At 51.6% G+C, this 56,519-nt stretch carries 60 protein-coding genes, 1 tRNA gene and 1 pseudogene (1 of these 62 running past the window's edge); 37 read left to right on the forward strand and 25 right to left on the reverse strand.

The annotated features are described in order from the left end of the window. A partial coding sequence (locus tag FFS57_RS25755; RefSeq protein ID WP_249383913.1) for a hypothetical protein occupies positions 1–362 on the forward strand: 362 nt, incomplete at its 5' end. A 13-nt stretch (positions 363–375) separates the two neighbouring features. On the opposite strand, the pseudogene FFS57_RS26080 reads toward FFS57_RS25755, so the two are convergent. The 8 genes and pseudogenes from FFS57_RS26080 to cutA form a co-directional block, all read right to left on the reverse strand. Further along, positions 376–477 (reverse strand): annotated as a pseudogene (locus FFS57_RS26080) (MJ0042-type zinc finger domain-containing protein); the annotation flags it as partial. 8 nt (positions 478–485) lie between these two features. Continuing rightward, positions 486–1,376, reverse strand: a complete 891-nt coding sequence (prmA, locus tag FFS57_RS05955) for a 50S ribosomal protein L11 methyltransferase (RefSeq protein WP_137936856.1) — start codon at positions 1,374–1,376, stop codon at positions 486–488. Positions 1,377–1,477: 101 nt separating this feature from the next. Then, positions 1,478–2,830 (reverse strand): acetyl-CoA carboxylase biotin carboxylase subunit, encoded by a 1,353-nt coding sequence (gene accC / locus FFS57_RS05960; protein WP_137936857.1) that lies wholly within the window; start codon positions 2,828–2,830, stop codon positions 1,478–1,480. A gap of 69 nt (positions 2,831–2,899) precedes the next feature. Beyond that, positions 2,900–3,382 (reverse strand): acetyl-CoA carboxylase biotin carboxyl carrier protein, encoded by a 483-nt coding sequence (gene accB, locus FFS57_RS05965; protein WP_137936858.1) that lies wholly within the window; start codon positions 3,380–3,382, stop codon positions 2,900–2,902. A 30-nt stretch (positions 3,383–3,412) separates the two neighbouring features. After that, positions 3,413–3,874 carry a type II 3-dehydroquinate dehydratase gene (aroQ, locus tag FFS57_RS05970; protein ID WP_171013663.1) on the reverse strand — a complete coding sequence of 154 codons (462 nt, stop codon included), beginning with the start codon at positions 3,872–3,874 and terminating at the stop codon, positions 3,413–3,415. 196 nt (positions 3,875–4,070) lie between these two features. After that, a complete protein-coding gene (locus FFS57_RS05975; protein ID WP_137936859.1) occupies positions 4,071–4,619 on the reverse strand; it encodes a TlpA family protein disulfide reductase in 549 nt (182 codons plus the stop codon). A gap of 10 nt (positions 4,620–4,629) precedes the next feature. After that, positions 4,630–6,417 (reverse strand): protein-disulfide reductase DsbD, encoded by a 1,788-nt coding sequence (locus FFS57_RS05980; RefSeq protein ID WP_137936860.1) that lies wholly within the window; start codon positions 6,415–6,417, stop codon positions 4,630–4,632. Between the two features lie 194 nt (positions 6,418–6,611). Further along, positions 6,612–6,938: a divalent-cation tolerance protein CutA gene (cutA, locus tag FFS57_RS05985; protein ID WP_137936861.1), complete on the reverse strand. Its 327-nt coding sequence runs from the start codon at positions 6,936–6,938 to the stop codon at positions 6,612–6,614. Between the two features lie 15 nt (positions 6,939–6,953). On the opposite strand from cutA, the gene FFS57_RS05990 reads away from it, so the two are divergent. Then, positions 6,954–7,349 (forward strand): FxsA family protein, encoded by a 396-nt coding sequence (locus FFS57_RS05990; protein WP_137936862.1) that lies wholly within the window; start codon positions 6,954–6,956, stop codon positions 7,347–7,349. Between the two features lie 64 nt (positions 7,350–7,413). On the opposite strand, the gene FFS57_RS05995 is transcribed toward FFS57_RS05990, so the two are convergent. From FFS57_RS05995 to FFS57_RS06010, 4 genes are read right to left on the reverse strand one after another with little or no spacing between them, the layout of a single operon-like run. After that, a complete protein-coding gene (locus FFS57_RS05995; protein ID WP_137936863.1) occupies positions 7,414–7,698 on the reverse strand; it encodes a DUF167 domain-containing protein in 285 nt (94 codons plus the stop codon). Further along, on the reverse strand, positions 7,692–8,288 hold the full coding sequence (locus FFS57_RS06000; RefSeq protein WP_249383914.1) for a YggT family protein: 597 nt from the start codon (positions 8,286–8,288) through the stop codon (positions 7,692–7,694). Before FFS57_RS06000 ends, FFS57_RS05995 begins: the two co-directional genes overlap by 7 nt. 44 nt (positions 8,289–8,332) lie before the next feature. Then, entirely contained in the window at positions 8,333–9,145 is an 813-nt protein-coding gene (gene proC / locus FFS57_RS06005; protein WP_137936864.1) for a pyrroline-5-carboxylate reductase, read from the reverse strand. Between the two features lie 9 nt (positions 9,146–9,154). Further along, the gene (locus FFS57_RS06010) at positions 9,155–9,853 is read right to left on the reverse strand and encodes a YggS family pyridoxal phosphate-dependent enzyme (RefSeq protein WP_137936865.1); all 699 of its coding nucleotides are present in this window, start codon (positions 9,851–9,853) and stop codon (positions 9,155–9,157) included. A 112-nt stretch (positions 9,854–9,965) separates the two neighbouring features. Here FFS57_RS06010 and FFS57_RS06015 point away from each other — a divergent pair, with 112 nt between their 5' ends. The 8 genes from FFS57_RS06015 (at position 9,966) to FFS57_RS06050 (ending at position 16,077) form a co-directional block, all read left to right on the forward strand. Then, on the forward strand, positions 9,966–11,006 hold the full coding sequence (locus tag FFS57_RS06015) for a type IV pilus twitching motility protein PilT (protein ID WP_137936866.1): 1,041 nt from the start codon (positions 9,966–9,968) through the stop codon (positions 11,004–11,006). A 156-nt stretch (positions 11,007–11,162) separates the two neighbouring features. Further along, complete coding sequence (locus FFS57_RS06020) at positions 11,163–11,912, forward strand: type 2 periplasmic-binding domain-containing protein (RefSeq protein ID WP_137936867.1); 750 nt, start codon at positions 11,163–11,165, stop codon at positions 11,910–11,912. A gap of 20 nt (positions 11,913–11,932) precedes the next feature. Beyond that, positions 11,933–13,069: a PilT/PilU family type 4a pilus ATPase gene (locus FFS57_RS06025; protein WP_137936868.1), complete on the forward strand. Its 1,137-nt coding sequence runs from the start codon at positions 11,933–11,935 to the stop codon at positions 13,067–13,069. 63 nt (positions 13,070–13,132) lie between these two features. Beyond that, positions 13,133–13,351 (forward strand): DUF1289 domain-containing protein, encoded by a 219-nt coding sequence (locus FFS57_RS26245; RefSeq protein ID WP_137936869.1) that lies wholly within the window; start codon positions 13,133–13,135, stop codon positions 13,349–13,351. 80 nt (positions 13,352–13,431) lie between these two features. Continuing rightward, positions 13,432–13,803 (forward strand): VOC family protein, encoded by a 372-nt coding sequence (locus FFS57_RS06035; protein WP_137936870.1) that lies wholly within the window; start codon positions 13,432–13,434, stop codon positions 13,801–13,803. Positions 13,804–13,959: 156 nt separating this feature from the next. Beyond that, complete coding sequence (locus FFS57_RS06040; RefSeq protein WP_137936871.1) at positions 13,960–14,355, forward strand: VOC family protein; 396 nt, start codon at positions 13,960–13,962, stop codon at positions 14,353–14,355. A 41-nt stretch (positions 14,356–14,396) separates the two neighbouring features. Further along, positions 14,397–15,086, forward strand: coding sequence for a helix-turn-helix transcriptional regulator (locus tag FFS57_RS06045; RefSeq protein ID WP_137936872.1), 690 nt, complete (start codon positions 14,397–14,399; stop codon positions 15,084–15,086). Between the two features lie 265 nt (positions 15,087–15,351). Continuing rightward, the gene (locus tag FFS57_RS06050) at positions 15,352–16,077 is read left to right on the forward strand and encodes a VIT1/CCC1 transporter family protein (RefSeq protein ID WP_137936873.1); all 726 of its coding nucleotides are present in this window, start codon (positions 15,352–15,354) and stop codon (positions 16,075–16,077) included. Between the two features lie 44 nt (positions 16,078–16,121). On the opposite strand, the gene FFS57_RS06055 is transcribed toward FFS57_RS06050, so the two are convergent. Then, the gene (locus tag FFS57_RS06055; protein ID WP_137936874.1) at positions 16,122–18,017 is read right to left on the reverse strand and encodes a lytic transglycosylase domain-containing protein; all 1,896 of its coding nucleotides are present in this window, start codon (positions 18,015–18,017) and stop codon (positions 16,122–16,124) included. A gap of 95 nt (positions 18,018–18,112) precedes the next feature. Here FFS57_RS06055 and FFS57_RS06060 point away from each other — a divergent pair, with 95 nt between their 5' ends. Continuing rightward, complete coding sequence (locus FFS57_RS06060; protein WP_137936875.1) at positions 18,113–19,468, forward strand: aldehyde dehydrogenase family protein; 1,356 nt, start codon at positions 18,113–18,115, stop codon at positions 19,466–19,468. Between the two features lie 64 nt (positions 19,469–19,532). Here the strand turns inward: FFS57_RS06060 and FFS57_RS06065 are convergent, their stop codons facing one another. From FFS57_RS06065 to FFS57_RS06080, 4 genes are all read right to left on the reverse strand, one after another. Beyond that, a complete protein-coding gene (locus tag FFS57_RS06065; protein WP_137936991.1) occupies positions 19,533–20,693 on the reverse strand; it encodes a trypsin-like serine protease in 1,161 nt (386 codons plus the stop codon). A 534-nt stretch (positions 20,694–21,227) separates the two neighbouring features. Continuing rightward, on the reverse strand, positions 21,228–22,001 hold the full coding sequence (locus tag FFS57_RS06070) for a flagellar brake protein (protein WP_137936876.1): 774 nt from the start codon (positions 21,999–22,001) through the stop codon (positions 21,228–21,230). Between the two features lie 203 nt (positions 22,002–22,204). Then, the gene (locus FFS57_RS06075; RefSeq protein WP_137936877.1) at positions 22,205–22,819 is read right to left on the reverse strand and encodes a hypothetical protein; all 615 of its coding nucleotides are present in this window, start codon (positions 22,817–22,819) and stop codon (positions 22,205–22,207) included. Positions 22,820–22,897: 78 nt separating this feature from the next. Further along, positions 22,898–25,198 (reverse strand): penicillin-binding protein 1A, encoded by a 2,301-nt coding sequence (locus FFS57_RS06080; protein ID WP_137936878.1) that lies wholly within the window; start codon positions 25,196–25,198, stop codon positions 22,898–22,900. Positions 25,199–25,375: 177 nt separating this feature from the next. Between FFS57_RS06080 and FFS57_RS06085 the strand changes: the two genes are divergently transcribed. From FFS57_RS06085 to aroB, 7 genes are read left to right on the forward strand one after another with little or no spacing between them, the layout of a single operon-like run. Next, positions 25,376–26,449, forward strand: coding sequence for a pilus assembly protein PilM (locus FFS57_RS06085; RefSeq protein ID WP_137936879.1), 1,074 nt, complete (start codon positions 25,376–25,378; stop codon positions 26,447–26,449). Further along, a complete protein-coding gene (locus tag FFS57_RS06090; protein WP_137936880.1) occupies positions 26,446–27,039 on the forward strand; it encodes a PilN domain-containing protein in 594 nt (197 codons plus the stop codon). Before FFS57_RS06085 ends, FFS57_RS06090 begins: the two co-directional genes overlap by 4 nt. Continuing rightward, complete coding sequence (locus tag FFS57_RS06095; protein ID WP_137936881.1) at positions 27,036–27,680, forward strand: type IV pilus inner membrane component PilO; 645 nt, start codon at positions 27,036–27,038, stop codon at positions 27,678–27,680. Before FFS57_RS06090 ends, FFS57_RS06095 begins: the two co-directional genes overlap by 4 nt. Before the next feature lie 13 nt (positions 27,681–27,693). Further along, positions 27,694–28,230 (forward strand): pilus assembly protein PilP, encoded by a 537-nt coding sequence (locus FFS57_RS06100; RefSeq protein WP_249383916.1) that lies wholly within the window; start codon positions 27,694–27,696, stop codon positions 28,228–28,230. After that, positions 28,227–30,353, forward strand: coding sequence for a type IV pilus secretin PilQ (locus tag FFS57_RS06105; protein ID WP_137936882.1), 2,127 nt, complete (start codon positions 28,227–28,229; stop codon positions 30,351–30,353). The genes FFS57_RS06100 and FFS57_RS06105 overlap by 4 nt, the downstream gene beginning before the upstream one ends. A gap of 20 nt (positions 30,354–30,373) precedes the next feature. Continuing rightward, complete coding sequence (aroK, locus tag FFS57_RS06110; RefSeq protein ID WP_137936883.1) at positions 30,374–30,934, forward strand: shikimate kinase AroK; 561 nt, start codon at positions 30,374–30,376, stop codon at positions 30,932–30,934. After that, on the forward strand, positions 30,915–32,006 hold the full coding sequence (aroB, locus tag FFS57_RS06115) for a 3-dehydroquinate synthase (protein ID WP_137936993.1): 1,092 nt from the start codon (positions 30,915–30,917) through the stop codon (positions 32,004–32,006). Before aroK ends, aroB begins: the two co-directional genes overlap by 20 nt. Before the next feature lie 147 nt (positions 32,007–32,153). On the opposite strand, the gene FFS57_RS06120 is transcribed toward aroB, so the two are convergent. Beyond that, positions 32,154–32,894, reverse strand: a complete 741-nt coding sequence (locus FFS57_RS06120; RefSeq protein ID WP_137936884.1) for a c-type cytochrome — start codon at positions 32,892–32,894, stop codon at positions 32,154–32,156. Between the two features lie 149 nt (positions 32,895–33,043). Here FFS57_RS06120 and FFS57_RS06125 point away from each other — a divergent pair. The 7 genes from FFS57_RS06125 (at position 33,044) to FFS57_RS06150 (ending at position 38,638) form a co-directional block, all read left to right on the forward strand. Beyond that, positions 33,044–33,119: transfer RNA gene (locus tag FFS57_RS06125), tRNA-Arg, on the forward strand. A 251-nt stretch (positions 33,120–33,370) separates the two neighbouring features. Then, entirely contained in the window at positions 33,371–34,174 is an 804-nt protein-coding gene (locus FFS57_RS25145) for a protease inhibitor BamI-like protein (protein ID WP_171013665.1), read from the forward strand. Next, positions 34,077–35,279: a reprolysin-like metallopeptidase gene (locus tag FFS57_RS06130; RefSeq protein ID WP_171013667.1), complete on the forward strand. Its 1,203-nt coding sequence runs from the start codon at positions 34,077–34,079 to the stop codon at positions 35,277–35,279. Before FFS57_RS25145 ends, FFS57_RS06130 begins: the two co-directional genes overlap by 98 nt. Positions 35,280–35,623: 344 nt before the next feature. Further along, positions 35,624–36,409, forward strand: a complete 786-nt coding sequence (locus FFS57_RS06135; RefSeq protein ID WP_249383917.1) for an amino acid ABC transporter permease — start codon at positions 35,624–35,626, stop codon at positions 36,407–36,409. Continuing rightward, entirely contained in the window at positions 36,396–37,118 is a 723-nt protein-coding gene (locus FFS57_RS06140) for an amino acid ABC transporter ATP-binding protein (protein WP_137936886.1), read from the forward strand. Before FFS57_RS06135 ends, FFS57_RS06140 begins: the two co-directional genes overlap by 14 nt. Positions 37,119–37,245: 127 nt before the next feature. Then, the gene (murI, locus tag FFS57_RS06145) at positions 37,246–38,055 is read left to right on the forward strand and encodes a glutamate racemase (RefSeq protein WP_137936887.1); all 810 of its coding nucleotides are present in this window, start codon (positions 37,246–37,248) and stop codon (positions 38,053–38,055) included. Between the two features lie 118 nt (positions 38,056–38,173). Next, a complete protein-coding gene (locus FFS57_RS06150) occupies positions 38,174–38,638 on the forward strand; it encodes a hypothetical protein (RefSeq protein ID WP_137936888.1) in 465 nt (154 codons plus the stop codon). A gap of 17 nt (positions 38,639–38,655) precedes the next feature. Here the strand turns inward: FFS57_RS06150 and FFS57_RS26085 are convergent, their stop codons facing one another. Next, the gene (locus tag FFS57_RS26085; RefSeq protein WP_283204901.1) at positions 38,656–38,787 is read right to left on the reverse strand and encodes a hypothetical protein; all 132 of its coding nucleotides are present in this window, start codon (positions 38,785–38,787) and stop codon (positions 38,656–38,658) included. On the opposite strand from FFS57_RS26085, the gene purB reads away from it, so the two are divergent. After that, positions 38,786–40,156: an adenylosuccinate lyase gene (purB, locus tag FFS57_RS06155; protein ID WP_137936889.1), complete on the forward strand. Its 1,371-nt coding sequence runs from the start codon at positions 38,786–38,788 to the stop codon at positions 40,154–40,156. The genes FFS57_RS26085 and purB overlap by 2 nt on opposite strands. A 55-nt stretch (positions 40,157–40,211) precedes the next feature. On the opposite strand, the gene FFS57_RS06160 is transcribed toward purB, so the two are convergent. Further along, the gene (locus FFS57_RS06160; protein ID WP_171013669.1) at positions 40,212–44,099 is read right to left on the reverse strand and encodes a response regulator; all 3,888 of its coding nucleotides are present in this window, start codon (positions 44,097–44,099) and stop codon (positions 40,212–40,214) included. Positions 44,100–44,256: 157 nt separating this feature from the next. Here FFS57_RS06160 and FFS57_RS06165 point away from each other — a divergent pair, with 157 nt between their 5' ends. The 7 genes from FFS57_RS06165 (at position 44,257) to FFS57_RS06195 (ending at position 48,886) form a co-directional block, all read left to right on the forward strand. Then, positions 44,257–45,177, forward strand: a complete 921-nt coding sequence (locus FFS57_RS06165) for a hypothetical protein (protein ID WP_137936891.1) — start codon at positions 44,257–44,259, stop codon at positions 45,175–45,177. A 115-nt stretch (positions 45,178–45,292) separates the two neighbouring features. Then, on the forward strand, positions 45,293–45,841 hold the full coding sequence (locus FFS57_RS06170; protein WP_137936892.1) for a peroxiredoxin: 549 nt from the start codon (positions 45,293–45,295) through the stop codon (positions 45,839–45,841). Positions 45,842–45,899: 58 nt separating this feature from the next. Continuing rightward, on the forward strand, positions 45,900–46,421 hold the full coding sequence (locus FFS57_RS06175) for a carboxymuconolactone decarboxylase family protein (RefSeq protein WP_137936893.1): 522 nt from the start codon (positions 45,900–45,902) through the stop codon (positions 46,419–46,421). 108 nt (positions 46,422–46,529) lie between these two features. Beyond that, positions 46,530–46,979: an Rrf2 family transcriptional regulator gene (locus FFS57_RS06180; RefSeq protein ID WP_137936894.1), complete on the forward strand. Its 450-nt coding sequence runs from the start codon at positions 46,530–46,532 to the stop codon at positions 46,977–46,979. A 6-nt stretch (positions 46,980–46,985) separates the two neighbouring features. Next, positions 46,986–47,369, forward strand: coding sequence for a group III truncated hemoglobin (locus tag FFS57_RS06185; protein ID WP_137936895.1), 384 nt, complete (start codon positions 46,986–46,988; stop codon positions 47,367–47,369). 13 nt (positions 47,370–47,382) lie between these two features. Continuing rightward, entirely contained in the window at positions 47,383–47,643 is a 261-nt protein-coding gene (locus FFS57_RS06190; protein WP_137936896.1) for a hypothetical protein, read from the forward strand. A 37-nt stretch (positions 47,644–47,680) separates the two neighbouring features. After that, positions 47,681–48,886 carry a globin domain-containing protein gene (locus FFS57_RS06195; RefSeq protein ID WP_137936897.1) on the forward strand — a complete coding sequence of 402 codons (1,206 nt, stop codon included), beginning with the start codon at positions 47,681–47,683 and terminating at the stop codon, positions 48,884–48,886. A 71-nt stretch (positions 48,887–48,957) separates the two neighbouring features. On the opposite strand, the gene fumC is transcribed toward FFS57_RS06195, so the two are convergent. After that, on the reverse strand, positions 48,958–50,352 hold the full coding sequence (fumC, locus tag FFS57_RS06200; RefSeq protein ID WP_137936898.1) for a class II fumarate hydratase: 1,395 nt from the start codon (positions 50,350–50,352) through the stop codon (positions 48,958–48,960). Between the two features lie 181 nt (positions 50,353–50,533). Continuing rightward, the gene (locus tag FFS57_RS06205; protein WP_137936899.1) at positions 50,534–50,806 is read right to left on the reverse strand and encodes a hypothetical protein; all 273 of its coding nucleotides are present in this window, start codon (positions 50,804–50,806) and stop codon (positions 50,534–50,536) included. Here FFS57_RS06205 and FFS57_RS06210 point away from each other — a divergent pair. Next, positions 50,805–51,545 (forward strand): hypothetical protein, encoded by a 741-nt coding sequence (locus FFS57_RS06210; RefSeq protein WP_137936900.1) that lies wholly within the window; start codon positions 50,805–50,807, stop codon positions 51,543–51,545. The two genes, FFS57_RS06205 and FFS57_RS06210, sit on opposite strands and share 2 nt — an antisense overlap. Positions 51,546–51,572: 27 nt before the next feature. On the opposite strand, the gene FFS57_RS06215 is transcribed toward FFS57_RS06210, so the two are convergent. From FFS57_RS06215 to FFS57_RS06225, 3 genes are all read right to left on the reverse strand, one after another. Beyond that, complete coding sequence (locus tag FFS57_RS06215) at positions 51,573–53,201, reverse strand: isovaleryl-CoA dehydrogenase (RefSeq protein WP_137936901.1); 1,629 nt, start codon at positions 53,199–53,201, stop codon at positions 51,573–51,575. Between the two features lie 41 nt (positions 53,202–53,242). After that, the gene (locus FFS57_RS06220; RefSeq protein WP_137936902.1) at positions 53,243–53,863 is read right to left on the reverse strand and encodes a TetR/AcrR family transcriptional regulator; all 621 of its coding nucleotides are present in this window, start codon (positions 53,861–53,863) and stop codon (positions 53,243–53,245) included. Positions 53,864–54,013: 150 nt separating this feature from the next. Further along, on the reverse strand, positions 54,014–54,400 hold the full coding sequence (locus FFS57_RS06225; protein ID WP_137936903.1) for a hypothetical protein: 387 nt from the start codon (positions 54,398–54,400) through the stop codon (positions 54,014–54,016). A gap of 179 nt (positions 54,401–54,579) precedes the next feature. Here FFS57_RS06225 and FFS57_RS06230 point away from each other — a divergent pair, with 179 nt between their 5' ends. The 3 genes from FFS57_RS06230 to FFS57_RS06240 form a co-directional block, all read left to right on the forward strand. Then, positions 54,580–56,103 (forward strand): DUF4331 domain-containing protein, encoded by a 1,524-nt coding sequence (locus tag FFS57_RS06230; protein ID WP_137936904.1) that lies wholly within the window; start codon positions 54,580–54,582, stop codon positions 56,101–56,103. Positions 56,104–56,115: 12 nt separating this feature from the next. Continuing rightward, on the forward strand, positions 56,116–56,352 hold the full coding sequence (locus tag FFS57_RS25580; RefSeq protein ID WP_212749158.1) for a hypothetical protein: 237 nt from the start codon (positions 56,116–56,118) through the stop codon (positions 56,350–56,352). 71 nt (positions 56,353–56,423) lie between these two features. Next, positions 56,424–56,519, forward strand: partial view of a tetratricopeptide repeat protein gene (locus FFS57_RS06240; RefSeq protein WP_137936905.1) — the 5' end (the start) only. Its footprint extends 1,104 nt past the window's final position; 96 of the gene's 1,200 nt are visible here — the first part of the coding sequence; it begins with the start codon at positions 56,424–56,426; the stop codon falls past the right edge of the window.

A 56,519-nucleotide genomic window follows, 5' to 3' on the forward strand; every position in this document is an offset into this window, starting at 1 on the left:
TGGAGCTGGAGCTGGAGCTGGAGCTGGAGCTGGAGCTGGAGCTGGAGCTGGAGCTGGAGCTGGAGCTGGAGCTGGAGCTGGAGCTGGAGCTGGAGCTGGAGCTGGAGCTGGAGCTGGAGCTGGAGCTGGAGCTGGAGCTGGAGCTGGAGCTGGAGCTGGAGCTGGAGCTGGAGCTGGAGCTGGAGCTGGAGCTGGAGCTGGAGCTGGAGTGTCTGCGACCTGAGTGGTTGCGTTTGCTTCTTTTTCCAACTGCGCCAACGTCGGTTCTTGTATTGAATTCTGTGTGGTTTCGCCTTGCACGGCATTGGGTGGCATGCGCAGGGTATATGCTGCCATCTCCTCTACTTCGACAAGATGATTGAGGGCATTGAAAACGAAGGCACAGCGGCCGCAGCGGACTTTGCCGTTGTAAAGCGCCAATTGCTCTGGCGTGACCTTGAAGCAGGTTTGGCAATTAGGGCAGTGCGTGACCTTCATTCACATCCTCAATGTTTTTTGGTGCCTGAGATGCAGGTCCAGCCATCATCGAATACAGGCTCATCCAGATCAAACCAGGCGGAGTAGATCTCAACGATCTCTTGCGCCTGACTTTCCAGGATGCCGGAAAGCGCAATTCGCCCACCAGGACGGCAGCTGCCAGCCAGTAATGGGGCTAACATGCGCAACGGGTTGGTCAGGATGTTCGCGACCACCACATCATAAGTAATACCAGGCATCGCGTCTGGTAAGCAGAATGTGGCCTGGACTTGATTTTGTTCGGCATTCTGATTGGACGCAACAATTGCCTGCGGATCGATATCGACACCAAGGCAATCGCCGGCACCTAGCTTCTTGGCTGCAATTGCCAGGATGCCTGAGCCACAACCATAGTCCAGCACAGTTTCCCCGGCCTGCAGATGTTTATCCAGCCACTGTAGGCAAAGGCGCGTAGTGGGGTGACTGCCTGTGCCAAAGGCCAAGCCTGGATCCAACTGCAGGTTGATGGCTTGTGGGTTGGGTGGTTCGTGCCAAGTGGGCGTAATCCAAAGACGATCAGAAATACGGATTGGATCGAACTGGGCCTGTGTGGCGCGCACCCAATCCTGTTCTTCCACCGTGGTGGACTGGTAAGCCGGTACTGCGATGCCGCATTGAGTAGCCGCCTCGGCAATAATGCCGCTCACATCGGCATCGGCATCAAACAGCGCAATCACGTGACTGGCCTCCCAGACGGTATCACTAGGTTCACCAGGTTCGCCGAAAATGGGTTGCTCGGAATCCGTTCCAGCGTGAGCATCCTCAATACTGGTGGAAAGAGCACCCAAATCAAACAGGGCATCAGAAAGTGCATCTGCGTGACGTGCGTCAGTTGCAATGGTAACGGAAAGCCAGCTCATGTTTCTCGATTCAAACGCTTGAAGATAAAAGCAACAGCCGGCATTGGGCCGGCTGGGTATTTTATCTGAATGACATCGCTAAGCGACAATAAAATTGCGGATCAGCGCTTGTTTCGCTGTTCCAGCTTGTGTTCCAAGTAGTGAATGCTTGTACCACCACGCTGGAAGGACGAATCATTCAGTAGTTCGGTATGCAATGGGATGTTGGTCTGAATGCCTTCCACCACCATCTCAGACAGGGCAATCCGCATTCTGGCCATGGCTTGTTCACGAGTATCACCGTAGGCAATTACCTTGGCAATCATCGAGTCATAGTTCGGCGGTACGAAATAACCCTGGTAAATATGCGAATCCATACGAATTCCGGGGCCGCCAGGTGGGTGATAGGTCGTAATCCGGCCAGGGCTTGGTGTGAATTTGAATGGATCTTCAGCGTTGATACGGCATTCCATGGCATGCCCACGCAAAACCACATCTTTCTGGGTGTATCGCAGTTTTTCACCAGCGGCAATGCGAATTTGCTCTTGCACAATATCGATGCCAGTAATCAGTTCCGTCACTGGATGTTCAACCTGAACACGAGTGTTCATTTCAATGAAATAGAACTCGCCATTTTCGAACAGGAATTCGAAGGTACCAGCACCACGGTAACCAATCTTACGGCAGGCTTCGGCGCAAGCTTCGCCAACCCTTTTGCGCTGCTTGTCGGTAATGCCCGGAGCTGGTGCTTCCTCAATCACTTTTTGATGGCGACGTTGCATCGAACAATCGCGTTCGCCCAAGTAGATGGCGTTACCGTATTCATCTGCCAGTACCTGAATTTCAATGTGCCGTGGGTTTTCCAGGAATTTTTCCATGTAGACCGTCGGGTTGCCGAAAGCAGCTTGTGCTTCGGCACGCGTCATATTGACCGAGCTGATCAGGGCCGCCTCAGTATGGACCACGCGCATACCGCGACCACCACCACCACCGGCTGCCTTGATGATGATCGGGTAACCAATCTTCTTGGCGATCTTCGTGATTTCTGTCGGGTCTTCCGGTAGGGCGCCATCTGAGCCTGGTACGCATGGTACCGATGCGGCCTTCATTGAATCCTTGGCGGATACCTTGTCACCCATCAGTCGAATGGATTCCGGACGTGGTCCGATGAATACAAAGCCGGATTGTTCCACGCGCTCCGCAAAGTCCGCATTTTCCGATAAGAAGCCGTATCCTGGGTGGATTGCTTGGGCATCGGTGACTTCAGCTGCGCTGATGATGGCAGGAATGTTTAGGTAGCTTTGTTGACTGGGTGCCGGGCCGATACAGACAGATTCATCGGCCAGTTTGACGTACTTCGCCTCGCGGTCGGCTTCGGAATGCACGACCACGGTCTTGATACCCATCTCGCGGCAGGCGCGCAATACGCGCAGCGCAATTTCACCACGATTGGCGATCAGTATTTTTTCGAACATGGATGACTCCGTGAGGAGTGAGGAATTGCATGCAGTCTGTATTTCAGACTGATACGTGCCTCACGAAACTTAGCCGATGATGAACAGGGGTTCGCCGTATTCCACCGGTTGGCCGTTCTCGATCAGGATGGCCTTGATCACACCGGCTTTTTCAGCTTCGATTTCGTTCAGGAGCTTCATGGCTTCAATGATGCATAGGGTATCGCCAACATTGACTTGCTGACCTACCTCGACAAATGACTTTGAGCCGGGGCTGGGGGAGCGATAGAAGGTCCCAACCATAGGAGATTTGATTGTTTCTCCTTCAATCGCAGGCGCAGCTGCTGCGACTGGCGCTGCGGCCTGGGCGGGCACAGGTGCCATCATGGGGGTGCCACCCATTTGCATGGCTTGTGGCAGAATAACCTGGGTCGGTTGTGGTGCATAAGCAACTGGGGCATTGGCAGAAACACGACTGATGCGGACCTTCTCTTCGCCTTCAGTGACTTCAATCTCGGCGATGCCGGATTCCTCCACCATTTCGATCAGCTTTTTTAGTTTGCGCAAGTCCATGCTTGTCCTTTCTTATCTGTATTCAGGGCCTTAGGCGATTTTGCCAGCGAGTTGGCGGAGGGCGTATTGCAATGCCAACTCATAACCCTGTGCGCCCAGTCCGCAAATGACACCTTCCGCCAAATCAGAGAAAAAGCTTTTGTGGCGGAACGGCTCGCGGCTATGAACGTTGGAGAGATGTACTTCAATAAACGGGATCTTCACCGCCGCCAGCGCATCGCGAATGGCGACACTGGTATGCGTGAATGCGGCGGGGTTGATGATGATGAACCCGGTGTTGTCGTTATATGCCTGATGAATGCGCTCGATTAGAACGTGTTCGGCGTTGCTTTGCAGGCTGCTCAATTGCAAACCGGCAGCTAAGGCCACTTGCTGCAATCGGGCATCTATATCCACTAGGCGATCCGCACCATACAAATGCGGCTCCCGCATGCCGAGCAGATTGAGATTGGGGCCGTGCAATACCAGAATGTCTCGCTTCACAGCGGTCATGGGTGCATCACAGGCGTTTTGAACATCACAGCAGTTTGCAGCAAGATCAGCGAAGTTGTCTAGCGTTCACTGCAATTTTGCTGTTAAGGCATGCGTTTTGGATAGCTTGGATTGGCTGCGGAGCCGCGCTGCCGGTAGGGTTCACAGCATATATGCGGAGAAACCCTGAGGCAAGCAAAAGTTCCTACCGGCCAGTCTAGCCAAGCACTTGCTCAATCGCCGCTTCCAGCTTGGCTTTCGACAGTTTTCCAGCCGCAATCGAGACAATCTTCCCTTGGCGATCAATGACTGCGGTGAACGGCAATCCACCTATCTTGTTGCCAGCAGTACGCATCATCTCCATAGCTTGTTCTTCACCGAGCAGGGTGGGGTAGTTGATGCCAAATTCTTTACTGAATTTAGCAACTGCCGCCTGCTCATCAAGCGCAATGCCGACAAATTGCACTCCTTTGTTACGATATTTTTGCTGTAATTCGACAAATTCGGGGATTTCCAACCGACAAGGTTGGCACCATGTCGCCCAGAAATTGACGATCAGCACTTTTCCCTTCCATTCGCTCAATTTGTACTGTTTTCCGTCCAAACCGGGTAAGGAAGTTGAAAAAAAGTCCACCCCGATGGCTGCGGCTGGCGGGGTGACTGTTTGTGCGGAAAGTGGCTGCATGAAAGCGGTCAATACTCCGGCACCCAGGCCGGCGACTGCCACCGAGGTGGCAAGAAGCATTTGTTTGACTTTGGTCATCATGTTGTTCAACTTAGGGTTGGATCAGACGATTAAGGGTATCCAGAAACTGATCAGCGGGTTGATAGCCGACTACCTGCTCCGAGTGTGGCTGGCCCTGACCATTGAAGAAGATGATGCCAGGTGGGCCAAATAGTCCAAACCGCTTCAACAACTGCTGATGTTCTTTAGTGTTGTCAGTCACATCGGCTTGCAACAGTACGACATTGCTCAATTTACTGACAACCCGGTCATCGCTGAACGTGAAACGTTCCATTTCTTTGCAGGATACACACCAGTCTGCATAGAAATCGAGCATGATTGGTTTGCCTGCGTGGTTGACCAACGCGGCATCCAGATCAGCAGGGGAGTTGATTCGCTGAAATGCCAAGCTGGAATGCGCTGTGGGCGTGCCAGGTTGGTTTGCCAAGGTGAAGGATTTCAACGGTTGCAAGACATCCCGATTGCCAGCTAGCGCGCCTAGCAGCAATGCACTGCCACCTATCAGGGCTATCACCCCTACGCCTTTCCATAGCTTTCTCCAACCACTGGCATTACTGGGCAAGGGATCAAGTGCATGCAGGTAGATGGCACATATGATCAGCAAGGCGGCCCAAGCCAGCATATATGCCAGCGGTGGCAGGATCGGTGTGGCGATCCAGATTGCAACGGCCAGCATGACGGTACCGAAAATTGCTTTAACGGTATTCATCCAACTGCCAGCGCGTGGCAGGATATGTCCACCGAACACACCGACTGCAATCAAGGGAGCGCCCATGCCCAATGCCATGGCATACAGTGTCGAACCACCTAGCACGACATCCTTGGTGGCGCCGATATAGCCCAATGCCATTGCTAACGGCGGCGCTACACATGGCCCGACAATCAGTGCTGACAGTACGCCCATCCCGAATACCGAGGCATAATGCCCCCCCTTGAGGCGGTTCGATTGGTTGGACAAACGACTTTGCAAGCTGCTGGGAAGTTGAATTTGATACAGGCCAAACATTCCACCGGCCATGATGACAAAGAATATGCTGAACAAGCCCAGCACCCACGGCTTTTGCAGCGCATTACTCAATAATGTGCCTGTGAGGCCAGCAGCGATACCTGCCACTGCGTACGCAAGCGCCATACCCTGTACATACAACATGCTGAGCAGAAACCCACGGGCTTTACCAACGGTGTGCCCTTGTCCGACAATAATGCCAGACAAGATGGGGATTAACGGGTACATGCAGGCAGTAAAAGCCAAGCCTAGCCCTGCCAAAAAGAAAAAGCCCAGCAGACTGACCAGGCTTTTGCTTGCAAATGGATTGGCGGTGCCTGGCGGGCCAGATGCATCTGCCCCGAACAGTTTGTCCAGCTTAGTGGTCCCGACGCCGTTGCTGCTGCCTGGGCTAAGCTTCAGATTATGTGTGTAGGGGGGATAACACACGCCGACGTCCGCACAACCTTGTGATGTAACCTTCAAGGTGATGGGGCCGGATAGGGGTTGTGACAGCGGTAGTGTGAATTTCAGTATGTCACGATAGGTTTCAACCTTGCCGAAGTAGTCGTCTTGTTTGATTTTACCCGGTGGAAACCTAGCTTCGGTCACGCTACCAGCCGGTTCCAGCTTGAACTTGAAGCGTTCACGGTACATATAGTAGCCGCTGGCAATGTTGTAGCTGATTTCAACGGTTTGCGGATCAACCAGACGGGCCTGGGCAGCAAAAGCCTGCTCAGGTGGTAACAAATCTGTTGAACCTGCTGCATGGGCAGTCAGGGCTGCCATGCACAGTATGATCAATGCAATGAATGGGCGAAGCAGACGTGACATACTTGTTTTTCTGTAAATCGGCGCCATTTGATACATAAATCGCGTCGTTTGGTTGATCGGGTGAGTGAGTCTACTCTTACCATCAGCTCAAATCAAAGTGCCTTTGTTGCAGGCGCGGTGCCATCATTTGCTCGGTTTTCAGCAAGCATTTGGCCATAAAGTTAAGAAACGTTAGATCAAATGTGTTCGACAAATTATTTCGAACCTGGCGAACTCTCGTTGGCGACCCAGTTCAAATATTCTGGTAAGCCTTTGTCGATGTTGACCGCGATGATTTCGGGAAGTTCATATGGGTGCGCTGATCGAATGGCGGCTTCTACGGCAGGATAGCGGTCCGCACGGGTTTTGATCAGTAGCGGGATTTCACAGGCCGTTTCGGTTTTGCCTTGCCATCGATAAACAGATGTCGTACTTGGCAGAATGTTGATGCATGCTGCCAGTTTTGCTTCGACCAGATCTGTTGCCAACCGATGGGCGCTCTCGGTATCTGGCAAAGTGGTAATGATGAGTAGCGTTGTCATATTGAAGGGTTAGTCATGGTTCGAATTGTGTTGTTTATTTTACTTGGATTCCCGGTGCTTGAGCTGGCGACCACTTTGTGGGTTGGCTCAATGATTGGTGGGTGGATCTGGCTGTGGCTGCTTGGTTCGTTTTTAGGTGGGATGCTGATTCTGAAAGGTCAGCGTTTGGGTGCGCCATTGCTGATCATGCAAGCGTTGAAGAGCGGTAACCCCGTTGCTGGTATGTTGTGGAATGTGCGGATTGCGTTGTGCGGCATCATGCTGATTGTGCCTGGTGTGTTGAGTGATGCGTTGGCATTGCTATTGCTGCTACCGTGGCAGCCTAAGTTTGCAACTGTCAAAATGCCGCAGGACGATACCATCGAAGGAGAGTATCGGCGAGTAGACGATAGTTTTACCCGTTTGCGCTGATTGGGGTTCCTTTGACGAAAACGGCCCAGGTAGTCGCCGCCCGGGCCGATGTATTTCTAAATGGTCATTCAAGCAAATGTTCTGGTGGCTTGGTGCTACCAGTAATGGCGACCACTTTGCGGCGAGATGTCTCACCTGATTTCAGGCGGACCTCCCTAATGGGCACCTCAAACCGGTTTGCGATGAAAGCCAGCAAAGCGGCATTGGCCTTGCCATCAACGGGTGGCGCTGCCAGGCGTATTTTCAATGCATCGCCATGGAGTCCGACAATCTCTGTTTTTTTGGCACCTGGCTGAATGTGTAGTGTCAAGGTCAGCACGCCATCCTGCAGTCGGTACCAACTCACCAGTTAGTACTCATCATGGCGAACATGGCACCCTCCATGTAGCTGATAGGTACCATCAGAATCAATTGCAGGATCAACAGTAGCACCAGTGGGCTCAAATCTACACCGCCAACGGTTGGAATGCGTTTTTGCAAAGGGCGCAGGAATGGATCGGTGATACGGCCCAGAATAGGAGTCAATGGGTTGCCATAGGAGCTGACCCAGGACAGGATGGCTTGAACGATCACCGCGCCAATCAGCAAGTACAACGACAGTTGCAATACATGCACCAGTGCCAATAACATCAATCCGATCAGTGCGGTGGGCATTGCAAAGCTGACCGAAATTGGGAACAGATGGATGATCAGGAAGTCCTTCAGCAGGATGGTGAGCCAAGCCAGTAGTAATGTTGCCGTATCATAACCGCCGACGGATTTGACCAAGCGTCGAGTAGGCAACACAATCCAATTGGTAAAGGCCAACAGGAATTGTGGCAGCGGATGCTGAAAGGGCGCCTTGACTACCTGTAGGTAAAAACGAAGTAGCAAGGCGAGGGCAAAAAAGCCCGCGATGTTTTCGATCAAGAAACGCAATGCTTGCGCCATTTGCGACATACCATTCCTCTTTAATATGTTTTGGTAACAGGTATCTGTGCAAACTACTGTTTGCTCAATGCATCACCCAGCTCTTGTCCACGGTAGCTGGCTGCGGCGATTCCCGCGCCAATACTTTCTTTGACACCCGATGCCTCCATGCTATTGAGGGCTGCCTCAGTAGTACCGCCCTTCGAGGTGACTTTGGCACGTAGGGTCGCGGCATCGTCAGCACTATCCATTGCCAATTTGACTGCACCTTCAAAGGTGGCGTAGGTCAGCTTACGGGCATCGGTGTCTGAAAAACCTAGTGCCTTGCCTGCCGCCATCATGGCTTCCATAAAGTAAAACACATAGGCGGGGCCGCTGCCCGACATCGCAGTGATGGCATCCATCTTTTGCTCAGCATCTACCCACACGACCTGTCCAACAGCGCGCATGATTTGCTCCGCCTGATCGCGCGCATTGTGTCCTACCCCGGATGCTGCAAACAGACCTGAAATGCCGGCTTGTACCATGGCTGGGGTATTGGGCATGACACGCACAATGTGCTGGTAGCCATTCAACCAGCTAACCAGCGTGTCAATGCGGATGCCAGCTGCGATGGAAATCACCAACTGATGCTTGAGCTGGCCGGCCAGTTCACCAGCGACTTCTTTCATGCTCTGCGGCTTGACGGCAATCAGTACCACATCACTGCTAGGCAACCCAGTGGATAGCGAGGCCTGCGAGCGCACGCCGAATCGATTAGCCAGTTCAGCACGTTTTTCCTGACTGGGTTCGATCACGCTTAGGGATTTGGCATTGAATCCCTGTTGCAGCATACCGCCGATGAGCGCGGTTGCCATATTGCCTCCGCCGATGAAAGTAATGTTCATAGTGATCGTCTAATTGGGTTCAGTGGGTTGGCGTTTGCCAAAAATTGCGGTGCCGATGCGCACAATGGTGGCGCCTTCGGCAATGGCGATGGGCATATCGGCAGACATACCCATCGACAACGTATCCAGACCAAAACCATGTGCATTCAGTTCCGTCAGGCAGTTGGCCAATGCCCGGAATTGCCTACGAAGCGCGGTGTCATCGTTGGTGGCTTCTGGAATACACATCAAGCCACGCAGCTGAATATTTGGCAATTGCTGTATTGCATGGGCTATTTCTGGTACATCATTCAATCGGCAGCCGCTCTTGCTGGTTTCGCCGCTGACATTGACCTGGATGCAAACCTGCAGTGGTGACAGATTGGCTGGGCGTTGGGCTGATAGCCGCTCGGCAATTTTCAGCCGGTCGATGCTGTGAGCCCAGTCAAAGTGTTCGGCGACCAAGCGTGACTTATTACTTTGTAACGGACCAATGAAATGCCATTCAATTGGTAGGTCTGCCAATGCCAGAATCTTGGCAACGCCTTCCTGAACGTAGTTTTCACCAAATGCACGTTGTCCTGCTTCGAATGCTTCTTGTACAGCTTCAGCAGGGAAAGTCTTGCTCACGGCCAGCAATCGAACTGACCCTGCTGGCCGATGGCATGCGGCTTCGGTGGCCCGGATATGACCGTTGACTGCTTGCAATGCGGTTTTTATTGTGCCCATAATGAATTTCAGCGTTTTCTGATGCACTTCTTGATGCACTTTAGTACATGCGCCAATCCGCATCTGGTGCGGGTTTGAAACAACTTTTGGCGTGAATTTCGGGAGATTATAAATGGAAATATCGGAGCTGCTTGCGTTCGCGGTCAAGAATAAGGCCTCGGACTTGCATCTCTCTGCCGGCTTGCCCCCTATGATCCGGGTGCATGGCGACGTAAGACGCATCAACTTGCCGGCAATGGAGCACCGTGATGTTCATGACATGGTGTACGACATCATGAACGACGGACAACGTAAAGTGTATGAAGAAACGCTGGAATGCGACTTTTCGTTCGAGATCTCCAATCTGGCCCGTTTCCGGGTCAACGCCTTCGTTCAGAACCGCGGTGCAGGTGCGGTGTTCCGTACTATTCCATCCAAAGTGCTGACACTGGAAGACCTGAACGCACCACGTGTGTTTACTGAAATCTCGCAACAACCACGAGGTATTGTACTGGTAACTGGTCCAACCGGTTCCGGTAAGTCGACCACGCTGGCAGCGATGATCAACTATATTAACGAAAACGACTATGGCCACATCCTGACCGTTGAGGATCCGATCGAATTTGTGCATGAATCCAAGAAATGCCTGATCAACCAGCGTGAAGTTGGCCCGCACACCATGAGCTTCAACAACGCGCTGCGTTCTGCATTGCGTGAAGACCCGGATGTGATTCTGGTAGGTGAAATGCGTGACCTGGAAACTATTCGCCTGGCCTTGACGGCTGCTGAAACTGGTCACTTGGTGTTCGGTACCCTACATACCAGTTCTGCAGCCAAGACCATCGACCGTATCGTCGATGTATTCCCGGCAGCAGAAAAGGAAATGGTGCGGTCGATGTTGTCAGAGTCACTACGTGCCGTGATTTCGCAAACCCTGTTGAAGACCAAGGATGGCACCAGTCGCTGTGCAGCACATGAAATTATGATTGGTACACCGGCGATTCGTAACCTGATCCGCGAAGGCAAGATTGCCCAGATGTATTCCGCGATTCAGACCGGTCAGAATGTGGGCATGCAGACGCTCGATCAGTGTCTTACCGAATTGGTTCGCCGCAATATCGTATCGGTTGGTGAAGCAAGAACGAAAGCGGCCAACAAGGAAAACTTTATGTAATCGCATTTGCAGGATTGCTGAATGGTATGGGAACGGTGGCTGCTTATGCGGTTTTTCGTATGTATGTCTCGATGCTGGCAAACGGCGCATGTGTGTGACGCTGATTTATCAATGCTGATTGAAACTTGAGATGTACATGGTTTCAGGGGAGCTGACATGCTGGCCTCGATCCTGTACTCGCATCGTTGGTTGCCTGTGACGCTGGTATGGCTGGCCATGCCAGCTGTCGCTCGAGACATTAATGTGGCGTTGGGTGATGTGCCGCAGCATGATCTGTGGCGGCAGTTGATTGAATCCATGAACCAGGTCGCTGCACCAAACCGATTTGTTGTGCAGGGTGTGTACCCGTTCAAAAGATCGCTTTCCATGTTGGAGTCAGGCTTGATCGACGCACATGTGCCGATCGTAGAATTGTCCCGCATCCAGCATGAGCCAGTGCCTTACACATACTCGACCGTCACATTGTTTGAAACCGTGTTTGTTGCATATACGCGACGTGATAATGCTGATGTCTTACCAGGCAACATGCGGTACTATCGCGTTGAAACCGATCCAGGGCATCGTGACTATTTTGATTTTCCGGTGCAGCCGTCGGCCAGTATTGAATCCAGCCTGAGAAAAGTAGCAGCGGGGCGTATTGATGCTTACGTTTTTTCTTTCAGGCCGGTGGATGAAGTATTGTTGCGGCTCAAGCTCAGCAATATCAAGCGTACTCGTTATGCTGGCTTCAACGTCAAATTTGCCCTGCGGAAAGACGGCAATCAGGCTGAGGTGGACAGATTGATTTCAACTGCAATAGGCAAACTGTTGGCCAACGGGCGGTTCGATGCACTGTTGGCCTCGGTTACCGCCAACCCCTATCGAGACTGGCAGCCTTGGCAGTTGCCGCAGCATTCGCCGCAATGAGATTGCGGTAAGGAGACACCATGGAAAGAGATCAAGCGTCCAAATTCATGCATGACTTGCTGAAGTTGATGCGCAGCAAGAATGCATCTGACTTGTTCATTACAGCGGATTTTCCCCCGGCGATTAAAATCGACGGTAAGTTGACCCCGGTGTCCAATCAGGCATTGTCACCCCAGCACACAAGAGAGCTGGCCCGAGCAATCATGAATGACCGCCAGACTGAAGAGTTCGAAGCTACCAAAGAATGTAATTTTGCCATCAGCCCCCCCGGCATTGGTCGTTTCCGGGTCAATGCCTTTGTACAGCAGGGCCGTATTGGTATGGTCCTGCGGACGATTACGACGGAAATCCCCAAATTCGATGACCTGGGCTTGCCTCAAGTATTGAAGGATGTGGCGCTGACCAAGCGCGGTTTGGTTATTTTCGTTGGCGGTACCGGGTCAGGTAAGTCAACTTCTTTGGCTTCCATGATTGGTTTCCGTAATGAGAAAACCTACGGGCACATCATCACCATTGAAGATCCAGTGGAATATGTTCACGAGCATATCAATTGCATCGTGACCCAGCGAGAAGTCGGTGTCGATACCGAATCCTGGCACGCAGCATTGCGTAATACACTGCGTCAGGCACCAGACGTGATTCTGATCGGTGAAATTCGTGATCGTGAAACCATGGATTACGCGATTGCCTTTGCGGAAACTGGTCACTTGTGTATGGCAACTTTGCACGCCAACAGTGCCAACCAGGCATTGGACCGGATCATCAACTTCTTCCCTGAAGAACGTCGTCAGCAGTTGTTGATGGACTTGTCGCTGAATTTGAAGTCATTCGTGTCACAACGTTTGATCCCACATCGCTCTGGCAAGGGGCGGGTTGCTGCTGTGGAGGTGATGCTGAATTCTCCATTGATATCGGACTTGATCTTCAAAGGTGAAGTGCATGGCATCAAGGAAATCATGGCCAAGAGCCGTGAACTCGGTATGCAGACCTTCGACCAAGCCTTGTTTGATATCTATGAACAAGGCCGAATCACCTATGAAGATGCGCTGCGCAATGCGGACTCGGTAAACGACCTACGCCTCAAGATCAAGTTGGATTCCAAGGAATCGAAGAATCGCGATGTGATGGAAGGTATCGATCACCTCGATATTCTCTGATGATTTGCTGCGGGTTGAAGATGGGGGCACATTGTTGTGCCCCCACTTTTTTGGAGTATCGAAATGACAATCTTTGCATCCGTTGCGTGCCCAGAATCCCCCTGCATTAAGTTGTGCAAGTTGGATAATGAGGGCAAATACTGTGTCGGGTGCTTGCGATTTCTGACAGAAATTGCCCAATGGAGGGATATGACGCCCGCTCAGCGTGCAGAGATCTGGCAGCAGCTAGACAAACGGCATGCGGCGATCGCTGCTGGAATCTTGCTGGATCAACTCTACTGACAGTACGTTGTCAGTAGCCCTTGTTTAAAGTGTCTCCATTGAGCCAATGGGGCTCATTCACTCTGTCTAGGAGACTTGTCATGAATGCCATTAACTGGTTTGAAATTCCTGCTGCAGATTTTGATCGTGCTGTTCGATTCTATCAAACGGTCTACCATGCCGATTTGCGTGTGGAGGCGTGTGCTGACGACACGCCCGTGGCTATTCTCCCTTATGATCAGCAAACTGGTGTGGGTGGGAGTATCGTCAAGGGACTGAATTTGCAACCCAACGAAGCTGGTGTGCGTATTTATCTGAATGGGGGACAAGACTTGACGGTGATGTTGGGTCGCGTGAACGAGGCTGGTGGCGAGATTGTGATGGAGAAAACCAAGCTGCCGGGCGACATTGGCTACATCGCACAGTTCCGCGATAGCGAAGGTAACGTGATCGGCCTGCATTCGACGCATTAAGGTGGCTTGGCCTCGATGCCTCAACCGAGGTGGCGAGCAGTTCGGGGCGCATTTTTACGCCCTGTCTGTGCAGGCTGGCTTGGATTCTTTTCACTGCTCGTCAGGAGGAGGCTGATGTTCAGTTGTACGGCTACCTTATGGAGTCAAAGGAAATCGATGAAATTTGCTTATACCATTGTGTACGTTGCATCAGTGCCGGAGACACTGGCATTTTACGAAGCAGCCTTTGGTTTGACATGTCGATTCCTGCACGAATCTGGCCAGTATGGGGAATTGGAAACGGGTAGCACGGTATTAGCTTTTGCCACACATGAAGTGGCAGAAGCAAACCTGGGCGGGCACTACAAGCCTGTCACGGTAGAGGGGGTGGTGATCGGTATTGAGCTGGCTTTTGCGACGGTTGACGTGGTCGCGGCTTATCATAAAGCTGTGTCTGCCGGTGCAGCCCCATTAAGGCCGCCTGCAAACAAGCCTTGGGGACAAACCGTCGCTTATGTGAGGTCCCGTGAAGGAATGCTGATAGAACTCTGTACTCCTATGGGCGGATCGTAACGCAGGCGGGTTTGTACCCCGATTCTGTTAGGAGGTGAACCATGCGCCGCGCAGATCGTTTGTTCCAGATTGTGCAGTTATTGCGCGGCCGGCGTACCGTGCTGACTGCACAGGCGTTGGCCGATGCACTGAATATCTCAGTGCGTACGGTTTATCGTGATATTGCCGATTTAATGGCCAGTGGTGTGCCAATTGATGGTGAAGCCGGGGTTGGATATCGGTTGGCTCATGGTTTTGATTTGCCACCATTGATGTTCGATCGCTCGGAGCTTGAATCCTTGTTGGTCGCCGCGCGGATGCTCAAGGCTTGGGGCGAACCACAGTTGGCGCGTTCAGCGCAAGCGGCCTTGTCAAAGATTGAAGCTGTATTGCCGAAGGACTTGCGCCCTTCGTTTGGACAGTCTGGTTTTTACGCAGTCGAGATGCGTAACTACCCAGTAGCACAGTTGACCCCACTGCGTGAAGCGATTCTGACGCAGCACAAGATTGGCTTCGACTATGTGCGTGCTGATGGAGAGTCTTCCCGTCGGACGGTTTGGCCTCTTGGTGTATTTTTTTGGGGGGCGGTCTGGACATTGTGTGCATGGTGCGAACTGCGTGAAGATTTCCGTAACTTCAGAGTGGACCGTATGGCCGCCATCATGTTGACTGACGATCAGTTTCACCATCAATCTGGGCGAACGTTGGATGATTTCCTGCGTTTGGTGTGTGCAGGTACCGCAAACAAATAAGTGCGGTTAGCTCCAGGGTTTGTCTTTAACATTATAGACCATGGGCTGCAGTTGACTGGGGAGCCGTAAGTTCGATGCATTCTGACAGTGAACCCTATCTGCCAATATCCTGATGATGCCTGCCGCAATACTTTACCGTGTACTTTCTGACCTGACATCTGGCACGCCAAGACAGGTGCTGTTTCTTGAATTGGCACGGACAGTCGGGCTCACATCTCCGTCATCGTTGTCCTGGACAACACGGTTTTTGGTATGGCTGTTACCTATGTTAGGTCCGTGGCATTTGCGTTGGTGGTTGCAGCAACAAGGTGTTGCCGGATTGGCTGTGTTCTGCCCCCCAAAGGGTTGGTACGGCAAATATTGGATCAGCGGGGGGCAGCGTGGTGCGGTGGCAGTGATGTGTGTTGTTGCTGGTGGCGTGGCTGCGGGTTTACCAGTGGCCGGAGTATTTTTGATGGCATTGGTGGGGCTGATGCTGGGTGTGTCGTGGCAGGGTCTTTCTGGTTACATTGATGGTCGCCTGACCTGGTTGGATCGACAGGCCGAGCAGGCGTTCAGGCATGATGATCCAGCCCAGTATCCTCCAGAGGGAGCCGCAACGTTAGAACTGATTGCTTTGTCTAGAGGGCTGGCGCCTACTGTTGCAGCCAAGCTGGCTGAAATGATTCGGCATTATCCGGATCAGGCACTGGATGCCGTGACGCGAGAGTTGTTATGTCTGGACGAGATGCCTTTGATCAGCCCGATGGCCGCTACATGGCGGGGTATGGCCGGTTTTGTGATGGGGTATGTGCCAAGTATGGTTTTGTTAGGCTTGGGAAACCACATGGGGTGGGTTTTATCGGCATATGTTGTGCCGTGTGCAGGGTTGTTGGCAATGATTTGGTTGCAACGAGGTGAATCGCTGGCGATGAGTAAAGTAGTCGGTGGTGCCATAGTGGTGTCTGGTTTGTTGTTTGTGCTCATCTGGTTGTTAAGGCATTTACTATGATGTGATCCAGGGCGCGCATCGTGCACGCCCCGGTATATGACTGATCAGCTGCCTGGCACGACACCAATACGTTGGTACATTGATATGGCGGGTTGATTGAAACTACGGCTATACCAATGTGCGTTGGCCATGACTTTTTTTACATAGTCGCGGGTTTCGGTGAACGGGATGGTCTCGATATAGATCGCAGCTTCCAGTGGTCTACTTGCTTTCCAGGCCTTTGCTCTTCCCGGACCTGCATTGTAGGCTGCGGTGGCCAGTACTGGCTGGCCTCCCAATGTGTCCAGAACATGCTTCAGGTAATAGGTGCCTAGCTGCACATTGGTACCGATCTCGTTTACCATGTCCGCGCGGAACTTCTTGTAGCCCAAGCGTTTTGCAACCCACTGCGCGGTGGCTGGCATCAGCTGCATCAAGCCAGATGCGCCGACGTTGGAGCGGGCTACTGTAACAAACCGACTTTCTTGGCGCATCAGGCCGAATACCCAGGCTTCATCCAGTTCGATCTGTTTGGCGGCATCTTGTACCACTTCCCGATATGGAGCGATGTATCGTAACGAAAAATCGTGGACGTCTTTGGTTCGTTCCGCCGTGTAGATTGCACGGTCATACCAGAAATTGCGGGCAGCCAGTTCTGCAGCAGCAATGAGTTGGGTATCTTCCATGCCCCTTACACCCCAGTTCCATTCCCGTACTGCATCACCACGTTGGTCCAGTCGATATAAGGTGAGTGCGCGGGATAAGCTGGCCAGTCGTCGCATGCCGTTGATTTCGCTGTCGCTGGGGCGATAGCGACCGGCCGCCACATCCGCTACATTACCCACTTCTTCACGTGCCAATAAGCCGTAGAAATGGTGTTCGCGAGACAGTGGTGCAAACAGTTCATTGGCCTCTGGTACACGGCCGAGTGCTTTCAAGCTGCGGGCTCGCCAATAGCGCCATGTCCCTTCAGCCTGCTGAGTATTACTCATGCTTTCAATGGTGGCCAGGACGGCTTGCCAATTTCCCGAGCGAAGGGCAGAACGGGTTTTCCATTCCAGTTGGAGAGGAGAGAGGGCGATGTTCCCGGCCATTTGAAACCATTCCAATGCTTCCGGACGGTTTTTGCGAGCAGAGGCCAGTGCAAGTTGTCCCCAAATATAGGCTTGATCGGCAGCGTTGAAGTGATCCTTCATCTCGCGTAGCAATTCCACACCTTGATCTGGATCGGTACGCCCTATCCGTAACATGGCATAGATGGCGAGTTCCCGGCCACCGCGAGTACGATAACTAAACTGATCTTTCTTGAGTGCTGCTTGCGGACTAGCCGCAACTTGATCCAGCTGTTTGCTACTGAACGCTTGGTCGGTTGGGACCAGTTCAATCATGCGCTTCATCAGGCCCAGGTTGTTTTCTTCCTGAGCCAGCCGAATCCGTTCCCAAATGTTGTCTTGTGTTACCAAACCATTGCTACGGAGCAGCTCAAACAGTGGGCCGCAACCATCAGATTGATCCTTGCCAGAAAACCATAAAGGTCGGGCCGCTTGCAGGGCGGTCATGTCCTTCAGAGCGTGTCGTGCACGGTATTGAAAGCAGTTCAGTTCTGCATCGCTGTTGATCAAGGCAGGCCATTCTGCACTGAAGGTCTCCCAGCGTTCTGCTTTACCCAGCTGTTTGAGCCAGTCGGCACGAAGGCGATCCGCAAGTTGGCTGCCAGAATAGGTCTGCAGAAACTGCTTGATCTGTGGCTCCGGTATCTCGTCGATTTGGGCTGTAATCAGCCAGTATCGTGGGTAAATCTCAAGTTCATCGCCTTGCATTTTTTCAGCAAGACGTTCCAGTCTGGGAATGTCCTTGGCACGGTAGGCATCTCGTGCTGTATTGAATTCATTGGCAGAAACGGCAGCGTATGAAATAGCTGGCGTCAATAGTAACAACAGGGGAAAGACAAATCGATTCATGAGCGCTATAGTTGAATGCTTTGCCCCTTATCAAACGACAGCCAGATATCCGGCTGCCGTCAGGAAGAGGGCGAATTCATAACGATACCATATCCATGCCGTACCTCAGCCTGAACCCCACAACCGGCGAGTGCTTGCAGGCATTCGACAATCACACAGCATCTGATGTTTCACATATTCTCGAAAAAGTTGCACATGCTCAGGTTGAATGGGCGGAGCGCTCATTAGTTGAGCGTGCAGCCGTCATTCGCCAAGCAGCCAATCTGCTACAGCAAGGCCGGGTGGACTTTGCCGCGTTGATTACACGGGAGATGGGCAAACTCAATCGAGAAGCCTTGGACGAAGTCGACAAGTGTGCTGCTTTACTGCGTTGGTTTGCTGACAACGTTTCATTCATTTTAGCGGATGAATCGGTCGATGGTGATGGCAATGTCATCACTTACGCACCATTGGGTGTGGTGTTGGGGATCATGCCGTGGAATTATCCGTTCTCGCAAGTGTTCCGATATGCAGGCGCTGCCTTGGTGGCAGGTAATGGTTGTTTGCTTAAACATGCCGCCAATGTGCCCCAGTGTGCATTGGCTATTGAGGCATTCTGGTACCAGGCGGGTTTGCCAGCAGATTTGTTCAGAGTTTTATTGATCGAACCAGATGATGTGCCTGTGGTGGTGGCGGCTCCACAGGTACAAGCTGTTGCATTAACAGGATCGGAAGCGGCAGGGCGCGCTGTTGCTGCGGTTGCAGGCGCCAATTTGAAGAAAACGGTACTGGAGCTGGGTGGTTCGGACCCGTTTATTGTGTTGGCAGATGCCGATCTGGATTGGACTCTGTCGCAGGCAACCCCAGCTCGGTTTACCAATTGCGGTCAATCCTGTTTATCTGCCAAGCGCTTTATTGTCGTGCCGGAAATCGCCGAACGGTTTGTCGAAGGATTGGCAAGTGTGGTTGCAAGGTTGACTCCTGGTGATCCCAATTTACCTTCGTCATGTCTGGCGCCCATGGCCCGTGCCATGTTACGTGACAAGCTTCACGAACAGGTTGTGACCACGCTGGCCATGGGGGCAGCGAAACAAGTAGGTTGCCAGCATGGGGACGGCAATGGATTGTTTTATCAAGCCAGTTTGATCGACCATGTGCCACCGGGGTCTCCTGCCTATATGGACGAATTGTTCGGACCTGTGGCGGCTGTGATTCGTGCGCGAAATGAGGCAGATGCGATTCGTATTGCCAATGACAATCGTTTTGGATTGGGGGGAAGCATCTGGAGCGAGGATCAGTCACGAGCCATTGAGCTGGCGAAACAACTAAAGGCGGGATATATCGGTATCAATCGGGTGTGTCGCTCAGATCCACGGTTACCATTGGGTGGGGTCAAGGCATCTGGCTATGGTCGGGAAATGGGTGCTGCGGGACTTCGGGAATTCGTCAATATCAAGGTTTTACGCGGTTAGTTGGTAAGTATGATGCAAATAGAAACCCGGGTAATAACCCGGGTATTTTCGTGCTGACAGATGATTAGCTACGACGACGTCGCAGCGTGTAGCCGGCACCCAACAGACCTAAACCAAACAGGGCCAGAGCGGTAGGTTCTGGTACTGCCTTTGCACGGATCCAGTTGTGATAGGCACTCAGGAGCATACCGCCCATTGCATCGCCAAATGCACCTTTAGGATGATCCCAGTTGATGCATTCACCTGTATTTGGGTCTTTTTCCAGGCAGCCCACACGGAAACCGAATGTGTTGTTACCAACCAATTGCAGTTCACCATTTACTTCGATGAATGAAGGGCCACCTGAGTCGCCACCACCGATGTTGGTTTCAACATCGTTGCCCAACGAGTCACCGCAGATAGCGACACCTAGTACGCTCGGGTCGCAGAATGCATCGCGCTTTTCGCCATTGCGATTGACTCCGTCAAAATCGGCATACCAGATCTCAGCTGGGCCGTTCGGGTCATAGCCTTGCTCGTCATCACCTTCCTGATAATCGAAAACGTTCTTGCCAGAGCGCTTGGTACGGAATGCCGGGTTAACGTTATAACCATCCCAGCCATCACCACTTGTGCCATAGCCAGCCATGGTGAAAACGGTACCCGGGTCGATTTTGCCATCGTGCAGTTTGTACCATTGAGAGGTAGTAGGGATGGCGCGTGGCAAACGAACAATTGCTACATCATCGTTGACGCAAAAGCCAGGCACGCCCACTGGGCAATTCCCAAACCCTTGGTAATCAGGATGCATGTCAACACGACTGGCTGTCACAACTGCACGACCATCGCTTCCAGGTGCGGATTCAGAATTGAAAATAACGCGTACATCATTACCAGGGCGGGTGATATCGATCACGTTACCTTGACCATTGGTATCCACGCAATGTCCGGCGGTGAGTACGTGCCATGGGCTGATGGCAGCGCCAGAGCAGATAAAGCTCTGACCATCATATCGGATGTTCAGGCTGACCACGCCGTTGAATTTGGACGTTGGCACATTGGGGTCAACTCGAGAATCGGGCGTGTCTGGTGCATGCCCTGAAGTGATGAGTGGTGTAGGTGCTTTGGCAATACCACTGTATACGCCAACCGGCACCGCAAATGCAGATACCCCAACGCTCGCCAGTACTGCGAACGAGACGGCCTTTAGGGTAGTGCGAAACTCTCTCCTGATTTTGGTATTCATTTTATTCCCAAGTATTGATAGCCGTACCTCTGACAGGTCACCAAGCTGGGGTGTTATCCGCCACGATGAACCCTGCCTCCCGCGATGTCCTTGCCCTTCAACATTCGATAACGAAGTCACTGGTGCGAACGACTTAAGCGGACTAGCAATATTTGTTCCATATCTTACAGGCTTGATATGAAAAGACTTTGTATATATTACAAGACGAATTTATTTAACGTTGTAAGAACAATCGACAACATCACATGTCACCAATCGATGTAAGTATAAGTGATTACGTATTTATGCGTAATTATGTAATTTAATATGTTTATGATTTTAATAATTTTTATTCGAAATCTTGACTGTAAAGAAAATCGACATAATCTAATGTGTACTACGTTTCAACCAATAGCAGAGAAAAATGAGATTGTTTTTCTAATATTCAGAAATCAAATATATGTATAGGAAATACATGCTATTCGATGTGACTTAAGCTATGGTAGGTGACATGCACTGAATTGGTGCATGTCATTTGAGTTCATTCTCTGTGAGCTAGGTTGCATTGCTCATTCTTGCGCGGAACCTTCTCTCTTGTTCAAGAATATAACGTTGTATTAGTTGTTCTGTCTGTGGCTGCAAATCCAGAAAGCGACACCCTGATCGATGAGTGCGAGTACCATTTCGCAAGGTGAAATCGAAGCTAGATCGGATTTGTAGAGACGTTACGATCAGCCCTACACCTGGCAGGTTGATACTGCAGTGCTCAAAGGTGAGGCCTGGTTCAAAATTGACTTCCAGTGGATAGCCAATGACACCAATACCGCCAATGCTGATGTCCATGACCTCAACTTCGACAGGCATTTGACCCGCGAGTGGAATATGGCATTTCAAGGTCTGGCTATAGGGGATCGTCAACCGGTAATAGCTCCTACGTTGCAACTTCAGCAGCCTAGTCGGTAATGGGGTGGTAAAAGCTGGCCGTCCTTCGAAAGTAGTTAGCTGGAAGGGAGGGGTGTCGAACTGCACTCGGACTCGGTCATGAGTGGAAACACACATCACGCGCTCGGTCAGTTGTAAATAGTGATTGGCTGCTTGGCTTGGCGTCAGGTCAAGGATAAGTTGTTTGGTGTCAGTTTGCGTGACCAAGATGGACGTCATTGCAAAATCTTGGCGGTCATTGAAGAATGCACTAATTGCGGCACGTTTTTTCGCCATTGCATTCAGGATAAATAATATTTCGGCAGATGATCGCAACAAATACGGGCTGTCTTCGCCCAGCGGTTTGACTTCGGCGACGATCAGGCGGCGGAATGATTCTTCAGACATGAGGGCCTGCACTCCTTACACTCCGCCCCATAAATCAGGGTTCACGACTTTGAACGTGGTGGGAGATTTCTGTGGTGTGAGTCATGCTGTGCAAGCACCGCCATTCGATGTTAGCAATGGGGCGATGATCACCTGTGTTTGCTGCGCGCTTCATAGCATCGGCTTGTCACTTTTAGATATGAAACAGGAAATGACGTTATCAATTATGCGTGTTGAATGGCATATTCCTCAATCAACCTTTCAACTTGATCAATTCGTGCACGATCAAGGGTGTTATTCTCATCTCTACTGGTACTGTTGCGGCGCAACTCATCTCGAGGGTATACCGTTGCACTGATGGGAATGTCATTCGAATAGAAGCTGACACTCATTTCTGCGCGATCATTAGGTAACGTCAAATGCCGGAACTTGATGGCATGGTTTAGCAAAAAAATCTCAACATCTTTGCTTGAGTCGGCAAACAGCTGGATGTTGATATCCGAATATCGACCAGCTGTTCCGCTTAAGACAGATCCCACCAAATAGGGATTGAACCGTTCCAGCAAGCGCATGACAACCAATGCCTCTTGCCGCAGGCTTGTCAGCAGCCTCCGGTGATCCTCCTTAAAATAGATATCACGATAAGTCTTAAGTGCCGATTCGATCTCATTATTGGTAGGCAGATTCTGTGGATCCTCTGTTCCAACCTGTCGCGCTGCTTTTTTCTTGGCTAGCCCAAAATCCTCAATGCCATCAACTGCGATCAACCGTGCTGCAATATGTGCGATTTGCTCACGAATTGACTGATTCCGGCCTGACCGTTCCCGTGGTTTTGGCATGTTCGTATCACTCGAGATGGCTGCATCCGGATTGGATGCAGCCTATTGAGAAGCAGCTGTTTCAAGGGCTTGATCTTGCTAGAACAGCATATCCTTTACTTCATCCTGCACCTGGGCAGGTGAAGTGCCACTATCAATGCCCAAATTCGGATTGGTTTGCTGGAACTCCTCATAGAAGTAGTCGACTACAGTGCCGGTTTCGGTGTCCATTGAACGTGCTACTACGCCATCGGGTACGGATGGTTTGAATTCTGGCTCGTTCTTCAGTGCCTTGCCCATGTAATTGATCCAGATCGGCAGGGCTGCCTGACCACCGGTTTCAGCATTGCCTAATGACTTAGGTTGATCATAGCCCATCCATGCCACAGCAACCAGATTCCGCTGAAATCCAGCAAACCATGCATCAAATTGGTCGTTGGTCGTGCCTGTTTTACCTGCAAGATCTGTACGTCCCAGGGTCATGGCCTTGGCCGCCGTTCCTCGACGTACGACATCAGACATGATCGATGTCATGATGAAAGCATTTCGTGGGTCGATCACTTGTTTGGCATTTTTCCCGGCTTCTTCAGGCTGTGTCTTGGCCAGAATATTACCTTTGCCATCTTCAATGCGATCAATGAAGTAAGGCGTAACACGATAACCTCCGTTTGCAAACACAGAATAGCCACCTGCCATCTGAAGTGGCGTAACCGAGCCCGCACCCAATGCCATGGTCAAGTAAGGCGGGTGGTTCTTTGGATCAAAACCAAAACGGGTGATGTATTCCTGGCCGTATTGTGGTGTGATCGCCATCAGAATTCGAATCGATACCAGATTCTTGGATTTGGTCAGCGCATTACGTAGTGTCATTGGCCCACTGAATGAGCCATCATAATTTTTCGGTTCCCAATGTTGTCCACCAATAGTTGATGGATCAATGGACAGTGGTGCATCGTTGATGATCGATTGTGGGGTGAAACCCTTGTCGATGGCCGCAGAGTAAATGAAAGGCTTGAAGCTGGAACCTGGCTGTCGCCATGCTTGCGTGACATGGTTGAAGTTGTTGCGGCTGTAATCAAATCCGCCAATCAGGGCTCGAATTGCACCGCTATTTGGGTCTACGGCTACGAAAGCTGTCTCCACCTGGGGGAGCTGCGTAACCAGCCAATTGCCTTTGTCATCTCTTTGGACACGAATGATGGCACCTCGGGTGATTTTGTTGGCTGGGTTGACTTTGTCAGTCAGGTGCCGTTGTGCAAATTTCAGCCCATTTCCAGTAATTGAGACTGTTTCGCCGTTCTTTAGGTGAGCTGAGATGGATTTCACATTTGCAGACAACACGATAGCGGGCACCAAATCACCAGCATCGTTCACCTTTTGCAATTCGTCCTCAAGAAGGTCATCCGAGGCATCAGTTGGTAATTCAACGATTCCTTCTGGGCCCCGATAACCGTGGCGACGGTCGTAGTCTTGCAAGCCTTTTCGAACCGCCACATATGCCGCATCCTGATGGGTCTTGTCGACGGTTGTATAGACCTTGAAGCCTTGGGTGTAGGCCGCCTCTTTATAGCGGTCATACATGACCTGTCGAACCATCTCGGCTACATACAATGCGTCTGAGTGGAAATTGACTGGGCTACGTTGTACATACAGCTTTTCTTCTTTCGCTTGGGCCAGTTGCTCATCATTGATGAACTTCAACTCGCGCATACGGCGAATCACATATTCCTGACGTTGTTTGGCCCGTTTGGGGTTGGCAACCGGATTGTACGAAGAGGGTGCCTTTGGCAAGCCGGCAAGCATCGCCATTTCAGCAATACTCAGTTGATCAAGGTTTTTGCCAAAGTAAGTCTGGGCGGCCGCTGCAAAGCCATACGCCCGTTGGCCCAGATAAATTTGATTGAAGTACAGTTCAAGAATCTTGTCTTTGCTCAAATTATGTTCAATCTTGAAAGCTAACAGAGCTTCGTTGAACTTGCGGCTGAAGGTGCGTTCGCCAGAGAGGAAGAAATTCTTGGCAACTTGTTGGGTGATGGTGCTCGCGCCTTGGCGCAATTGTGTAGAGGCCAAGTTAGATAGGGCAGCACGGGTAATGCCGATGTAATCGATGCCACCGTGTTCATAGAACCGCTCGTCTTCGGCTGCAAGAACGGCTTGTTTCATGAGCAATGGTACATTCTCGATTTTGACAAATGCGCGCCGTTCCTCACCGAATTCGCCAATTTGTACTCCATCACGTGTATATATGCGCAATGGAATCTTTGGTCGGTAGTCGGTAATCGTCTCAAGTGAGGGAAGCCGGGGGTATGTAATAGCGATCAACACGCCCACGACACCAACTGCTAACACGAGCAGACCGATCAGGGCTGCAAGTGGATATGTGATCCAACGTTTTGACATGAGAGAAAAGAATTCTACTAGATGTAGTTGTTTAGACAGATGTTGAGCGAAATTATAGGCAGGAACAGGGTTTAAAAGAAGCCAGTTGATACTTTACATGACATTTTCTTACTGCTACAGTTGAACCAGATTAGCATAATCTAATGCTAATAACTTATTAGAAAAAGGAAAAACGGTTTGAAATTCCTCGACTTTCTGAAACCGAACTCTCCTCCTCTGATTGGCGTAGACATTAGCTCGTCTGCCGTGAAAATGGTAGAGCTGACGCATAACGGTAAAGCGTACAGCATTGAGCGATATGTCATTGAACAGTTGCCCAAGGATGCGGTCTCCGACGGCAATATTGCTAATCTGGAAGTGGTAGGGGATGCGGTCAAGCGCGCTTGGCGCTTGATGGGGACTCGCATCAAGAATGTGGCGCTGGCATTGCCGGCGGCGGCTGTGATCACTAAGAAGATCACCATTCCTGCTGGTCAGAATGAGAACGAAATGGAGCTTCAGGTCGAAACTGAAGCAAACCAGTATATTCCCTTCGCTCTGGATGAGGTGAATCTGGATTTTCAGGTGCTTGGACCCTCGCCAGCAGCACCAGACGAAGTCGAGGTCTTGGTCGCCGCATCCCGCAAAGAGAAAGTCGAGGACCGTGTCGGTGCCGTCGAGTCTGCAGGCCTTAAGGCTGTTGTCATGGATGTTGAGTCTTATGCTACGCTGACAGCATATGATTTGATCAAGCGACAATTGCCGGGTGAAGGGGCAAATCAGATCGTTGCCGTGGTGGATATCGGTGCGACTATGATGCATATCAACGTACTCCGTGATGGCCAACAAATCTATTTCCGCGAACAAGCTTTTGGTGGTAACCAACTGACGCAAGATATTCAGCGTCGCTATAACTTGTCCTCCGATGAGGCAGAAGCTGCCAAGCGAAGTGGTGGTTTACCTGAAAACTATGAACCTGAAGTGCTACAACCGTTCATGGACGGTTTAGCATTGGAGGTCTCTCGTGCACTTCAGTTCTTCTTTACTTCGACTCAGTTCAATAAAGTTGATCATATTCTGTTGGCGGGTGGCTGTGGCAGCATCCATGGCTTGGATGAGGTCGTGGCGAACCGTACCCAGGTTGGTACTATGATTGCCAACCCATTCCTGAATATGACTCAGTCAAGTCGTATCAAGCCGCGACAGTTACTCATTGATGCGCCATCTCTCTTAATTGCCTGCGGCCTTGCCATGCGGAGGTTCGACGCATGATACGCATTAACCTATTACCTCACCGCGAGGCAAAACGAAAAGCACGAGCCCAACGCTTTGCTGCGATCATTGGATTCACTGTCATTGCCGGTGTTTTGATTGTGCTGGCTGGATATACGTTGCTTGAGGAGCGACTAAATACTCAAACAGCGCGTAATGACTTTCTAAAAGCTGAGATTGCAAGACTTGATCGCGAAATCAGTGAGATCGAAGTCCTTAAAGCCAAACGTAAGGATCTGCTTGACCGCAAAAAAGTGATTGAGAAGCTGCAAGCCAATCGAAGTGAAGTCGTTCGCATGTTGGATCAAATCACTCGGCAAACTCCAGACGGTATTTACTACAAGGAAATCAAGCAGAATGATGACGTTGTCACGTTGACTGGCTACTCGTTGTCAAATGCACGGGTTTCTACGCTTATGCGCGCCCTTAATGATACTCCTGCGTTTGAGATGCCGAATTTGGAGCAGATCAAGGCAATGACGATTGAGAATCAGCGTTTGAATGAGTTCACCATGAACTCTAAGTTGAAACGTCAAGCTGATACTGATCAAAAGCCCGGTGATGCTAAAGCCAAGGAAGTGAAAAAATGACACTGGACGAGTTAAGACAACTTGACCCGAAAGATGCGGGCAATTGGCCACTACCGGTGCAATTGGGTAGTTTGTTACTTATCTTGTTGATTGCTGTGGGTCTTGGCTATTGGCAAGTCTGGGCGCCTCAACTGGAGCAATTGGATGCGGGGCGTGCAGAAGAAGAGCAGTTGAAGACGACCTACCTAGATAAAAAAGGTAAGGCGATCAATCTGGATGCATATAAGCAGCAATTGCTTGAGATTGAACAGAGTTTCGGCGCGATGCTAAAACAGCTACCGAAAAAGTCGGAGATTGACTCCTTGTTGACAGAAGTTAACCAGGTGGGCCTGGGGCGAGGCCTCCAGTTTCTGCTCTTCAAGCCTGGGGCTGAGATCAAGACTGCAGAAATGGCAGAATTACCTGTTGAGATTCGTGTGGGTGGGAATTACCACGACTTTTCAGCGTTTGCCAGTGATATTGCCCAGCTATCCAGAATTGTTACACTCAATAATATCAACATTGCTGTTCCAATCGATCCAAAGGAGCGAAAAGACTATCCTTTGGTGTTGAGTGCATTGGCAAAGACTTATCGTTATCTAGACCCAGAAGAGGCTTTGGCAGTGAAAAAGGCCGAGGCTGACAAGAAGAAGAACAAGTGAGGGCTGATAAATCATGAATAAACAATATCTGATTTGGCCGATGCTGTTTCTTGGTTCTGTGCTGGCGGGATGTGCCGGTGAGGAATTTGGTGACTTGAAGACTTGGATGGATGAAAGCAGCAGAAATCTTCGTGGCAAGGTCGAGCCATTACCAGAAGTGAAGCCTTATGAGCCCTATGCTTATGAAGCATTCAATCTGACTGATCCGTTTAGCGCCATAAAGCTCAAGATGGATAAGAGCAAAGCCAGTGCGTTTGCTCCTGATACCAATCGTCCTAAAGAGCCATTGGAGTCCTTTGATCTTGAGAAGCTCAAAATGGTCGGTACGCTATCCCGTACAGGTGTAATTTATGCGTTGATCAAAACCCCGGACAACACCATGTACCGTGTCAAGACGGGGAACTACATTGGGCAGAATTTCGGTTTGATCACCGGCGTGACTGAATCTGAAGTGAAAATTAAGGAAATCGTCGAAGATAGCAATGGAGACTGGGTTGAACGAGCCAGTGCCATTGCGCTTGATGAGCAACAACAGGAGCAAAAAAAATGATAAGAAGTAATCGCAGATGGATTGCCTGCGTTGCTCGTGCGTTGATTGGACTAACGCTCCTGACGAAGGTTGGGGGGGCGATTGCTGCCGATTTGGTCGCAAACGCAATCAAGTCCATCGACGTATCGCAACAGGTCGGCGATAAGGTCGTGGTGAAATTTACGATGGATGCAGCAGCAACGGCACCTGCCAGTTTTGCAGTCAATAGCCCGCCTCGTATTGCATTGGATTTTCCAAATACGTCAAATCGTATTGGTAAAAACAACGTCGATGTTGGTGCTGGAGTGTTGCGTAGCGTCAATGTTGTTGAAGTGACAGGTCGTACCCGTGTTGTGTTGAACTTGGACAAAGCAGCCAATTACGAAACGCGCACCGAAGGAAATCAGCTGTATCTTACCCTCTCGAATGTTGCTGGGGGAAATCAGTCTGTCAACGTATCAACTCAATTTTCATCATCAACGGCAAGTTCAGCTGCTTCGACTGCAGGTCCTAATACGATTCAGAAAATCGATTTCCGCCGTGGCCGAGAAGGTGAGGGCAAGGTGGTAGTCGATTTGCGCAGTGGCAATGCGGGGATCGACATTCGTCAGCAAGGCAAGTCTTTGATTGTCGAACTGCTGAAGGTCAAGTTACCACGTGAGCTTGAGCGTCGCCTGGATGTAACGGATTTTGGAACCCCAGTGCAGCGTATTGATGCATTGTCGCAAGGGGGAAACACCAAGTTGGTGATTGAGCCCAAGGGGCTGTGGGAATATTCAGCATACCAGACTGATAATCAATTTGTTGTTGATGTCAAACCAGTTGTTGAAGATCCAACTCGCCTGACACAAGGTAGCAAACTGGGTTACAAAGGCGACAAATTGTCTCTGAATTTCCAGAATGTAGAGGTGCGTACAGTTCTTCAGGTAATCGCAGAGTTTACTGGCCTTAATATTATTACCAGTGACACTGTGAAAGGTGATCTGACACTGCGTTTGAAGGACGTGCCTTGGGATCAAGCGCTGGAGATTATTCTGCAGAGTCGTGGTTTGGATCAGCGCAAGAATGGCAATGTTGTTTGGATTGCCCCACGTGATGAGCTGGCCGCCAAAGAAAAAGCTGAGCTGACTGCTAAACAAGAGTTGTCCGAACTCGAGCCGTTGCGCACCGAAACTTTCCAACTTAAATATCACAATGCAGAGGCTTTCCAAAAGATTCTGCAGGATGATAAGCAGAAACTGTTGTCCAAGCGTGGTAGTGCAGTTATTGATACTCGAACCAATACGTTGTTCATCCAGGATATTCCTTCACGCCTAGAAGAATTACGTGTTTTGATAAACAAGGTGGACGTAGCGGCTCGTCAGGTATTGATTGAGGCCAGAATTGTTGTTGCGGATGACAACTTTGGTCGTGAGCTTGGTGTGAAGTTGGGCCTGCAAGGTCAAAACATCAAGAATTCAACCAAAACAGGCATTTCAGGTAATTCTTCTAGTGCTACCAACTTAGCGAACAACGGTACAATTCCGTCTGCAGGTGACACGATGGTGAATTTGCCTCTGGCATCGACTACAACTGCAGGCGGTACGCTAGGTGTTGCCGTATTGAATGCTGCGCGTGGCATACTTTTGAATCTTGAGTTGCAGGCAATGGAAACCGACAAGAAAGGTAAAGTCGTATCCAGCCCGCGTGTCGTAACGGGTGATCGCCAAAAAGCTAAAATTGAACAGGGAACAGAAATCCCGTATCGAACTGTCACATCGACAAATAACGTGACAACGACAACCATCGTCTTTAAAAATGCTGCGTTGAGTCTGGAAGTTACACCGCGCATTACGCCTGATGGCAAGATTTCCATGGATTTGGAAATCAAGAAGGACCAGGTGGGTAGCGTTGCAGGCTTCGATGACTTTGTAATCAATAATAAGCGTGTGTTCACTACCGTCCTGGTCGGGAACGGTGATACAGCAATTATTGGTGGTATCTATGAGCAGGATGCAGAAGATACACAGTCCAAGGTACCATTCCTGTCTGATATTCCAATTCTTGGTAACCTCTTCAAGAGTACCAAGAAGAAGGATAACAAGTCAGAATTGTTGATCTTCATTACGCCGAAGATTCTGGATGAGACATTGTCGCTTCGCTAATCTTGCGTGATTTCGTTACAATGCCTGCCATGAAAATGGCAGGCAATATTTTTTTGGTGGGTATGATGGGGGCCGGTAAGACATCCGTGGGACGTGTCTTGGCGCGGCGATTGCATCATGAGTTCATCGATTCCGATCATGAGATAGAGGCGCGCACAGGTGTGCGCATTCCTACTATCTTTGAGATCGAAGGGGAAGCGGGATTCCGTAGCCGCGAGCAAGAGGTGATTGCAGAATTGGTCACTTATCCCAACATTGTTCTGGCAACTGGCGGTGGTGCCGTACTAAAACCCGAGAATCGTGCAGCCTTGCGAAAACATGGGGTGGTAATTTATCTCAGTGCAACGGTCAATGATCTACTGGAGAGAACGCTGCACGATAAGAATCGCCCATTGTTACGTACCGATAATCCGAGAGCACGGCTTGAAGCCTTGCTGAAGGAGCGAGATCCTTTGTATAAGGATGTGGCGGATCTGGTCATTGATACAGCCAATCATAATGTGCATAGTTTGGCGACCTCGATTGAGCGCAGGCTGGCACGTCTTTCCGGTAGAAAGCCGCATGACACAACAGACACTTGACTTGCATTTGATGGGGCATAGTTATCCCATTCACATTGGAACGGGCCTATTGAGTAATCAAGAAATCTTTCGTCGTGCTATGGGTTCACAGCGCCGCGCAGTGATTGTTTCCAATGAGACTGTCGCACCACTTTATCTGACAGTGCTGACGTCAACGTTGGCGGCAATTGGTTGTGAGACTGTTTCGATCGTTCTGCCTGACGGTGAGAGCTATAAAAACTGGGAAACCCTCAATAGCATCTTTGATGGCCTTCTTCAGAATGCTTGTGAGCGCAAAACACCTATCATTGCATTAGGTGGAGGTGTGATTGGTGACATGACAGGTTTTGCTGCAGCTACCTATCAACGTGGTGTTCCATTCATTCAAGTACCTACCACATTGCTGGCACAGGTGGATTCATCGGTTGGCGGTAAAACGGCTATTAACCATCCACTTGGTAAGAACATGATTGGTGCGTTTTATCAGCCCAATGCGGTCATTGCAGACATCGATACACTGAGATCGTTGCCAAATCGTGAGTTGTCTGCTGGATTGGCTGAAATTGTAAAGTATGGCGTATTGGGGGACTACCCATTTTTCGAATGGCTGGAATCCAATGTCGAAATGCTGATGAGACGTGATCCAATTGCATTGAGGTATGCAATTCACCGCTCTTGTTCTGACAAAGCAGCTATTGTCGAGCAAGATGAAAAGGAAAATGATATCCGGGCATTGCTGAACCTTGGACACACCTTTGGGCATGCCATCGAAGCTGGATTGGGATTTGGTACTTGGCTGCATGGTGAGGCAGTTGCTGCCGGTATGGTTATGGCAGCTCATGTATCAGCGAGAATGGGTATGCTGAGTATGGAGGCTACTCATAGAGTTGAAGCGTTAATACAGCGTTGCAATCTTCCTATTCGGGGACCCAGACTTGGTGTGGATAGATATATGTCGTTGATGGCGCATGATAAGAAGGTAGAGGCAGGAAAGATTCGTTTCGTATTGATTGAGGCAATTGGTCGTGCGGTTCTACGAGCAGATGTTCCTGCGGATGTCTTGTCTGATGCAATTGAGTATTGCACCGTTTGACTGTTCAAGGCAGCACACGTTAGTTTCACGGTTCAAAATGCTGAGTGCTACTAAGTGGCGGATTTATTCCAGGTGAAATGGATTGTGACCAATAAAAAAGCGTGAGATGAAACTCACGCTTTTTTATTGGTGGGTCATAGACCTGCCCTACTTGGCTAGATCAACCATGTATTCCACGATAGCTTTGAATTCTTCATCAGAGCCGCTGTAGCCACCTTTAGCTGGCATTGCACCTTTGCCTTTGATGGCGCTTGTAATCAAGGTTTCCATACCACCTGAGATGCGTGGCGCCCATGATGCTTTGTCACCAAGCTTTGGCGCACCGGCAACACCTGCTGCATGACAAGTACTACAAACCGTGTCGACTACTTGCTTGGCCTGCGAAACATCGAATGTTGCGGTTGCGCCTACTGCTATTTTAGGTTCGGTGAAGCTTGCACCAGATTTATTGGCCATGTAGGCCACTGCGCGTGCAACTTCGTCATCGGTTAGATCTGGTGAGCCACCGCGGGCGGGCATGGCATTGAAGCCTTTAACTGCATGGTCAATTAAGGTCTGGAAGCCTGTGCTAATCCGCGATGCCCATGCTGCACTATCACCCATTTTGGGGGAGTTGGCGGCGCCGGTAGCATGACAGGAGGCGCAAATGGCGATATAAACCTGTTCGCCGGAGCGAGAGCCAGCCGGAATCGGGACACTGGCCTTCGAAACGCCAACTGGTTGAATGCGAGCTGTAATGGCTTCATTTGACATGGCGAGGCTGCCTATATCCGGGCTGCCCGAGCTAACACTGCTGACAAGTTTGACCAACAGGTAAATCGATACAACCGGAATAACAAAGCTAGCTACGATAATGCCTATGAGTTTTTTTGGCGACATGTTGCTCATCTGACTATCCGTCCCTTATGGAAAACCCGCAAACAAAATAGGCTGATTATAGCCTTAAAAGTCATGCGGACAAACGACCGGCGTAGACGGGTAGAAAAAAAACCGCTATTCTTACGCCCTCGCTCGGGATATCAACCCCAAGCCGGCAGGCGCCTGTAGCTCAGTGGATAGAGCGTTGGCCTCCGAAGCCAAAGGTCGCGCGTTCGACTCGCGCCAGGCGCGCCAGCCATCTCAAAGTTGTTTACCTTATCTGTTCCATACAATTCTTTGTTTTATTTCTGATGAGCGTAGTCCGAGTGGTGGCGGCATGGTCTTATATGCTCCTATACCTATATCAATGTCTGTTGCCGAGTTAAGGGGGAATGGCCTAAGTCAATGATTGGATTAACCAATATATCTAACAAAATATTAGAATTTTCTAATTAACTAATTTATAGTTCGTCCCGTGGTTGAATCAATTAACGGAGACGGACGCCATGTTCTGCAAGCAGATTCCTCATCGAGTTAGTGCATTGATGGCAATGTCGCTGTTGTTGATAGGTACTCCGGTGGCTGCTCACCGTGCGCCTGTGGCGACTGAAATCTCACAGGATGGCATTGTATTCAATGCGGGATTCGTATTGCCAAGCCAGGCTCTGTTTGCCATGCAGCCTGGTGAATCTTTTGCGGTAAATTTTCCATTGCTCGGTAAGAAGATCATCGTGCATGAGTCTCATACAAATCTGATTAATGGCGTGGCCTTTTGGCGCGGGTATTTGGCTGGTGATGTTCGCGCAAGAGTGACACTCCGCTTCGATGGCCAGGTATTTGTGGGTTCGATCCGATATAACGCGATTGACTACACTGTGGAGTCTGTTGGCGATAAATTGGCAATGCGTCCAGGTAAACCAGCCCAGTTTGAGCAAAAACAGGGCGACGTGGTTGGTTATCTGACTGACAAGCGTGGGCGCCCCATTGCAGTAAGGCCAGGCATGTACCAAGTGAATATGGCATTGAATACGCTGCTGAATGCCCAGGAAAATGACGTAATTCAGTTACCATTGCCAAATGGTCGCAAATTGCCGCTGGTGTTTACGGGCCGGGAAGTTGGTCACGAAGGTGCGGTGGATTGGTATGGCTATTCGCGTGATGACGGCAGAGCTTATCAGGCAACCCTTACCATGGGGCCCGATGCGACATTTGGTGTCATTACTACACCTGAAACAATTTATCGCCTGGAAACGGAGTCTGGTCGTACCTATCTGGTGGACGTTAAAGCAAACAGGCTACCAATCCGCTGAGCAGCGTCACTATGATTTGACTGCACCGACAACCGCCGCTGCCAATCTGGTAGAGCAAGTTAAGTCCATGCAGGGCTCGGTTGCAACTGCACCTATCAGTCAGCTTGTACCGACTAACAGCACGAATACAGGGGCAACTGTTGACGTGTTGGTGTTGTTTTCATTGTCATTTCGCCAGTCGCTGGGTGACTCGGCCTATGTGACCCGAATTCAGAACATTTTTGCCATTGCCAACCGGGCACTGGCGGATAGTCAAGTTGCTGGCAAGTTGCGTCCAGTCATGCAGAAAGAAGTTGCTTATGCTGACAACAACAATGGAACTGCCTTGGTTGAGTTGCAAGGTAATCGTGGCCCATTTGCTGGTGTTGAAGCATTGCGAACCAAGGTTGGTGCCGACCTGGTGACTTTCCTACGTCCATTCAGTTACACCAAATCGGGTGGGAGCTGCGGTGTGGGTTATGTACTTGGGGCTAATTTGCGACCCGATTTGTTGCCTGCACAAAAAGGTTATGCTTATTCAGTGGTGTCTGATGGACGCGATAAGGCCAGTAACTATTATTGCGATGACACAACCTTGGCACATGAGGTTGGGCACAACTTTGGGGCTGTTCATGATGTAGCTAATGCGGGTAATGGCAAAGGGGCTTACCAAGATTCCTACGGTTATGGCGTGGTAGGTAAATTCGGTGATGTGATGAGCTATCAATGGCCGAAGGTCGGTGTGTATTCCAATCCAAACCTGAAGACTTGTGCAAATCAAGCGTGTGGGTCGTCACAAGCCAACGTTGCGCGGACTTTACAGCTGAATATAAAGGTGATTTCCGAATTCAGGACGGCAGCGCCAACACAGCCAGTGCAAGTTACGCTAGCGGGGATCGTGGTTGATCGCAACACGGGGCGAGCCATAACCAATGCAAGTATTGGTAGCACGGATGCGAAAGCAAAGTGCGCTGTTGGTAGTAACGGTGTATTTCGGTGCACCACCTTGGCAGGAGCAAGTGGTGTGCTCACTATCAAAGTGGCTGGCCGCATTGTTGAGCCGGGTAGCTACGCGTACAGCGGCATGAAATCGAGTCTGACTTCGTTGCGGTTCACTATTAGATAGTCTGTTGTCTCCTCTGGTTGGGCCGGCTTGTCCGGCCTTTTTTCATTTCTGTTGAATGATTTAGTTTGAATGATGCAAGACTCCCAAAGAATGCTGCTATATTTCATGCCCCTGACGAGCGCACATGTCCTGTTATACTGTTCCGCTCTGCGGGCCAAAGCCCGATTTTTATTCTGACATTGCCGATAACCCGTACTGTTGTATCTATGCGCAGGTCGATATGATCGGTTGTTCATGTTGACGTGACTGCGTGATAGGCTGAATCAATATGTCGCAACTGCGACATTCTGAAGTCGAATCCCGCGCATAAAATGAAACAATAGTTCGGAGGGGACTCTCGCAACATGGCTTCGTTTTTAGATAGCTTTTTCTCGATGCTTGGCGTCGATTTCCGTTGGCGTATCCTAGTGGAATACGCCCCGTTATTCTTGGACGGTATCAAGATGACCTTGATGGTCACGTTGATTGGCGTCGTCTGTGGAACCGTTCTGGGTTTGCTTTCCGGCATGGCTCGATTGGGTGAGGTCAAACATGGCCCGTGGAAATACCCAGTCAAATATTTGCTTCGTTTGCCGGCGTCGGCCTATGTCACTTTCTTTCGTGGCACACCGTTGTTTGTGCAGATATTGTTGATTCATTTCGCATTGATGCCAATGCTGATTCATCCGACCGATGGATTGTTGTTTACCGGTGATACGGCGAGGCATATCAAGCAAGAATATGGTGCTTTCCTGTCTGGGATCGTGGCATTGAGTTTGAATGCGGGTGCTTACATTTCCGAAATCTTCCGTGCTGGTATCCAAAGCCTGGATAAGGGTCAGACAGAAGCATCTCGTAGCCTTGGCATGAACTACCTGCAGACTATGTACCATGTCGTGGTGCCGCAAGCGTTCCGCCGCATGTTGCCGCCATTGGGCAACGAGGCAATCATGTTGTTGAAGGATTCTTCATTGATCTCCGCGATAGGTCTTGCCGAGCTGGCTTATGCCGCACGAACAGTGGCGGGTGCCTATTCCCGCTATTGGGAGCCCTATCTGGCGATTTCGTTTATTTATCTGATCATGACGCTGTTGATGTCCGCGTTTGTTTCCCACCTGGAAAAGAGGTACGGCAAAGGTGATTCACGTTAAAAGTTTGCAAAAGGCCTATGGCCAGGTCCAGGTGCTGCGCGGCATCAATTGTGAGATCGCAGAAAAAGAAGTGGTTTGTGTGATTGGGCCGTCCGGTTCTGGTAAGAGTACATTTCTTCGCTGTATCAACGCACTGGAGGAGATTTCTGGTGGGGAGGTCGTGGTGAATGGTGTCTCTGTGCATGACCCGAAGACCGACATCAACAAGTTTCGTGAAGATGTGGGCATGGTGTTTCAGCGTTTCAATCTGTTTCCGCATATGACTGTATTGGACAACATTTGCTTGGCGCCAATGACTGTTCGAAAAGTATCGCGTGACGAGGCTGTCAATCGAGCAAAGGAGTTATTGGTCAAAGTAGGTTTGTCCAATAAGGCTGATGCCTATCCAAATCAGTTATCTGGGGGGCAGCAGCAACGAGTGGCAATTGCTCGTGCCCTGGCAATGCGCCCAAAAGTCATGCTATTCGACGAACCGACTTCTGCGTTGGATCCGGAAATGGTAGGTGAAGTGCTGGACGTGATGAAGAGTTTGGCCGAAGAGGGCATGACCATGGTAATCGTGACCCATGAAATGGGCTTCGCCAAGGAAGTCGCTGATCGGGTGTTCTTCATTGATCAGGGAGTGATTATGGAACAGGGCTCGCCTGATCAGATCTTCGGGGCTGCCCAAAATGAGCGGACTCGGGATTTTCTCAGCAAGGTACTGTAAGACGGTTGTTCATGAATTGACCCAATGCCCGGCTACATCGCCCGGGCATTTTTCATTTACAGACCAGTGCTATGAGCCATAAAGCGGCAGGTGTATGATGCGCGCTTTCCAGCATTGAAGTGAATTTATGTCCCCGCATCCCAGCGCCCCGATCGGGGTGTTTGATTCCGGCGTCGGTGGTTTGACGGTTGTTCGAGCGTTAATGGAGCGCCTACCGTTTGAAGACATCGTCTATTTTGGTGACACAGCCCGGGTACCTTATGGTGTCAAATCCGTGGATACCATTCGCCATTTTACAGGTCAGATAACCCAGTTTTTGCTGGATAAACAGGTAAAGATGTTGATCATTGCCTGTAACACTATGGCGGCGGTGGCGGTGGATGTCGTACGAGATATGGCGAACGTGCCCGTGCTGGATGTAATCGAGGCTGGTGCGCGTAATGCAGTCTTGGTGTCAAAATCCAATGCGATCGGCGTGATCGGCACCCCGACAACGATCAACAGTAACGCCTACGCACGTAGTATTCACAGTTTGAATCCGGGAGTGCGGGTGTTTTCACAAGCATGTCCATTGTTTGTGCCATTGGTTGAGGAAGGCTGGTTGGATCATCCGGTAACCCGCATGACGGCACATGAGTATTTGCGACCTGTTTTTGTTGAGCAGATTGATACGTTGGTGCTGGGGTGTACCCATTACCCATTGTTGAAACCCTTGTTGCAAGAGGTTGCCGGACCACAAATTGCATTGGTGGATTCGGCTTCAGCCATGGCTGAGCAGACTGCCCAGATATTGTCGGAGCGGCAGTTGGCTAATTCAAGTCGGCAGGCGCCCCATTATCATTTTCATGTGACTGATATCCCATTGCGTTTCCAGACGATTGGTGAGCGTTTCCTGGGTCGTTCCTTATCCAATGTCGACATGGTGAAGTGGAACTGACAACATAATGTTCCTGCATATTGTCTTTTGCTTATAATCAGTCATAAAAATGGACTGTATTGGATAGCACGCTTGATTTGCTGTCTAAGCGTGTAGAAACAGAAATAGAGGAGAGTTCATGAATTCGTTAGTTGTTCAGATTGCTCAACGAGGCTTGTTGGCCATAATTGTCGTGGCCCTGGCTGCATGCGCCACCCCGATGGCCGAACAACCAGCGTCAAAGCCTGCAGAGCCTGCATCTGTGGCCGCTGTACCTGCGCCTGTCTCAACTGTGGTTCAAAGTGAATGGGTTGGTGATTATCAAGGTAAATGGACTGTGGATGGGTTGGGTCATTCTGGTAAGGCAACCTTGACTATTACCGCAGTGAACGGCAACCAGATCATGGGTGAAGCCACTTGGTTTGACACACCGTTTGGTGATTTGACCGAACCGGTATGGCAAAGTGAGATCAAGACAGACGGTACACTGACGGTGCGCCACAAAAACAATGCCGAGTATATGTTGAAGCTGGTTGACCGTAAGTTGCGTGGCAACTTCAAGTATGAAGTGTATACCGGTACATTGGATATGGACCGCAAGTAGTTCTTGGAAATGGGTGCTTAAAATCCAAGCTGATAGCGGCCTTTGGCCGCTTTTTCATTTTGCGGTGGATTGATCGGCATTGCAAACTGTGGGGTAGGGGATGAGCATGGTAAAATCCAAGACTTTTCTGCTACATCGGGAAGCCCCATGAACCTCTCCGCGCTGACTGCCCTTTCGCCGCTGGACGGCCGTTATCAATCCCAAGTTGCTGGCTTGCGTCCGCATTTCAGCGAATATGCGCTGTTCCACAACCGCATCAAGGTCGAAGTCGAGTGGTTGAAGGCATTGGCTGCCGAGCCCACCATCGCTGAGATTGCACCATTTTCGAAAAACACTATTGAGCAACTGGACTATGTTGTAGCTCATTTTTCCGAAACGGATGCCGACCAGGTCAAAGCGATCGAAGCTCGTACCAACCATGATGTCAAGGCGATCGAGTATTGGTTGAAGGAGCGCTTGTCTGACAATCCAGAAGTGATCAAGGCTAGTGAATTCATTCACTTTGCCTGTACGTCGGAAGACATCAACAACCTTTCTCATGCTTTGATGCTGAAAGCAGGTCGTGATCAAGTTGTACTGCCGCAACTGGATGCAATTGTTGCCAAGTTGACCGAACTGGCCCATGACTTGGCCGATATGGCCATGATGAGCCGTACCCATGGCCAACCCGCCAGCCCATCGACAATGGGTAAGGAAATGGCCAATGTGGTATACCGTTTGCGCCGACAGCGCGAGCAGATTGCTTCTGTCGCGTTGCTTGGCAAGATCAATGGAGCAGTGGGTAACTACAATGCACACTTGTCGGCTTATCCATCGTTTGACTGGGAGACATTCGCGCAGCGGTTTGTAGAGAGTCTGGGATTGACTTTCAACCCTTACACCATTCAGATTGAGCCGCATGATTACATGGCTGAGCTGTATGACGCGATTGCCCGTGCGAACACCATCCTGATCGATCTGGATCGTGATGTGTGGGGTTATATCTCCTTGGGTTACTTCAAGCAGAAGGTCAAAGCGGGTGAGGTGGGTAGCTCAACCATGCCGCATAAGGTCAATCCAATTGACTTCGAAAACTCCGAAGGCAACCTGGGCATGGCCAACGCGCTGTTGAATCATCTGTCGCAAAAGCTACCGATCAGCCGTTGGCAGCGTGATTTGACCGATTCAACCGTGTTGCGCAACATGGGTGTTGCACTGGGGTACTCCATGCTGGGCTATGTGGCTCTGGCGCGTGGGCTGGGTAAGTTGGAGGCCAATCCGCAGTTGATGCATGATGATCTGGGCGATAACTGGGAAGTACTAGCCGAGCCGATTCAAACCGTCATGCGTCGTTATGGCGTTCCCAACCCATATGAACAGCTGAAGGAGCTGACTCGTGGCAAGGCTGGCATCAGCAAGGATGTGCTACATGCTTTCATTCAGGATCTGCATATTCCGCAAGAGGCCAAGCAACGGTTGCTGGACATGACGCCGTGGAGCTACCTTGGCAAGGCTGCAGAACTAGCTCGCCGCGTGTAAGTGGAGCGTTTTAACGGAGGTTGTCAGCAAAAGGCCCGTGTATCGGGCCTTTTGTTTAAGGTGAACCTGGGATGTATTCAAGCAAAGCCTGGCAATGTTGAGTCAGCGTATTGGATAAATATGTTGCCGCAGGAAGATTGCCATCGCGTGCGGCATGCTCAGTGGCTTCAGCCAAGTCAGCGGTGACGGCCAGCCCAAGTTGTCTTGCACTACCCTTCAGTCGGTGTGTGGCACGGCAGATGGCCGAGTGGTCACCAGATCGGGTGGCGCTGTCGAGCTGTTCTATGCTTTCTTGCAAACCGAGTCTGAAAGCAGCTAGAAGTTCATCGCCCAAGGTCGTTCCCAATTCAAGGGACAGCTGCGCCAAAGTATCGTGCATGGCCTGCAGGTCGTGATCGACATTCAAGGTGCCAGTTGGGGTTGAATGGTTATCTGTGGTGGAATCGAGTGTTGTGGTTGTGTGGGTTGCTATGGCCATGCGATTAGGTTTCATACTGTTGAACCAGCGTTTCAGCACGCCTTCCAGTGCTGGTTGGGTCACAGGTTTGGATAAAAAGTCATTCATGCCAGCGTCGAGACAGCGCTGCCGATCGGATTCAAACGCGTTGGCTGTCAACGCAATGATGGGCACCAAGCTGTTTGGTGGAGGGAGACGGCGGATTTCTGTAGCTGCTTGATAGCCATCCATGACAGGCATCTGGCAGTCCATGAAAATCAGATCGTATGAGTGCTGACTTGCAGCATCCAGTCCCTGTGCGCCGTTGTTGGCAACATCAATCCGGCAACCAAGTTTTTGTAGCATCAGCGTGGCAACACGTTGATTGACCGGGTTGTCTTCCACCAGCAGTAAGTGAGGCATGGCCGCTGCAGCTTGCTCAGCAATCGTGCGAGCGGTAATCAAGCCAGTTTCTTCTGGCCGGGTCTGACGGTTGAGGACTAATCGTAAGCATTCCAGCAGTTGTTCCTGGCGTATGGGCTTGGTGATATAGCCATCAAACCCGGATTCGGCTGCCAGCCGGCTATGGCCGTGCATCGCCAGAGACGTGGCCATCACCATGGGCAGGCTACGCCAACGAGGCATGTTGCGGATATGCTGGCCTAGCTCCACGCCATCCATATGGGGCATTTGCATATCAATCACCGCCATCTGGAAATCGGCCTCTGGCATGGCGAGTCGGGCCAGTGCCGCTTCACCACCCTCCAGTGCTTCAACTGTGATGCCAGCTTCAGCCAATTGCAAGGTGAGCAGTTCCCGATTTGTCGGGTTGTCATCTACTACCAGACAGTGTTTGCCCGCCAAATCTGCTGGCGGAACAAGTAACACCCGTCGATTGGTATAGGCTAATGGCACTTCAAACCAGAACGTCGAGCCTTCGCCTTCTTCACTGTCTACCCCAATCTGACCGTGCATGGCATCAATCAGTCGTTGTGAGATTGATAGTCCCAGGCCAGTGCCACCAAAGCGGCGTGTGGTGGAGGCATCGGCTTGGCTGAACGGGTTGAACAACCTTTGTTGAATTGCAGTCGGAATGCCGATACCCGTATCGCTGACCGTCACTTTGAAGCACACCTTGTCTGCACAATCTTCACATGGTGTTGCTTGCGCACGAACGGTCACTTCTCCTTGCTCGGTGAATTTAATGGCATTGTTGACCAAATTCAGTACTACCTGACGTAGGCGGCTTGGATCACCAATCAACCGGAAGGGTACAGACGGTTGTACCAAATGGGTAAGCTCCAATCCTTTGCTGCGTGCCCGTTCGGCGGCCATTCCCATAACGCTCTCCAGCAGCTGGCGAGGATCGAATTCGATGATTTCCAGCTCCAGTTTGCCGGATTCTATTTTCGATAAGTCCAGAATGTCGTTGATCAAGGTCAGCAAGGCGTCGCTGGCGGTGCGAACAGCTTCGGTATATTCATGTTGTTCGGTCGAGAGTGGGGTATCTGCCAACAGGTTGGAGAATCCAATCACTGCGTTCATTGGTGTTCGAATCTCGTGGCTCATATTGGCCAGGAATTCCGATTTGGCCCGGCTGGCGGCTTCCGCTTCTTGTCGGGCAGCTTCCAAGGCGATTTCCTGTTGTTTGATCTCGTCAATATCGACATGAATCCCTAGCATGTGCGTTGGGGTACCGTCAGCAGCGCGCTTGACCACCTTTCCGATGCTGTTAATCCATTTCCAGTTCCCTTGCTTGGTCTTCATGCGGAAACGTACTGCATAGATACCGATTTCCCCCCTGAAATGTGCATGCAGGGCAGCTTCGGCTGTTGGTCTGTCCTCTGGGTGCATCAGCTGAAGCCAAGTGGCGCTTTTTTGTGGCAATTCGTGTTCGGCATAACCCAGCATCGACATCCAACGACCGGCAAAAATCACCTCATCAATGTGTGGTTGCCAATCCCAGGTACCCAGTTCCGCACAGTCGATTGTCAGTTGCAGGCGACGTTCATGTTCACTCAGGGCTGCATCGCTTGCCAGTTTTGCCGTGATGTCCTTGGCCGCACCGACAATGCGTCGCACACTGCCATCGGCATTATGTTCGGCCAGCGCACAAATATGCAGTGTCCGTGTCAGGTTGTCTGTTTTACCCAGACAAGCCATGCATTCCCCTCGGTTTCGGCTTGGGGTACGCATTGAGTTCAGCATGGACTGTAACGTGGCTTGCTGGTCTGGTTCAAAATGGCTCAGCCATTCAGACAGCGAAAGTGGTAATTCCTTTGCATGACAATTCAGCAAATCCTGCCAATAAGGGGCCAACCACAACTGGTCTGTTTCCGGTAGCCATTCGAAAATGCCTTCGCCGATCGCTTCCACTGCCAGAATAAAGCGCTCGGCCTGGGTTCTGGCATTTTGGCTCATATGCTCTGCCAAACGCTGTGCCCGTGTACGGCCAGTCATCATCAGATGAATGGTTGCACTCAGTAACAGACTCAGCAGTATGCCCAAGATCAGAATGGCGCCAGGCAAACCCAAAGTACCAATGCGGCTGACTTGCTCGCCTACCTGCCCGGTGACACGGATAGTCCATTTTCTGCCAGCCACATCCACTACCACGGTGTGGTTCAGCACATCGCTTCTTTTGTTACCCAATGTGGGCTGTATCAAGGAAGCGCGTGTTGGCTGGTGCTGGGCGTGCTGATGGCTGACGACAAGGTAACGTTCATTGATGATGCTGCCATCAAATATCTCAAAGTCCAGCAGCCCATGCTGCAGTTTGATCACTTGTTCAACAATGGCATCTACATTGAGCGGTAGATACAACCAGCCATAGACCTCTGACTGTCGCAGTGATAATGACGGAGGTGCCACACCCGATAGATAAACCGGGGCTACCATGATGATCCCGGTCATTTCATGTCGCCCCTCCGCGACCTGTATGGGGCCAGAGATGGTCGGCAAGCCGGACGCAGTGGCATTTTCGATTGCTGCTCGACGTGCCAGCTCACTGCGAAAATCCAGGCCGATTGACGAGTGTAGGGATTCAATGGGTTCTGCAAACTCGACCAGGTAGTGTTCCTGGCGAATAACCTGGGTACGGGAGAGCACCTTCAATGTCACGGGAGCACCCAGTTTGGCACTGGTGATGTCCAGAAAAGCGTCAACATCTTGTCGATTGACCCGGCGTGCAAAACCCAGGCCGAGGATACCTATAGCCTGCTTATCATGTGTTACCAGCATGGAGGCACGCTTGAATTCGTCAGCACTGGGCGATGGATTGGTCAGGAACAAGGTGCGTACACCCTGTAATAGATGCGCATGAATGCGTAGCTGGGCTCGAATTTCCTCAACCAGCTTTTCGGCCTGATAGTTGAATTGTACGGATGCCTGGGTGGTTTGTTGTTGCCGCGCATAACTGGCAAAAAACAGCGTGGCTGCCAAACTGATGGCAAATGCGATGACCGCAGGCAGCAAACCTTTGATCCGCACCAGGGAAGGTCCATCCATCGTCATTCTTTTGATATAGCTTAATTCGTCATCATTTGGTGATGCTTCGTACACATGATCCGATAAGAAAACTCTATCGCATAATAGCCAAGTAAAATTGTCGGGTATTGGTGAGTGTGTGATAGATTGGCTCTATTGAAAATGGAGTGTAAATACCATGATCGATGCATTGATGCCGGAAGCCTTACAAAGTCTTGCCACCGTCACTCATAGCCACATGATCAAAGCAGCCTTGGCTGCAGACCGGTTGACCCGGCGTTTTCCTGACTGGGATGTCGAGCGTTGGACTCAACTGATTGATCATGCCGAATGGCAGGGACGCAGCACGGTCGCATGCTTGTTGCATGAGACCGTGCGTGCCAGCCAGACCTACTCTGTACAGCAAGCTGAACGCGTTATCGCGCGTCGGTTGTTCCCGCTGGCCTATCGTGCCGGGCGGGATTGGTACGATGCCGAAGGTCTGCATGCCATGATCCATCACTATGCCTCGCGTGCTTCAAACGAACCAGGCTATCTTGGCCATGGCTTTTCCATCTGGTGGTCGTTTGTTGAGGCTGAGCAACAAATCACTGATGAAATACAGCGATTGTGGTTGATGGAACGCTTTGTCGAAATGGCTGCTCAGTCCTTTCCAGGTTTTCCACCTGGCCATCCAGACTGGATTCCCCCTGCTTGGGTGGCACATGGCAACGTCAGCCTGACCAGTGCATGGCAGGTTTGTCTGCAACGCCCTGGTTGGTATGGCCATCATCTGTTGAGTCTGGCAGGTTTGTCGCGAGCGCAGGCGGGCCTCGCTCCCGAACACTGGCAGCGGGCGCTCGAAACATTGGTGGCCAAGGCGCAACGGCAATATCTTGATCCTGCCGACAATGTACTGGTGTTGCCTGATGATATACCTGAGCAGCCTTGGTCGGATGACGAATGGGGCGGGAATCTGCTGGCTTTTTCATTGGCAATGCGCGCCAATATTCATGCTTTGACGCTGGCCGATGCACTGGCAACACTGTGGGATGAGGCGACGTCTATACAGCGATGCGGCTTGCAAGGCGCCATGGCAAGGCTACTGATGGCGGTATGAATTGATAGTTAAATACTATTAACATTATTTTAATAATCAATTTTATAAATATTTCGAAGGGCTTTAGCATTGCGTCATCACGATTCCCGTGCAGTTCGCTCTGAAAGGAAAGCTCATGAAAACCGTTGGCCAAAAAGTAGAAGCTTTTTCCGTTGTTGGTGTGAAACCAGGTTTCAATAACCATGAAGAAAATGGCGTATCGGCATTCGAAACCGTGACGGAAGCCTCGTTCGCCGGTAAATGGAAGATCATTTATTTCTACCCGAAGGATTTCACCTTCGTCTGTCCGACTGAGATTGTTGAATTCAACAAGCTGGCCAAACAATTTGAAGAGCGCGATGCCGTGTTGCTGGGTGGTTCAACTGACAACGAATTCGTCAAACTGGCTTGGCGCCGTGACCACAAGGATTTGGATCGATTGGGTCACTGGCAGTTTGCGGATGTGACTGGTTCGCTGGTGGATCAACTGGGTGTACGTGACGCGGCTGCTGGCGTGGCACTGCGAGCTACTTTCGTGATTGACCCGGACAACGTCATTCAGCACGTATCCGTCAATAACCTGAATGTCGGACGCAATCCGTCAGAAATCCTGCGGATCCTGGATGGTCTGCAAACGGACGAACTGTGCCCGTGCAACCGTCCGGTAGGTGGTGCGACGCTGTAACGTCCGATTTTATACCTGAGTGGTGTCCAGCCTTGTCTGGACACCTGGAGAGCAAAACATGGAATTTCTTGAACCGATCAAAGCTAGGATTCCGGACTTTGCCAAGGATGTCCGACTGAATCTCGATGGTGTCATTCTGCGTTCCAGCTTGACTCCGCAGGATGCAGTGGGTGCGGCATTGGCTGCGGCCTTTGCTGCCAAAAGTGCTGAGCTGGTTGCTGCATTCAAGGCCAGTGGTGTGTTGTCACCCGAAGAAGAACAGGCCGCGTTGAGTGCTGCTGCGGTGATGGGCATGACCAATGTCTATTACAGCTATGTGGATATGGCGAATGACGCCGATCTGAAAACCTTGCCAGCCCAGATTCGCATGAATGTCTACCAGAACCACGGTGGTGTGGACAAGCGGCGCTTTGAATTGTATGCCTTATCGGCTAGTGCTGTAGGTAAGTGTAAGTTCTGTGTGGCATCGCATGCCGATGTGTTGAAGCAGGAAGGAATGAATGCCACGGCCTTGCGCGATATCGGGCGCATTGCCGCAGTCGTGAATGCCGCAGCCCAGGTTCTTGCGTTAACTGCTTGAATTTGGTGATCTCACGCGCCGAAGTCGGCGCGTTTTTTCGTTTTTAAAGTTGCATTTTAAATACAAGTTAAATATCATGACCAGCAGATGACCTGAAAGCTGACCACCATGCAACTGACTCGTTTTACTGATCTTGGCCTGCGCGTGCTGATGTATCTCACATACCGTGATCGAACGGCATTTGTCACGATTGGCGAGATTGCCGAGCAGTTCGAGGTACCGCATAACCACCTGATCAAGGTAGTCAATAAACTGGGTAAGTTAGGTTGGCTGCATGCCACCCGTGGCCGCAATGGTGGGCTCAAGCTGGTGGCAGATCCACAGTATTTGAAGCTGGGAACCATTTTGCGAGAGCTGGAAGGGAGTACCCAACTGATTGATTGCGAATCGCCACCCTGTGCACTGAAGGCGGGTTGTCGCTTGAAATCTGCGCTGGATGTGGGGTTGGAGGCATTCTATCGTGCGATGGACGATGTCCGGTTGGCTGATATTGTGGCAGCGCCAACAGGCGACAAGATTGTGACTCTGCACCACCATTACCTGTCCCTGCATCACTGAGTACCCATGAAAGACATTGCACATCAAATCGGCAAGGCACGCGTGGCGGCAGTTGTCAGCCACTTTTATGCTCAGATCCGTGAACATCCTACCTTGTCGGCGCCATTTGCCGGTGTCCAGGATTGGCAGGAGCACGAAGCCATCTTGACCCACTTCTGGTGGGTGACCCTGGGGGGCGAGCGCTATTTGGACTATGACTATCAGGTTGCACCCAAGCACATGCAGGCGGGTTTTACCCCGGCTTTGCTGGCAGATTGGCTGGCCTTGTTTGCAGCCGTTGTCTGCGCCATGTTGCCAGAAGAATTGGCCAGCCCTTGGCTGGAACGCGCCCGCCGCATTGGGCAATCACTGACATTAATGCATCAATTCACCGTTGCAGAGACCACTTGAAAAGGAGCCCATCATGACCATGAACCATCCCGATGCCTTTTTACCTTTGGCTAATTCCCTGGTGATCGGTGGCGGTGTCGTCACTGTTGCTACAGTCTGGCTGGCCTATGGTGCACCCGCAACCCAATTGCCACTGCCCGCCCAGGTGGCGACCCATATGTTGCTGATGGTTGTGCCTGGTGTGTTCAAGATCGGTTGTGTGATTCGCCTGGCGGCATTGCATGCCAAGCGGGAGCAGCAGGCTGGTGCTGGTTCGTCCATTGCCATCGGTTAAAAGTTGTATTTTATATGTAACTATATGAGGAGTCATTGTGCTGACACCCGAAGCGTTGTCTTTGATTCAAGCCACTGTCCCGGTTTTACGTGAGCAGGGTGAGGCGATTACCCGCCACTTCTATCACCGGATGTTCAACCATCACCCGGAGCTCAAGAATCTGTTCAATATGGGCAATCAGGCTGCAGGCGAACAGCAGCAAGCATTGGCTGGCGCGGTGTATGCCTATGCGGCAAACATCCACAATCCCGCAGCATTGGCCCCAGTGCTGGAGCGCATTGCACACAAACACGTCAGCCTGGGGATCACGCCAGCACAGTATTTGATTGTGGGGCGTCATTTGTTGGCTTCGATTGCCGAAGTACTGGGCAGCGTGGCAACACCCGCCATTCTGGCCGCATGGGATGAGGCCTATTGGCTATTGGCGATGGAGCTGGTCGCTATTGAGGCGAAACTCTATCAGCAGGCAGGTTGGCAGGCCGGCCAAGCTTGGCGGCAGGTGAAAGTGTCCAGAATTGAGCCGGCATCGTGTGATGCGTTGTCCTTTTATCTGCAAGATCCAGCTGGTGCCGACTTGCCTGTGTTCGAGGCCGGGCAGTATCTGAGCGTGGCATTGGATGTCCCAGCAATCGGTTTGCGCCAGATTCGCCAGTACAGTTTTTCTGATGCGCCGGATCATCGTACCTGGCGTATCACTGTGCGCCGAGTGGCACAGACCAATACACCGGCCGGCATGATGTCCAATCTGCTGAATGATACGGTCAAAGTCGGGGATTGGCTGGAGGTCGGCCCACCAGCGGGCGAATTCGTACTTAATCAGGTTTCCGACCACCCCATCATGTTGTTGAGCGCGGGGGTTGGCGTGACACCGATGGTGTCAATGTTGAAACAACTTGTACTCAGTCAGCCACAGCGACAAGTGTTGTTCGGCTTTGCGGGAACGTCAGTTCAGCAATTCCCGCTTTGGCGGGATGTGCGTACCGCTTTTACCGCCTTGCCCAATTCGGACTGCTACCTGTGGTTTGAGGGGGAAAGCGAAATGGATTTGCCGGTCGCACAGGTTTACAGTGGTCGCATGCAGTTGTCTGATGTGGCGGTGCTGCCGCTGGATGCCGACATCTATTTGTGTGGACCGCTGCCTTTCATGCGTACCCAGCGGCAATGGCTATTGGCACATGGCTTCGATCCGTCGCAGATCAGATATGAAGTATTTGGCCCGGATCTGTTGGGTGGTTTGGATTAAGCACGCAATAACAGCACTATTAGAATAAACAAACCCCAGGCTGGTGGCCGGGGTTTGTAATCGATGGTAGATCAAGAATGCGTCATATCCAATGGCACAATCCATTCCTGGTATTGCGTGTCGGTCAGATAACCTAAAGCCAGCGCCGCATCCTTCAGCGTTGTTCCTTCATGATGGGCCTTTTTGGCAATCTGGGCGGCCTTGTCGTAACCAATATGACGGTTCAGTGCAGTCACCAGCATCAGGTTTTTATTCAGATTCTCGCTGATTTTGCCAGTTTCAGGTTCGATGCCCTGTGCGCAGTGTTCGTCAAACGCAGTGACGGCATCGGCGATCAGCTCGATGCTTTCCAGCACGTTATGCACCATGACCGGCTTGAAGACATTCAGCTGGAAATTGCCTTGGCTGCCCGCAAAGGCCACCGCCGCGTCATTCCCGAAGACCTGCACGCACACCATGGTCAGTGCCTCGCATTGGGTGGGGTTGACCTTGCCCGGCATGATGGATGAGCCGGGTTCATTTTCCGGAATGCGTAACTCGCCAATGCCACAGCGTGGGCCACTGGCCAGCCAGCGTACGTCGTTGGCCAGTTTCATCAGCCCGCCTGCCAGCGTGCGAAGGGCGGCAGAGGTATTCACCAACGCATCGTGGGCTGCCAATGCAAAGAACTTGTTGTTGGCAGATCGGAATGGGAAGCCTGTCAGTGCACTGATTTTGGATGCGGTCGTATCGCCGAACCGGGGATGGGCATTCAAGCCGGTACCGACGGCAGTGCCGCCGATCGCCAGGTCATACAGACCAGGTAGCGCGGCGTTTACGGTGTCCAGGCCGAAATCCAGCTGGGCGACCCAGGCGCCGATTTCCTGGCCCAAGGTAATTGGCGTGGCATCCTGCAGATGGGTACGGCCTGTCTTGACCAATGATTCATAAGCTTTAGCCTTGGCAGCCAGCGTGTTACGCAACTGCTTGATGGCCGGCACCAGGCGATGGTGCAACTCTTCTACCACCGCGATATGCATGGCAGTTGGAAAGGTATCGTTGGAGGATTGGCCGCGATTGACATGATCGTTCGGGTGAACAGGGCTTTTGCTGCCCAGCGTGCCGCCTGCCAGCTCAATGGCACGGTTTGAGATTACCTCGTTCGCGTTCATGTTGGATTGTGTACCAGAGCCGGTTTGGAATACGACCAACGGGAAATGGGCATCCAGTTTGCCGGCAATCACCTCATCGGCTGCCTGCACAATCAATTTGGCCTGCTCGGCAGGCAGTTCGCCCAGCTCTGCATTGGCTTCAGCCGCCCCCCGCTTGAGAATGCCCAGCGCACGAATGACTGGCCGTTGCCATTGAAAACGCGCGACCCCAATCGGGAAATGATGAATCGAGCGCTCTGTTTGCGCACCCCAGTAGCGGTCTGATGCAACCTCAATGGCACCCATGGAGTCGGTTTCGATGCGTGTAGAAGACATTCTGCAGTCCTTGCGATGGTCAAAGGTAGAGGAAAACGGCCAATCTTGAGCGGCCCGTTGGCATGGTCGCATAAACTTGGTTATTTGATAATGATTGTTATTATTGATGTGGGTCGCGATATGAGGTGGTCATGGTTCAACTGCCCTGTTGTCAGCATAGTTTGCAAGGTTTGATCTGCCATCATATGTCGGGCTCAATGATCGGTCCGACGATGTACCCAGGCATGCTGGGGGCAAGTCCGATTCTGCCTTGTTTTTTGAAGCAGTCAGCTGCAATACAGTCTACCTGATCTTGAATGTAGATCATGAAGCCACTAAATTGGCACCCAAGATGGCGGTTGTCTGATCGGGTGAATCCAGGTGCTGCAGTTGCAAATGGTTTCATTCTGATAATCGTGCAGAAGAGCCGGATGTAATCAATGACCATATCGTAGGCAAGATCGAGGTGATCCATGAATTTCGTTAAACACGTAGTCTGGGTGATGGCTGGGTTGGCAATGGCTGGCTTGGCCCAGGCGGCGGATGAAGCTTGCACGCGTGCCTTGAACCTGGCACCGGTGTCGATCAAGTTGTTGAGTGCGGCACAGGTGCAGGTAGAACGCGGTGCGATCCCCTTGGTTGGGTTGTTGCGCCAAACCGCTGGCAATCTCCCGGAAGGTGCTGTGCTCCAGTCGTTGAAGGTTGAATCGGCTGTGGTGCGGTTGCAACTGACAACCGTGACTGCGGCCATGGCAGCGCAGCTGAGCTCGGATTTGGCCCAATCATTGGGGTTTCGTCCACGCGCTGAGGTCACTACCGAAACGAACGTGCTACTGCAGGCGAGTTATGCTGATCTGGCATCCGCCTTTGCCTGCCCGGCTGCGACCGCTCGAGCTGTCCACCTGCGTAGTGCAGAAGATCAGTTTGATGCGCTTTATCAACGTGCAGTCAAACGGGATTTGAGCATCAGCCTGTTTCGACCCAAGGCGGTGATGAAGGCCAGCAGTTTCAAGCAAATCAGCCAGTATCCTGTCGAATTTGAAGCCAGTGGCAGTTTGGCTGAATTGGTGAACTGGCTGGATGGTGAGGCCAGGCAGTCTTATGCCGCAGCCATCCACCAATTCGAGCTGACACGGTTGAAAGATGGCCAATATCAGACCCGGTTTGAGTACCGTTTGGCTGGGGAGCCGGTACTGCTGCTGGCGCCCCGCTGATACGTGCTTGATCCGATGCTGTCGGATTTATTGCCAGGCTCTGGCCAAGATCCCGTCAAAATCCACATCGGCAGGCAAGGTGCCGAAATGCTCACCCCATTCGCCACCTAGCCTGGATCGGCAGAATGCATCGGCAATGGCTTCCGGTGCATGTTGCAGCAACAAGCTGCCTTGCAGCGCCAGTGCCAGATCCTGAGTAATGCGGCGAGCGCGGGTTTCCAAGGTGGCAGCATCACGCAGTTGATGTTGCAGCTGACTGAGGAAGCGATCAAAAGCGGGGTGCCGGCCAACTGCCAGTGCCCATTCAGCCTGGAGCACCTCGACGGTTCTGGGTGATTTGCTCAACGCTCGCAATACATCCAGGCACATGATGTTGCCAGAACCTTCCCAGATTGAATTCAGCGGCATTTCACGATAGAGGCGGCCGAGTAGTCCATCTTCGACATAGCCATTGCCGCCCAACACCTCCATCGCCTCGGCAGCGAATTCCGGGCCGCGCTTGCAAACCCAATACTTGGCAGCTGGCGTGGTCAGGCGACGGAATAGGGTCTCCGCTTCATCAGTCTGCGCATCGAAGGCCCGCGCCATGCGAATGCCAAGCGTGACAGCGGCTTCGACTTCCAGTGCCATATCCGCCAGCACATTTTTCATCAATGGCAGGTCGATCAAGCGTTGGCCAAATGTCTTGCGATGGCGTGCATGATGTAAAGCCTGCACCAATGCTTGCCGCATGCCGCCAGCGGTTCCGATCACGCAATCCAGGCGGGTGTAGGTGCCCATCTCCAGTATGGTCGGTATGCCCCGGCCTTCTTCACCAAGCAACAATCCCCAAGCCTGATGAAATTCTACCTCGCTGGACGAATTGGCACGATTGCCCACTTTGTCTTTCAGGCGCTGGATATGAATCGGGTTCTTGCTGCCATCCGGCTGCCAACGTGGTACGAAAAAGCAGCTGAGCCCACCGGCAGCCTGGGCAAGCACCAAATGTGCATCACACATCGGCGCCGAAAAGAACCATTTATGGCCAGTGATCAGGTATTCACCCTGACCGATTGATTGGGCTGTGGTGGTATTGGTCCGAACATCTGATCCCCCTTGTTTTTCCGTCATGCCCATACCAATCAGCCCACCACGTTTTTGAGCGAAGGGTAGATCCCGGGCGTCGTATTCCTTGGAAAACAAGGTGGGTAGCCACGCCTGCACTGCAGCCGGGCCTTTGGCCAAGGCAGGGATGGCGCCATAGGTCATGGTGGTCGGGCATAACGAACCTGCTTCCACCTGTGCCTGCATGACATACGCCACAGCGCGTGCGACATGCGCCCCTGGCTTTGGGTCAGCCCATGGGCCAGTGTGGAGACCACGGTTGGCGATACCTTGCAACAGCTGGTGCCAGCTGGGGTGGAATTCGACTTGATCAATGCGATTGCCGATGCTGTCAAATGGTTTGAAGACCGGCGTGAATTGATTGGCCAGCCGGGCGTGCTCGAATGCCGTGGCTTGCCCTAGCTCGGCGCCCGCCTGAGTCAGCCACGCGTGCGCCCAGCCCGCACCTTCACGTTCGGTTGCCGCCTGCAGGACTGGGTCTGTGGTGAACAGGTTCCAGTCGGTTAGTGGTGGCGTCTGGTTGGTGACTTCATGGGTTTGCCAGTTTTGCATGGAATTGCCTCCTTCGATCAGGTGTCGGTTCGCGGCATGACTCAGTCGGTGTGATAACCGACTGCACGTAAACACAGGGCAACCAGTTCATGGGCCAATGCACCTCGGCTGGCTGCGTCCATTTCAGCCTGATCCGGCGCCAAGGGGCCGACCAGCGCTTCGGCCAGGGCGCCGACCAGGCAAGCTGCCGTCACCGATGTCATCTGGCGGGGTACGTCGCCCTGCTGCACGGCCTCGTCAATCAGTTGCACCAGCACTTGTGCATAGGCTTGTCGCAAGGCCAGTCGTTCAATATCCAAGGTGGCGTCCACCGGTTCTGCAATCAGTGACCAAGCCATGCGGGGTGCTTGCAGCGCACGTTGTGCAAAAACCCGGATCGTGTCGGTCAGACGATCTCGTGCAGGCCCGGACTGAGCCGCGACCTCTGCCATGACCTCGACTTCTCGCATGCTGGCTTGCCGAAAGACTTCTGCGAACAGATCGGCCTTGGCTGGAAAGTGCCGGTACACGGTCCCGGTTGCCACGCCAGCGGCGGCCGCCACATGGCTGATCTGTGTTTCCATGAATCCGCGTTCACTGATCAGTTGTCGTGCAGCATGGACGATGCGAGCACGTGCATCGGCTTTCCTTGCTTCGGTATGAGACGTCGGGCGATAAACCAAGGTATGAATCCGGATTCATTTTTTGAATAAGGCTACGCCTTGGGGTGTCAAGCCGTCAAGATGGTTCAATGAGAACAGGAGGCTGGATCAAGCCATGGCCTTCTTGTGCTGACACCGCCAGCACAACGTATCAACGACACGATGCGATGATCAGGATGGTTTGTCTTTGCATTCCGGTCGACTTTCCACTTCGTCGATCTGCGGGGTCCAATCCTGCGCCAGGCTGCTGGTTTTGCGCGCCACAATGTAATAGCGCTTGCACGGTTCCACTTTCAACTTCAGCAGCCGGGTTTCCGGTACCCGGAAGCCGGCAGCCGGGGCGGTAACCAGCTTCAGGACATGATGACCCGGTTCGATGGGGACTGGGTTCTGGTTCAGCATGGCGGCTTCGCCATCAATGGAGACGAGATGAGTTAGGTAGGTATGCATCGCGGCGCGGTGATAGCGTTCACCATGAATGAAGCTGACCTGATTGGAATAGGTGGCGCAACCACTGGCCAACAAAGATGCGCTGATCACTGTAAGCGATTTCCACATGGTGGCCTCCTGACGAGCGGTACAACATGTGTTGGCAATGCAATGGGTGCTGCGTTGTAGGACGCTTGAAGAAGGCGGCAGTTCGCAAACATTCTGCAAATTTCTGTTTTACTGCATCCAACCACCCGGGTTGTCCGTATTTGAGTGTGCAATCACACAAACTGGTAAGGAGACCCGTCATGAACCGTCAATCTCTTCCTCTGCTCATCTTGTCCGCGTTGGGCATCTTGTCGCAAGTCACGACTGAAGCGGTTGCTTCCAGCCATCGCGAAGCACCGTTCATTACCCGCCATCCCAAAGTGGATGGTACCGATTTATATCTGTTCCGTTCGTATGAACCAGGCCGAAGCGACTATGTCACGCTGATCGCCAATTACAGCCCATTGCAGGATGCATATGGCGGCCCGAATTATTTTCAGATGGACCCGGATGCCCTATATGAAATCCACCTTGACAATGATGGCGACGCGAGAGAAGACCTGAGTTTTCAGTTCCGCTTCCAAAACACTTTGAAGGATCTGCAGCTATCGATAGGTGGCAAGCAGGTGTCTGTACCGTTGATCAATATTGGCGGCATCAACAACGTAAACCCGGATGTGCTGAATGTGCGGGAGACGTTTAGTGTCAACATGGTCAACGGTGATCGCAGGGGCGGGCGGCGCATGGCGGTGACCAATGCTGATACCGGCGCAGCCAGCTTTGACAAGCCAGTGGACAATATTGGCAACAAGTCTATTGCCGATTATGCGGCCTATGCAGCCAAGCACCGCTACAACGTCAATATCCCGGGTTGCAGTAAGCCAGGGCGCATGTTTGTCGGACAGCGCAAGGAAGGCTTTGGGGTCAATCTGGGCGAGATTTTTGACCTGATCAATGTCAAAGCCCCGGCCACGGTATTTGACCCAGGTGCTGAAGATAAGGGGCTGAATACCATTGCAGACAAAAACGTGACGTCGATTGCGCTGGAACTGCCGATTGCTTGCGTGGTGAAAGGCAATGACCCGGTGATCGGCGCCTGGACAACGGCGAGCTTGCGTCAGGGGCGTTTGCTCAACCCAATGCCTGCCAGCGACATCAAATCAGCTTCGCGTGAAGGTGGTGCATGGGTGCAGGTATCACGCCTGGGTATGCCACTGGTCAATGAACTGGTGATCGGCCTGAAGGACAAGGACAAATTCAACAGTAGCAAGCCGAAAGACGATAGCCAGTTTGCCAGCTATGTCACCAATCCGACCTTGCCAGCGTTGGTCGAGGTGTTGTTTGGTGCCGCAGGTGTGCGGGCGCCGACCAACTTGCCGCGTCAAGATCTGGTCACCGCTTTTTTGACAGGGGTACCGGGCCTGAATCAACCCCTGAAGGTGACACCGTCCGACATGCTGCGGCTCAATACCAGCATGGCACCCGTTGCCAGGGGCGCGCAGAAGCGATTGGGCGTGATTGCGGGTGACAATGCCGGGTTCCCGAATGGTCGGCGGCCCGGCGACGATGTGGTGGATATTGAGTTACGTGTGGCCATGGGTCGCCTGTGCACATTGAACTTGGACTGCAAGCCGGCCGATGCACCATCTGGTGCAGTGGATTTCACTGACGGTGCACTGGTCAACGATGGTCAGTTCGACATGACATTCCCCTATCTGACCACTCCGATCCCAGGCTCGCCATTTGTCACTGGCAACGCCAATATCATGGCCGCGAAACGTTGAGGAGGGCTGATCATGTCTCAACAAACATTAGTGCTGATCGGTCTGCTGGCTACGTTATTGGCGGCTTGTGGCGGTGGTGGTGGCGGGGAGGGCACGCCAACGCCCAATCCCGGCCCTGCAACGACAGATGCCTTTACGCAGTCGGTGACCTCAACAGTGGCCAGTGCCCCGGACGATGCCGAACCGGTTGCGATTGATTCGGTCATGCTCAGCCAGCCGGACGACAGGGAACCTGTGGCGATCAACTGATACGTTGGTGACAACTAACTGACACACAGGTTGATGCAGTTGTCAGCCTGTGTGTTCTGGAGATCACAATCATGATGTCGTTATCCAGACCGTGGAGACGGCTGCTTGCTTACCTGATTTGTCTGGGGATGGTGATGTTGACCACCTTATCGCAAGCAGCCAATTTT

The sequence above is a fragment of the Chitinivorax sp. B genome, from assembly GCF_005503445.1.
In the GTDB taxonomy this organism is placed as follows: domain Bacteria; phylum Pseudomonadota; class Gammaproteobacteria; order Burkholderiales; family SCOH01; genus Chitinivorax.

Bases quoted from the DNA above. Each gene is read 5' to 3' on its own strand.
- prmA (WP_137936856.1), bottom strand. From the start codon at position 1,376: ATGAGCTGGCTTTCCGTTACCATTGCAACTGACGCACGTCACGCAGAT.
- accC (WP_137936857.1), bottom strand. From the start codon at position 2,830: ATGTTCGAAAAAATACTGATCGCCAATCGTGGTGAAATTGCGCTGCGC.
- accB (WP_137936858.1), bottom strand. From the start codon at position 3,382: ATGGACTTGCGCAAACTAAAAAAGCTGATCGAAATGGTGGAGGAATCC.
- aroQ (WP_171013663.1), bottom strand. From the start codon at position 3,874: ATGACCGCTGTGAAGCGAGACATTCTGGTATTGCACGGCCCCAATCTC.
- FFS57_RS05975 (WP_137936859.1), bottom strand. From the start codon at position 4,619: ATGATGACCAAAGTCAAACAAATGCTTCTTGCCACCTCGGTGGCAGTC.
- FFS57_RS05980 (WP_137936860.1), bottom strand. From the start codon at position 6,417: ATGTCACGTCTGCTTCGCCCATTCATTGCATTGATCATACTGTGCATG.
- cutA (WP_137936861.1), bottom strand. From the start codon at position 6,938: ATGACAACGCTACTCATCATTACCACTTTGCCAGATACCGAGAGCGCC.
- FFS57_RS05990 (WP_137936862.1), top strand. From the start codon at position 6,954: ATGGTTCGAATTGTGTTGTTTATTTTACTTGGATTCCCGGTGCTTGAG.
- FFS57_RS06000 (WP_249383914.1), bottom strand. From the start codon at position 8,288: ATGTCGCAAATGGCGCAAGCATTGCGTTTCTTGATCGAAAACATCGCG.
- proC (WP_137936864.1), bottom strand. From the start codon at position 9,145: ATGAACATTACTTTCATCGGCGGAGGCAATATGGCAACCGCGCTCATC.
- FFS57_RS06010 (WP_137936865.1), bottom strand. From the start codon at position 9,853: ATGGGCACAATAAAAACCGCATTGCAAGCAGTCAACGGTCATATCCGG.
- FFS57_RS06015 (WP_137936866.1), top strand. From the start codon at position 9,966: ATGGAAATATCGGAGCTGCTTGCGTTCGCGGTCAAGAATAAGGCCTCG.
- FFS57_RS06020 (WP_137936867.1), top strand. From the start codon at position 11,163: ATGCTGGCCTCGATCCTGTACTCGCATCGTTGGTTGCCTGTGACGCTG.
- FFS57_RS06025 (WP_137936868.1), top strand. From the start codon at position 11,933: ATGGAAAGAGATCAAGCGTCCAAATTCATGCATGACTTGCTGAAGTTG.
- FFS57_RS26245 (WP_137936869.1), top strand. From the start codon at position 13,133: ATGACAATCTTTGCATCCGTTGCGTGCCCAGAATCCCCCTGCATTAAG.
- FFS57_RS06035 (WP_137936870.1), top strand. From the start codon at position 13,432: ATGAATGCCATTAACTGGTTTGAAATTCCTGCTGCAGATTTTGATCGT.
- FFS57_RS06040 (WP_137936871.1), top strand. From the start codon at position 13,960: ATGAAATTTGCTTATACCATTGTGTACGTTGCATCAGTGCCGGAGACA.
- FFS57_RS06045 (WP_137936872.1), top strand. From the start codon at position 14,397: ATGCGCCGCGCAGATCGTTTGTTCCAGATTGTGCAGTTATTGCGCGGC.
- FFS57_RS06050 (WP_137936873.1), top strand. From the start codon at position 15,352: ATGTTAGGTCCGTGGCATTTGCGTTGGTGGTTGCAGCAACAAGGTGTT.
- FFS57_RS06055 (WP_137936874.1), bottom strand. From the start codon at position 18,017: ATGAATCGATTTGTCTTTCCCCTGTTGTTACTATTGACGCCAGCTATT.
- FFS57_RS06060 (WP_137936875.1), top strand. From the start codon at position 18,113: ATGCCGTACCTCAGCCTGAACCCCACAACCGGCGAGTGCTTGCAGGCA.
- FFS57_RS06065 (WP_137936991.1), bottom strand. From the start codon at position 20,693: ATGAATACCAAAATCAGGAGAGAGTTTCGCACTACCCTAAAGGCCGTC.
- FFS57_RS06070 (WP_137936876.1), bottom strand. From the start codon at position 22,001: ATGTCTGAAGAATCATTCCGCCGCCTGATCGTCGCCGAAGTCAAACCG.
- FFS57_RS06075 (WP_137936877.1), bottom strand. From the start codon at position 22,819: ATGCCAAAACCACGGGAACGGTCAGGCCGGAATCAGTCAATTCGTGAG.
- FFS57_RS06080 (WP_137936878.1), bottom strand. From the start codon at position 25,198: ATGTCAAAACGTTGGATCACATATCCACTTGCAGCCCTGATCGGTCTG.
- FFS57_RS06090 (WP_137936880.1), top strand. From the start codon at position 26,446: ATGATACGCATTAACCTATTACCTCACCGCGAGGCAAAACGAAAAGCA.
- FFS57_RS06095 (WP_137936881.1), top strand. From the start codon at position 27,036: ATGACACTGGACGAGTTAAGACAACTTGACCCGAAAGATGCGGGCAAT.
- FFS57_RS06100 (WP_249383916.1), top strand. From the start codon at position 27,694: ATGAATAAACAATATCTGATTTGGCCGATGCTGTTTCTTGGTTCTGTG.
- FFS57_RS06105 (WP_137936882.1), top strand. From the start codon at position 28,227: ATGATAAGAAGTAATCGCAGATGGATTGCCTGCGTTGCTCGTGCGTTG.
- aroK (WP_137936883.1), top strand. From the start codon at position 30,374: ATGCCTGCCATGAAAATGGCAGGCAATATTTTTTTGGTGGGTATGATG.
- aroB (WP_137936993.1), top strand. From the start codon at position 30,915: ATGACACAACAGACACTTGACTTGCATTTGATGGGGCATAGTTATCCC.
- FFS57_RS06120 (WP_137936884.1), bottom strand. From the start codon at position 32,894: ATGAGCAACATGTCGCCAAAAAAACTCATAGGCATTATCGTAGCTAGC.
- FFS57_RS25145 (WP_171013665.1), top strand. From the start codon at position 33,371: ATGTTCTGCAAGCAGATTCCTCATCGAGTTAGTGCATTGATGGCAATG.
- FFS57_RS06135 (WP_249383917.1), top strand. From the start codon at position 35,624: ATGGCTTCGTTTTTAGATAGCTTTTTCTCGATGCTTGGCGTCGATTTC.
- murI (WP_137936887.1), top strand. From the start codon at position 37,246: ATGTCCCCGCATCCCAGCGCCCCGATCGGGGTGTTTGATTCCGGCGTC.
- FFS57_RS06150 (WP_137936888.1), top strand. From the start codon at position 38,174: ATGAATTCGTTAGTTGTTCAGATTGCTCAACGAGGCTTGTTGGCCATA.
- purB (WP_137936889.1), top strand. From the start codon at position 38,786: ATGAACCTCTCCGCGCTGACTGCCCTTTCGCCGCTGGACGGCCGTTAT.
- FFS57_RS26085 (WP_283204901.1), bottom strand. From the start codon at position 38,787: ATGGGGCTTCCCGATGTAGCAGAAAAGTCTTGGATTTTACCATGCTCA.
- FFS57_RS06160 (WP_171013669.1), bottom strand. From the start codon at position 44,099: ATGGATGGACCTTCCCTGGTGCGGATCAAAGGTTTGCTGCCTGCGGTC.
- FFS57_RS06165 (WP_137936891.1), top strand. From the start codon at position 44,257: ATGATCGATGCATTGATGCCGGAAGCCTTACAAAGTCTTGCCACCGTC.
- FFS57_RS06170 (WP_137936892.1), top strand. From the start codon at position 45,293: ATGAAAACCGTTGGCCAAAAAGTAGAAGCTTTTTCCGTTGTTGGTGTG.
- FFS57_RS06175 (WP_137936893.1), top strand. From the start codon at position 45,900: ATGGAATTTCTTGAACCGATCAAAGCTAGGATTCCGGACTTTGCCAAG.
- FFS57_RS06180 (WP_137936894.1), top strand. From the start codon at position 46,530: ATGCAACTGACTCGTTTTACTGATCTTGGCCTGCGCGTGCTGATGTAT.
- FFS57_RS06185 (WP_137936895.1), top strand. From the start codon at position 46,986: ATGAAAGACATTGCACATCAAATCGGCAAGGCACGCGTGGCGGCAGTT.
- FFS57_RS06190 (WP_137936896.1), top strand. From the start codon at position 47,383: ATGACCATGAACCATCCCGATGCCTTTTTACCTTTGGCTAATTCCCTG.
- fumC (WP_137936898.1), bottom strand. From the start codon at position 50,352: ATGTCTTCTACACGCATCGAAACCGACTCCATGGGTGCCATTGAGGTT.
- FFS57_RS06210 (WP_137936900.1), top strand. From the start codon at position 50,805: ATGAATTTCGTTAAACACGTAGTCTGGGTGATGGCTGGGTTGGCAATG.
- FFS57_RS06205 (WP_137936899.1), bottom strand. From the start codon at position 50,806: ATGGATCACCTCGATCTTGCCTACGATATGGTCATTGATTACATCCGG.
- FFS57_RS06215 (WP_137936901.1), bottom strand. From the start codon at position 53,201: ATGCAAAACTGGCAAACCCATGAAGTCACCAACCAGACGCCACCACTA.
- FFS57_RS06225 (WP_137936903.1), bottom strand. From the start codon at position 54,400: ATGTGGAAATCGCTTACAGTGATCAGCGCATCTTTGTTGGCCAGTGGT.
- FFS57_RS06230 (WP_137936904.1), top strand. From the start codon at position 54,580: ATGAACCGTCAATCTCTTCCTCTGCTCATCTTGTCCGCGTTGGGCATC.
- FFS57_RS25580 (WP_212749158.1), top strand. From the start codon at position 56,116: ATGTCTCAACAAACATTAGTGCTGATCGGTCTGCTGGCTACGTTATTG.